Genomic DNA, 57,671 nt, shown 5'->3' with positions numbered 1-57,671 from the left:
CCCGGTCCGGGGACATACGCAGTCCCCACCGCACCAGTTCCGCCTGATCGATGCCGCCCTGGCCTTCGATGTTCGGCTCGCGGGCCTGCATGGCCACCACGTTCGGGTGCGCGACCGGATCGGCGTCGAGGCCGAGTTCGAAGGTGTCCTCGATCGTCACGAGCCGCTCTTCGGGCGGGATCTCGTGGGCGAAGGCCCGCAGCACGGTGGTCTTGCCGACATTGGTGCCGCCGCCGATCACGATGTTCTTGCGCGCCCGCACCAGTGCTCTCAGGAACCGGGCGAGCTCCTCGCCGCACACGCCCAGCCGTACCAGCTCCGCCATCGAGGCAGCGGGGAAACGGTGCCGGCGGATCGTCAGCGATACCCGGCCCGTCACCGCCATCACAGCGAACAACCTTGACCCGTCGGGCAGTTGCAGGTTCAGGCGAGGCATGCCCCGGTCGAAGCGGCGCTCCTCCGCACCCGTGCGGGCAGCGAGGGTGCGGACCAGTTCCACCAGTTCCTCGTCCGAGGCGGCCACCGGTGCTTCACGGCGCCATGCGCCTGCCGCGTCCTTGACCCACACCACCTCGCAGCCGTTGACGCAGATGTTCTCGACCGCCTCATCGGCCAGCAGCCGCTCCAGGCTGCCGGTGCCGAACAGCGCGTCCTTGACCGCCTGCGCGACCCGCTCCTCAGCCACGGCATCAATCACCGGCCCGCCTTGGGCCAAGGCCAAACGCCTCTGTTCCCCCAGCTCCTCGGCCAGCAGCAGCCCCACGGTGGCTCGCCGCGACGTCTCATCCTCGGCCGGCAAACCCGCCGATTCGCGCTCACCCGCATACGCGGCCAGCCGGGTCGCCACGCGCTGCCGCACCAGCTGCGCCAGCGCCCGCTCACCACCGCCGGGATCCACCCCCGGCGGCACCAACTGCTCGCTCACGATCCGCTCTCCTTGAGTCCCGGCACCTGAACCAGCCCGCTTCGGCTGCGTCCCAGCACCCGCCCACGGCCGTCCTCGGCCACGCGCGCACCGTCCGTGTCCCCCGCCCTGATCTCACTCGGCGGCGGCGATGCCAGCCGACGAGCTAGTGCCCGCGCGCCGGTGATCAGCGGTGGCGGCCGAAACCCGGCCGTGCGCAATACGCCGTGCTTCGAGCTGTTCATCGCGGCCACGCCCTTGGCATCCCAGGGCAGGAAGACCACCGACTCGATCCCGAGCGTGTTCGCGACCTCCGCACCCGGGTACGGGCACGGCCCGACCACAGCGAGCGTCAGCCGCCCGGCATACGCATCGACATCCAAGCCGTACGCGAACACATGGGTCAGCGGCTCTGAACCGCCCCGCGCCACCAGCACGACTCGGTCAGCAGCGTCGAGCAGCGGCTCGACGTCCTCGCCGAGGCGCCCCACGTCCAGCAGTACGGTGCCCCGGTCATGGTCGTCGCCCAGCAGCACGCGCCGTCCAGCCTCACCGGCCATCAGCCGCACCGCTTCCCGGCACGGTCCACGACCGGGCACCGCTACCACCGCGCGCACCCCGAAGGGCAGTTCGTTCGCCGCCCCCAGCAAGGAGCCCGGATACGGCTGCCCGGCCGCCGCCGCGACATCCAGCAGCGAGGGAGCCGACGGCAGTCCGAAGCGGATCATCAGGTCACCGCCGGAGGAATCCGCCTCCACCATCACCGGCCGGACCCCGCCATCCGCCTCCGGCGGCCACACGGCGGCAAGAGCCAGCGCCGTCGTCGTCACCCCCGGTGCGCCCGTGACCGATCCGACAACGACGAGCCGCCTCACGGAGCCTCACGCCCCTCGGCGGGGAGCACCACCACACGCGGATGCTCCAACTGCGCCGCCCGCCGTGCCGCCCCGGTCTCCACCAGCACCGTGACCACTCGCGGCCCACCCGCAGACTCCGGCTCCCGCACCCCGGTCACCGTCCCCGCCACCGTCGAGGCCGCCTTCTCCTCCTCGTCCACCGCTTCGGCACCAGCCGGGCCAGGAAGGACGGCGACGCGCTCACCACGAACAAGATCCGGTGGCGCACCACCCGGCTCGACTGCGAGCGCCACCTGCGAGAACCCCTTCGGAGGGAAGTCAGCGCCCGTGCCCACCTGGCCGGGAGCCAGCAGCGACCCTGCCACCAGCGGCACCCTCGCCTGCCGCCCAAGCACCGTGCTCCGATCCGCAAGGGGCACCACACCCGCATCCGCCGCCACTTCCACTACGCGCAGATCACCCGGCTTCAGCACCCGACCGACCGGAACATCGCGGGCCAGCACCAGAACCTGATCCCGCTCCCCCACCGTCCGCGCGACCAGCGTGAAACCCACCGCCGAGACCACCACCGCCCCCACCCCAGCCCACACCCACCCCAGTCTGCGCCGCCGGGCACCCGTCACCGCCGGCTGCTGCTCCGGCCCCGACCGACGCGCTCCCGGCACCCGCGGCCCGCCGCCCTTAACGCCTGAAGAAGACATGGAGGTACCCACAACTCACCTCGCGATCAAAAGAGTTCCAACGTCCAACACACCGGCCGCCCGTTCGGACCGCGCCGTCATTCCAAGCGGTCAGCGCGTGACGACGGTCTGCACCTCGTCCACCACCAGCTGCCGCTGTGCGGCCATCACCAGCCCGGGCACGACCCCGGTCTGCCCACCCCCATGCCACTCGACATCCCAGGTGACCTGCACCGACACCGTGTACGCATGGCCCGGCACGGACAGCGACGCCCGTGGATAGGTGTAACCGCAGTCTGGTGAAGACGCCTTGGGGCTGTAGGCCTCCGAGTACGGCGTCCCCGGCCCCTGGCACACCACCTGACCGCCGTCGCCCATGGACCAAATGGCTTTCTGCGGCCGGGCCGTCGCGGTCACCGTCACACCGCCTACTGCGGCCGATACGGACACCGGCCCCCAGGTGGAGTGCTCCAGCCATATCCATGTGGGCACGTGAACCACCTGCGCGAAGTCCTCGTCCGGACTCGTATGGATTACCGGTTTCGGCAACTTCAGTCGCTTCACCGCCTGTTGGACGACAACTTCTACAGGAACCTGTTGCCCGCCACCCGGCTTCCGGTTCTTCGCCTCCTCGGAGTCGAAGCGCGGCAAGACCCCCACGCCGCCGCCCAGGTCATACTCCCAACCGTTTGACGTGATCGTCGGCGGCCCTTTCGGCGCTCCACGACCGCTGCCGGGCGCTGCCGCCTGTGCGCGGGGCGCCGGTCTGCTCTGGTGTGAACTGCCAGGGTTCCTCGTAACGTTCCTCGCCTTCGCGTCGCACGCACCCGGGACACATGCGACGCCGGCGTATTGGGAGCCGGTGCCGTCCGCCTGGGCGGGGGCTAAAGACGCGACAGCGAGGAGCGTCAAGGCGCCCGCAGCCGCGCTCCCAGCTGTCATGCGGCCGCCAGTCAACATGACCCGGCTTCGTGCATGTAGAGCTCCGAAACCTTCCAGCCGCCTTGGCCGTGCCGGATAGTCGCATCGGTCCTGAAGTGCCCGCCCGGAACATCGTTCTTCAACTCACCGTTCAGCTTGTATTGCAGCCACTTCCGGTCGTCCACGCAGTCGACGATCACAACCTTCTGACTGTCGGCTGACACCACTTCGGGATTCACCTGGGGCGCTCCCTTGCTGACCACCTGCTCCTTCTTGGACTTCGACAACCCGTACTTCATCAACTCCAAAGCACCGCCACTGGCGTGATCGTCAAGCAGCGGAGAGTTGGCGTCGGACGTTTCAGAGGCGCGTGTCAGGTCCCGCCACATAGCCCGATAGGCGTCGATAGCTTCCGCATGCTCTGCATCGGGCTTCCGAGACGCCGCCGTCTCAGACTTACCGTCGGGCAACGGTCGGGCGTCTGACGAACCGTCCGTACAGCCTGCCAGTAGCAGTCCGGCGATCGCCGCGCTCGCCCCTGCCGAAAAAACCTTGGCCCACCGTTGCAACTTCACCATCCCCACCTTTCGTCACCCGATACACCTGGATGGAAACTCTCAGTGACTAGATGCGACTGGAGTTACCCGGTGTTGCTCCGGCCAACCGCCACGGGAGGGTGAATTCCGTCCGGTCTCCGACCCGTTACTTGACGCCGGTCGCCTTGATAACCCGCTTCACCAACGAAAAGTGGTGCTCGTCGCTCGAATGAGCGACGAGCACCACCTTCAAAGGCTCATCCGCCAGCCCGATAAACCGCCCGCGCTTCAACTCCTAGCCACTGGTGCTGAGCACTACGAGACTCTGAGCCGGTCACGGGGACCGGCCGGGACCGCGAACCAGGCCGTCTTCGTCCTCTTACGTCCTCGGAACCCCCATACCCCGTTGGTCAGTTCGTGGACGATGTGCAGGCCGCGCCCCCGCTCCGACAGCAGCGCGCACAACGCCTCCAAGCCACCCCCGCGGTTCTCCTCGGCGGGGGCATACGGCGCCACAGCAGGGAATGCGGGAACCTCTGGGATGCACGGATCGTGGTCCTCAACTTCGCAGATGATCTCCGCAGCGGTGCGACGCAGGCGCATCTCGTACGGCCCCACCGCGTGCGTGGTGGCGTTGGTGACGAACTCGGAGACGGCCAGCACCGCATCGCTGATCACCTCGCCGTCGAAGCCGAGTTGGTCGAGGGCACAGCGCAGAGTGGCGCGCGCCTGGGCTGGCGCGTCGGGGGTGCAGTTCGTCCAGCGCAACAGAACACAGGGGGTAGCACCCAAGGCGTCGTATACGGTCATCGCCGCCCTCCCCGGGCCGCGTGACGCCCACGTACGACGCGACGATGGCGGCCTCGTCCCGGGCGCGTGTAGTCGCGGGCTTCGCATAGTGCGAACGGACTGCCCGCCGTCACGAACGGCAGCAACAGCACAGCGGTGAACAGAATCGGCGCCACGGCACGGACCTCCCAGCGATCACGATTGGGACGCGACCACCACACCGTGGACCCAGCGAAGAGCGGAACCCCTCGCTGACCAGGTCTTTCAAGGGCTTTAGGTCGTGCCGATGTGACTGCACGCTCCGGTTGGTTGTGACCGCGCTTCCGTGATGGCTGCGACCGCTGAGGGAGTTGTGTCGGCTCTTCGCCAGCGAGAGAAGCCGTCACGCAGACGGGGCCGGAGTCTCCGGCGGGGCGGGAAGGGTCCGTCCCAGGCGTGCGAGTGGGGACAGGGCCACGAGTGCCGGCGACAGCAGCGTGCCTGCGGCTGTTACCAGCAGGCTGGTGCGCGTCCCCCACAGTTCCGCGAGGAAGCCGCCGAGCAGCGAGCCGAGCGGGGTCAGCCCCATGCCGACAAAGTTGATCGTCGCGGCCGCGCGGCCTTGCATTCTGTCCGGAGTGACGGTCTGCCGGACGGCCATGACCGTGACATTCACCAGTTGGCTGAAGGCCCCGAAGACGAAGTTGACCGTAAGGAGCGCGGGAACCGTCACCGCAGAGGAGCCGTGCAGTGCGGGCACAGTCAGGAGCACGCCGTCGCCGAGTGTTGCCGCGGACACGAGTACAGCGCCATATCCAAAGCGGCTCGGTAGGCGGGCGGCCAGCAGCGAGCCCAGGAGCGCGCCCGGCCCGGTCGCCGCGAGTGCCAGGCCGACGGCGGTGCCCGACAGGTGCAGGTCCCGTGGCAGGAACAGCAGATAGACGGTCATCACAGCCGCGAAGAAGAACTGGAAGGCGGCTGATGCGAGGCACACGGTCCGCAGCGAGGTGTCCCCGGCGACAAAGCGGAGGCCCTCATGGATCCGCCGCCAGATCCGAGCAGGATGTTCCGAGCGCTCCGGGATGGATTCGCGGCGACCGATCCGTCGGATCGACACAATCGACAGCGCGAAAAACAGCGCGCTGGAGGCGGCAGCGATCGGGGCCGACAGCACAGACACCAACACACCGCCGAGGGCGGGACCGCCGGTCTGCGCAGCGGACCGACTGCCTTCAAGCGCACTGTTGGCCCGCACCAACTGATCGCGTTTCACCAGCCGTACCAAAGACGCCTGGTACGCCATGTCGAAGAACACGGACAGAGCCCCGACGGCGAAGGCAACCACGAGCAGCGCCGGCAGGCCGAGCCCATCGAGGAGGCCGGTCACGGCGGCGGCGCCCAGTGCCAGGGCTCGACCGGCGTCCGTCAGCGCCATCAGCGTGCGGGTGGGCCACCTGTCCACCCACGCGCCGGCGAAGAGCGACAGCAGCAGGATCGGCGCCTGTGCCACTGCGCGCAGGGCGCCCAACTGGCCGGCACCGGCGTTGAGCGTCAGGACGGCGTAGAGCGGCAGAACCACCAGACTTGCATGTTCGCCCAGTTGGGAGGCCGTCTGGCCAACCCAGAGCCTGCGGAAGTCGCCGTCCCGCCACAGGCTTGACGAAACAGGTCGACCGGAATCGGATACAGCGGCGGAAGAGGACAGCACAGGGGCCCCTCGGATGACCGAAGACGAGACCCGCCAACCGACGCACGACAGGTGCATGGGCCATTTCAGGCAGCGGGAAAGGAAGGCTCGCTATGCCGCGCATCAAAGGCAGCACACGATGACAGGCCGCTCACGGCCTCAACCGTCAACGCGTGCTCGGAAGACCGACCATGTCCTCGCTCCTCGTGAGTCACTCGCTACGCAAACACTAGCTCCCGCTCAGCAGGGCACGAAAGACAATTAAGGGCCAGGCAGACAGCGGAAGGGGGCCGGCTGTTCGCGCCGGGCCACGAAGGTGGGGCGGCTCAACTTGTCACTCGGGCCTACGTGGCGATCCGCAACGGCACCGGGGTCCCTGCCCGGACAGCGACTCACAGCTTCCGCACCATCACGTCACTGATCGCGGAAGTGCGGTCACAACCAGTTGAAGCGCTCAGTCACATCCAATCCGGCTGAGCGCTTCAACTGGCCGCTGAGCGAGAGTTTGCCAGTCGGGTTCCACACTCGACTTCTGGCGGGCAGGATTCCGACGGGTCCCCTCAGCAACTCAAGGGCCATATTTCGCGCGCCCTGCGTGCACCGCGCACCCTACGATCACCGGTACGAATGCTGGAAAAGGGGGGCGGGGATGCGTGAGGGCATCGAGGACGGGACAGTGGCAGCGATGCGGCTCGCGGGAGATGCACCGCTTCGGAGCACGCTCGATGTCGCCGACCCCGGCGACTGGCTCGCACTGGACGCAGGAGTGCGTGAAGTGGCCTGGTACCGCTCGCCGTTCCTGCCGGAGTGGGAGCACTCCGCCCCGCTTCCCGTCGACCTGACTCAGCTCGGCGAGTCTCGGCTCGCACTTGCCCTCTGCCACCGCGACGGGCGGATCCGTCAGGAGGCGGTACGTCGGTCGGCCCCATACCCCGGTCTGCTGCCGTTGGTCGTGATCCGCTGCGCCGATTGGGCCAGGCCCGTACGCGAGCGCGCCCGCCAGCTGCTGCGCGAGGTCCTGGATGTGAACTCTGCCCTCGAACTCACGCCACTGATCCTGCGCGTCGGCCGCCGCGACAGAGGCGCCTTCGGCGTCGACCTACTCGGGAAGGTCCTGCGCCGGGCATCCCACGGGCGGCTCGCTGCTCTCTTCGCTGACCCCGACCGCATCGTACGGCGGTTCGCCTACCGACTGGCCGTCGAAGGCAAGCTGCTCCGCCCCGCCGAGCTGGCCCGCGCGGCCGCCCAAGACCAGGACACGTTGGTCCAAGACCTGTGTGCCACAGCAGCGCTCACGGCTCTGCGCGACGAGGAGGCGTTCGAGGACGTGCTGCCGCCACTGCTGACCGCGCGCAACCCGCGCACCCGGTCGGCCGGCGTCACCGCGCTGCGGCGGGCGGGGCGGTCAGAGCAGGCGAGGCAGTTCCTCAGTGACCGGTCAGCGCTGGTACGTGCTTGTGCCCGGTATGTCGTACGGCAACATGGAGGCGATCCGGCGGCCTGGTACCGGGAGCGGTGCACGGCATCGGACGACCCGGAGTTGTCGCCCGGTGCGGTCATCGGACTGGCCGAGTGCGGGGTCCGCGCGGACGCCGGGCTGTTGCGGCCGCTGCTCGCGCACCCGGCGGCCAGGGTACGGGCTCGGGCGGTGGCCGGGCTGCGGGCATTGGACTGCGCGGACACGGAGCAGCTACGGCCACTCCTCGATGACCCTGCCCCCGGTGTCGTGCGCGAGACGGCCGTCGCCCTTCTGCCATCGGCAAAGGAACTGCCCGTCGACTGGCTGCTGGAACGCACCGGCTCCGAGCGGCCGCAGCACGTCCGACTCGCCGCATTCCGACTGCTCGACGCACGCGGCGGGGTCGTGGCACTGCGGGCGGCCGTCGGACTGCTGGAGGACCCCGATGTGAAGCTGCGCACCTGGGCAGGGCAGTCCGTGCAGCGCTGGCATCCATCGGCGGACGAGCGGCGCGGCGACCCGGAGGTGGGCGAACTGCTCGACCGGAGCCGACACCTCTTCAGCGCCCGCGTCCTGCGGCGCCTCAAGTGGGAGGCCGGGGTAGACGGCTGAGCTCGCATAGAGACGTATAGGAGGTCAGCAGGTCCCGCTGGTAGCCGGCGAAGCTGGATACCGACAGGACCACGCTCGACTGGCCAACTGGAGTGCTCGCCACACATGAGGGTCTTCCCGAAAAGGAATCAGAGAAGGTTCCAGCGGCGATAAAGGTCGCCACTCTCCAGTGCCGCCACCCTACGCAGCACTTCGGGAAGAGTGCGGGGAGCGTACGCGGCTTTGCGTGCGTTGGTGGCGATCATTCGCAGCTCGCGGATATCACGGAGTACGCGGTAGCCGTCCCAGCGAGTCACGTCCCAGCCATAAGCGTCAGCGAAGCGCCGGTAGTGGCTCTCGCCGTACCCGAAGCGCCTGCAATGGACTTCGACAGTGACCAGGTCCCACTCCGCCGGGCCGGTGACGACGCTGTCCCAGTCGCACAGCACGACGCCGCTCTCGGTGTGGAGTGCGTTGCGGTGCTGCGGGTCGCCGTGCAATACCCCCTCGGGCAGTTCGTAGATCACATCTGCGAGCGCGGCTTCGAGGCGGTCCGCCTCCGCGCTCAAAATGTCCATGGCTGCCGCGGGCAGCGCCGTCGCATGGGCGAGAGACGAACGGATCGCGGAGATAGCGTCCAGGCGATGCAGCGAGACCGGCGGTGCCGGAGCGTTGTGCAGCGCGTTGAGCGGCTTGGCGAGAGCCTCCGCGGAGACGGCCTGGTCAGGCTGAGGGAGGTAGGTCCAGAAGGTGACGGCCTGTCCGTCGACGACAAGGGGCTGCTCGGGTATGCGATGCAACGGGCCCGTAGGGAATCCCATGTCCATCAGCCACTCGACGAATTCGACGGTGCGCCTGACTTCGGCGACAGGCGTGCCCTTCCGGGCGATCTTCACCAGCACGGGCTGGGCCGTGAGACGGATAACCGCGTTGGTCTGTCCGCGCAGCAGTTGCGCGCCGCGCGGATCGAGGCCGGCGGTCTCGCAGACACGTACGAGGAGGACCTGCAACTCGGAGGGGAGAAAGCCGCCGGGACGCGTAGCCGTCATGGTGTCAGGCTGTCCGACGTGCAAGGCACTGTCACCTTCGGCTAGGGAGGGAAGCAAGGATCTCGCCAAGTTCGCGCGCATGACGGCTGAGTCGCATTCGTGGTGGAAGGGCGTCGAGGACGTGGCGGGTGCGGGCGGTGACGACCTGAGTGCGCTGCTCGGGCGGCAGTGCCAGGTAGGTGGCTGCGGCCAGCTGGCAGGCGTCCGCGAGGCAGCGCTCGCGGACGAGGCAGATCGCCTCTTCGAGGCGCAGCAATGCGGGATCGATGCCACCGCCACGGGGCGGGTACATGGCGAGGGACTGCTGCTGCGCGTGACGGGCCTGGCGGGTACGGCCCACGTACGTGAAGGTGCCGCTCGTGTAAAGGAGCAGCCTACGGGCCGGAAACGTGAGCGCATCGGCGATCGGACCGTGCTCGGCCTGTTCGAAGAGGTCGTGCGCCGTATGGAGGGCAGCCTCGGCGCCATGGGCGTCGCCACAGCGGGCCAGGGCACGGGCGTGGGCGATGGCCGCGAAGGCGCTCGACTCGCTGGGCCGGTCCGGCATGAGGTCCCGAGCCTCGTGCATCAGCTGCCTCGCCGCGTCGAGTGGTCCGTAGTAGTACGGCAGTATCGCCGCCTGCACCCGAACGCGTGCCTGGACCTCCCGCTCGGCGCAGTCGTCGGCCGCCGTGCGCGCGGTGGCGTACCAGGCAGACGCCGAACGTAGGTGGCCGAGCCTCATCAGTGCGTCTCCGATGAGCGTGGCCAGCAGAGCGGTCATGTGGGACAACCGGCGTTGCGTGGAGGCGGGTTGGCGCTGCTCGGCGAGCAGCCGTACTTCGTGGACGTCATCGACGAGATCCGGGAGCATCCCCTCCGGCGGCCGGACCACGTACCGGCGCCGGTGCTGGAGCAGCCTGTCTTCCAGCAGGTCGAGCTGGTCGGCGGTGACCGTAGCCGAAGCCAGGGTGCGGTCGACCTCCCGTCGTACGTCGTCGAGCCCGCCGTCGCCGCCGGTCGGACGCCGTGTGGCACGTTCCATAGGGGTGTAGTCGGCAGCCACGTCCAGGCCCAGGGCGCGGGCGCTGGTCTGGTAGAGGCGGCACAGCAGATCGACCGTCGCCGCAACGGGACGGCGCCTGCCGGTCTCCCAGACACGCAGCTGGTCGACATCCAGTCTCGGGCCAACCAGGTGATCGCGAGCGCACATCTGACGGAAGGCCTCGACCGCCTCGGCGAGGGTCCAACCGAGCGCGAGTCGATGCGCGCGCAGCCTGCTGACGGAACAGCACTCGGCGATCTCGTCGACGAGCCGTTCCGGCGGCCATTTCGCCGCGGCGGCCCGGCTGCGCAGCGCCGCCGCACACGACGGCCCATGTCGCTGCTTGACCACGCTCTCCCTCCTACCTCTGGGCACGGGTTGACGGCGGACCACCGTAGGAATGCCGGGGCGAAGAGCGGACCGGATCGGACGGCTGAAGGGCGAAGTTCGACGCGAATCGGTGACCTGCTCACGGGTCACGGCTCACCGGTGACGCTCTCTCATTGGGGACAGGAGGCGAAGCGCGAATCCTGCGGGGTGCGTTGCATTCCCGTATCCGAGCCGGCGCGACCGCGCCCGTCAGCGAGGTGGGCCAGGATGACCCCGCAGACCGAAAGCCCGACCGCCCGGGCCCCGCACCTGTGCTTCCGCAGCAGCCCGCGACCTCCCGCCTGTGCGCGCGAAGGCGGCCTGGGCCGCGTCGCCGTCTTCGGATTCCTGCCGAGACGGGAGCGCGTTCCACAGGTACGGCATGCCGTGACCGGGCTGCTCGGCTACTGGGGAGTCGGTTCGGACCTCCGCGACACCGCTGCATTGGCGGTGAGCGAGCTCACCGCCAATGCAGTGCTTCACGCCCCGGCGTCGACCTCCATCACCGTCCTGATCGAAGTCGCCTCGCATCTCCACATCGAGGTCCGCGACGGCAGCAGGCAGCTCCCCGCCCTCCAAACCCCTGACGGCGACGATGGGGAGAGCGAGCACGGTCGTGGGCTGGCGCTCGTGGCCGCCCTGTGCTCGGAGTGGGGCACCACGGTCTACGGCGACGGCGGCAAGTCGGTCTGGGCGCACTTCCCCCTGCCTCGGGCAACCGAGTGCTGATTCGCGCCCAATAGGGTGCACAGTGTGCAGCGCCTCGTTCTCTTCGACCTCGACAACACCCTCGTGGACCGGCACGGCACCCTCGCCGACTGGACCACGGACTTCACCACCCGCCACGGTCTGGGCGACGAGGCGCGACAGGAACTGCTCGACCTGCTCGGCGAACGCGCCTATCCGTCGTCCTTCGAGGAGATCCGCACCCGGTACCGGCTGGCCGACACGGTGGAGAGCCTGTGGTCGTCGTACTGTGCCGACATCGCCGCCATGGTGTCCTGCCCGTCCCACGTACTCAGTGGCCTGGAGGAACTGCACACACAGGGTTGGCGCATCGGCATTGCTACCAACGGCGCCACGGACATCCAGATGGCCAAGCTTCGGGCCACAGGCATCCTCGCCCGCGTGCACGGTGTCTGCGTCTCCGAAGGAGCCGCAGCCCGCAAGCCGGACACACGTCACTTCGCTGCGGCCGCCGAGCGCTGCGGAACCACGCTCGCCACGGGCGGCTGGATGATCGGCGACAACCCGGTCAACGACATCGGCGGCGGGCGAGCTGCCGGACTGAGCACCATGTGGATCGCCGACAGCTCCGGTTGGCCGGCGGAACTGCCAGAGCCCGACCGGAGGGTCCCGCACGCCCGTGCGGCCATCGACCTGCTGTTGGCCGACCGCACCTGGAGGAATACGACGTGACAGCCACGGTGGGACTGTTGCATCCCGGCAGCATGGGGGCCGCGTTCGGCGCCCAGCTGCGCGCCCGAGGAGTCACCGTCCTGTGGTCTCCTGAGGGCCGGAGCCACGCTTCCGTTCGCCGGGCCGGGAAGGCAGGCCTTGAACCCGACACCGTCGCCTCGCTCCTCGCCCGCGCGGACGTCGTACTTTCCCTGTGTCCTCCGGCTGCGGCGGAGGACGTCGCCAGGCTGGTAGGGGAACACTCCTTCGTCGGCAAGACGTACGTCGATGCGAACGCCATCGCTCCGCCACGTATGCACCGCATCGCCGAACTCCTCCCGCAGGCCGCGGTACTCGATGCCGCCGTGGTCGGCTCACCGCCGACCGGCGGGAAGTTCCCGACCCTGTACCTGTCCGGCCCGGCCCGGCAGGCCACCGAGGTCGAGAGCCTCTTCGCGGACACCGACGTACGAACGCACTTCCTCGGCGAGGAACGCGGCAAGGCCTCCGCGCTGAAACTCGCGTACTCCAGTTACCAGAAGGTCTCGCGCGTCCTGGCAGCCGTCGCCTACGGGGCGGCGGACGAGTATGGCGTAGCCGACGAACTGCTGACGATCGCGGCCAAGCGCACTCGCAGCTACCTCGCAGAGACCGACTACATCCCCAAGACCGCTGCCCGGGCTTGGCGTTGGGGACCTGAGTTGGAGGACGCGGCGGCCCTGCTCGCCGATGCCGGGCTGCCGGACGACCTCATGCACGCGGCCGTCGAAACGTTGGCTCGCTGGAACGGCAACAAGGACGAGCCGATGGACCTCGCGGAAGCTCTGGCCGCCCTGCGAGGTGATCGGATCCCAACTGACCCCACTTGAGCGGGCCGCAGCCACCCGCTTCCTCGCGCATCTCAGTCTTCAAGAGGAGGGTGCCGCAGCGCGAACAAGGGCAGCGATCTTCTTCGCGGCCTCGCCCGGCGAGGTCTCATCCGTGTTCACGCGCAGCTCCCACTGTGTCTGGGGATGAGCTGTGAGGTCGGCCTGTGTGGCATCCCAGGCGGCCAGCCGGGCCTCTGTGTCGGTGTCGCCTCGCAGGGGCGATCGCAGTGCCGTGGTCTCCCGGGAGCACCACAGCAGGATGCGCGTCCAGTGCGCCGGGAAGCGGGCGGTCATCTGCTCCAATCCCGCCACCTGGCCGAGGTGGACGACCGGGATCCGGCCTCCGTCCATGGCCTGTTCGAGACCGGGCCGGTCGACGACGTAGATGTTGCCGTATCGGTCGTTGCGGTAGATGACGTCGCCGCGCGCCTCCAGCTCGTTCAGCTGCTCCAGAGTGCCCATCCGGTAGCCCGTCGTCCGGCCGCTGCCGATCTTGAGGCGGGTGAAGGGGGCGTATCGGAAGTCGAGTTCCGCGAGCGCGGCGGTGATCGTGTCCTTGCCCGATGCCGGGGGGCCGTACAACAGGATTCCGCGATTCCGGAAAGTGGGCGTAGGAGTCGTCACTGGAACACCGTCCCGAAGACTTGGCGTACTTGGTCCGTGAGCGATATGGCGGCGCCGAGGCGGTTGTCGACGACCAGGTGCGGCACGACGGGGCGCAGATCCGGGTCGATGGTCGCGGCGTACTCGTCCCAGTTCTGCAGCTTCCAACTGTCGCGGGCGGCGGACCGAAAACCGATGTACTCATGCATGGTGTCGAGGTCGCACAGCATCCAGACCACGGCGACGGTGACCCCACGCGCTTCGCACCGGTTGATCAGGCGCCGCATCCAACCCAGGTCGGTGGCCTCGGCCACGAAGGGCGCCGTAAGCACGGTGCTGATCGCACAGTCGATGTTCGCGTACGCGGTCTCCAGCAGGCACTGGTACTCCAGTGGGCGCACCTTCTCCCGGTACAGGTCGGTGTGCCGGTCGTTGGGATCACTTCCCATCTCGACGAGGAGGCGCTCGACGAGCGGCCGTGTGATCGGATCCTTGTCGAGCACGGGCCACCCGGTGAGCTGCGAGACGAAGCGTGCGAACTCCGATTTGCCACTGCCCGCATAACCTCCGACCATCATCAGCGTCGGCCGGTTCGGATCGCCGCCGGTGTGCCGGCGCTTCCAGGCATCGAGGATCCGTTGCTGTATGCCCAGGCCGTCGACCTCCTCCGTCGCGGGCGTGAGTTGGTGCAGCGCGCGCTCGACGGCCAGAACGTGTGCCCCGTTGTGCGGCTCGCTCGACTCGGTGAACGCGAGCCGCGTCGCCTCGCCGGGGAGCGGAGTACGGAACCCCAACTCGGGCTCGGTGGCGCGGTACAGCAGGCAGTAGGCGCGGCGGTAGTGCGGTCCGGGATAGACCTCGCCCTGCTCGTGCTGCCACAGCGTCTGGAAGTTGGCCGCCGGCACGGCCAGTCCGGCAGCCCTGGCGACCTCGCGCAGCCGCTCGCCCGCGCCTTCGAGCGTCAGGCCATGTGCCTCCCGTTGCCCCCTCAGCTTCTCCGGCCGCCACCCCGGACGGTTCCTGCCCACGTCTCCTACCGCCTGCCCGTTGCTGGTCATGATCCGGAGGCTAAGTCTGCCCCTCATGAACCCGTGTGTAAGCGGATGTTGAAAAGTCGGGTCACCCGCCGATGAGCAGCGACGACAACTGCTTGTGATACTCCCCGCCCCACGATGCCGGTGTCATGGACGCACCGAAGCGGTGATCGTCAGTCCGCCTCGGCGCCCATGATCCGTTCGACATTCAGAGGGGATTTCGCGGTGGCTGTCGATGTTGCCGTCTTGCTGCTCCTCGGCATCGTGATCGTGTTCCTGTGCCGCGGAGGCGGGCTCAAGCCGGGTCACGCCGTCGTCTGCTCGATCTTCGGCCTCTACCTCGCCGGAACCTGGAACGTCAGTCCCTTCGTGAAGGACGTCACGGCGTCGGTCGCGAACCTGCTGTCGGGACTGAAGCTGTGAGCACACCGACGCTGCCGCCGGTTCCGGCATCCGAGCACAGCCTCTTCAAACCGGTGGCGGTCAAGCTCTTCTCGCTCGTCTACCGCTCAGCCGACGGCACCGCGTACGTCAAGGTCTATCGCGGCATCGAACCCGACGCGCGACGCGACCGAGAGACCGATGGACTGCAACTCGCCGCCCGGCTCGGTATCTTCGCGCCTGACGTGCGACGCACCGGTCAGGCGGAGGCCGGCCCGTGGATCGAGGTCAGTGCAGTGCCAGGGCGACCGTGCGCCATCGGCGACTCCCGCGCTTTGACGCACTACCTCGATCGGGTCTTCACCACGACCGGCCTGCTGCACCGTTCCACCGTGCCGGCGCACGAGGGATCGCATCGGTCCCACCTGCTCAGCCAACTCTCATCTCGCTGCAGGGCGTTGTCGTGGTGGCCCGTGCTTCATGCGGCTCTAGCCGATGTGGATGACGCACAGCCCGTGCATCTGCACGGCGACCTCAAGCCCGAGCACTTCATCGTCGAGGGCAGGCACCTCTCCGTCATCGACTGGGAGAGCAGCACGGTCGGTCCCGCCATACGCGACCACGCGGACGCCGCCTTCCACCTCGTCCGCGACCTCCTGTACGCGGGAACGTCCCCGCAGCACATCCCCGTCCAGCACATCGGTCAGCTCCCCGTCATCGGCTCCGCCCTGGCCTGGCGTATCGCTCTGTGGCTCGACCGACGTCGGCCCACGGACATCGCCCTGCTGGCCGTCGGCGACATCGAGGCCCTGGCGACCACAGCAACGGCCGACGCCGCCGTCCGCACCTGCGCCACCGTCACCGCCGGGCTCCTGTCCGCCGGCGTGCCCCGCTGATCCAGCGTCCAGCGATCCATCCCACCGCTCCACACGTACCGGAGAAAACGGAGAAGACATGCAGCGCACCAGCACGACGTTCGGTCCCAGCCACCTGGTCATCGAGACGGGAGCCCCGCAGCCCGACGACACAACCATCGTGGAGCGCAAGGGACTCGGCCACCCGGACACGCTCGCCGACCACCTCGCGGAACGGCTCTCGCGGACGTACAGCCAGTACACCGTGGAGCGCTTCGGCGCCGTCCTGCACCACAACTTCGACAAGCTCGCGCTCCTCGGCGGCGCCAGCGAGGTCCGCTACGGCTCGGGGAAGATGACCTCCCCTGTCCGCGTCCTGATCAACGGACGCGCCGCGGCCGTCTGCGGGGGTGAGGAGATACCGGTCGAGGAACTCGCCGAGGCCACCGTGCGCGAGTTCTTCGCCGAGCGGCTGCCAGAGACCGCAGACCACCTCGACCTGCGGTTCCACATCACGAGCAACTCCAGCCCGGGCGCGGTTCTGACCGAAGGCGGCGAGGCGGAGCGCACACGCTGGTTCGCTCCGCGCTCGGTGGACGACCTGCGCGAGCGCCGCGTCCTGCTCGCGAACGACACCTCGCTCGGCACCGGGTGGGCACCGGAGAATCGATTCGAGTCCTTCGTACGGGAACTCGTGGACCACTTCAGCGGCGACGGCCCGTTCACCGCACAGCACCCGTGGTGCGGCAGCGACGTGAAGCTGATGGGGTATTGGGACGGCCAGGCCGCCGACATCGTGCTGTGCGTCCCGCAGAAGTGCACCTTCGTCGGCAGCCGCGCCGCCTACCTCGACAACAAGCACACCGTCCTCACCGAGTGCGATCGGCTCGCCGCGTTGCACCTGCCCGGGGCGCCGGTGCGCTTTCGCCTCAACGTCAGGGACGTACCGGAGAAGGACGAGTTCTACCTGACGTACACCGGCAGCTCCATCGAGTCCGGTGACGAGGGCGTCGTCGGCCGCGGCAACCGCGTGAACGGCCTGATCACCCCTCTGAGGCCGATGAACATGGAGGGCGCCAACGGCAAGAACCCCGTCTACCACGTCGGCAAGCTCTACAACCTCGCCGCCACCCGGCTCGCTCAGCGACTCCACGCCGAGTTCGGCGGCCACGTGGAAGCGCACCTGGTCAGCGCCACAGGCGAGCGGCTCGACCGGCCCTGGCGCATCCTGGTGCGTCTCTCCTCCGACGACGTACCGCCGGCGAAGGTGCGGAAGCTGGTCACCGACGCGCTCGCCGCCTTCCCGGACCTCACCGAGGAGATCATCCATCGCGGCGTGGTGATGAGCTGATGGTGACGGCGCCCGCGTTGCCCACCGTGCCCGCGGACTGCCGCCGACGGCTCACCGCCCACTACGGCCCTGCGGTGGGTGAGTGGCTCGACACCGTCCCCACTCTGCTCTCCGCGTCGGCCGAGGACTGGGACCTGGCCATCGGCACGTACCACGACACGGGGCACGCCGCCGTACTGACCACGGCCACCGATCAGCAGGGCGCACCGCTGATCATCAAGGCGTGGCCGGACCGGAACCGCTACCGGTACGAGGTCGCCGCGCTCCGGCTCTGGTACGACCGTTCCGAGCCCGCCTCAGGCGTCCTACGCGCAGCCGACGACGACCGGGCCACAGCGGCGCTGACCATGGTCGGCGGCCGTCCCGGTGGCGCGGGCCGGCCGTCGGCCTCTGAGGAGTACCGCCTCGTCGCGGAGGCACTCGACCGCCTCCATGCCACCGGGCGAGCGGCACCGCAGGCCGCAGCGGCCTTCCCGCCGCTGCAAGACCACATCGCGGAGGAGGTGGTGCCCCGCATCCACCGCCGACTGGCGAAGGCCGGCCGACGGCATCTGACCGACTCGGCCCTCCCCGTCCTCGTCGGACTCCGCGAAGCACCGCGCCGCAACACCGTGCTCCACGGCGATCTGTACCGCGAGAACATCCCCTTCGACCTCGACGGGCGGCCCGTCCCGCTCGACCCGCTGCCCTTGAACGGCGACGCCGTCTTCGACTGGGCCTTCTGGGTCGTCTACTACGAACTGGGTACGCACACCGACCACCGCATTCGCCGAGCGATCACGACGTCGGGGATTCCCCTCGCCGACCTGCTGCCGTGGTGCGTGCTCCTCAGCTTGGACGGCCTCCTCTATTACGCGGAGACAGACGACCCACGTCTGACCACCATGACCGCTGTCCTGAGCGCCCTGCTCGTACGCTGCCGGAGGTCCGCGCGATGACCACCTACCTGCTCCGACATGCCCGCACCAGCTACAGCTCCCGCTACCTGGTCAACGGTGATCCACGGCTCCCGCTCCCCCTCGACGACGAAGGGGTTCGCACCTGCCACGCCTCGCGCCACTCCCTCCAGGCGGAGACCCGCTCCTGCATCTGGGCCGTCAGCACCTTCCCCCGCACCCATCAGACCGCGGCCCTGCTGAGTGACGACCCGGATCTCCGACCGACCGTCCTCCCTCACCTCGATGAACTGGACTACGGCACCTTCGAAGCCGGACCCTTCCTGGAATACGCAACGTGGCTCCAGCAGCACGGCCCCTGGACCCGGCCACCAGGCGCCTCAGAGTCCCAGCGCGAGGGCATCCGCCGCATGCTGCACGGGGTCCGAGCAGCCCTGGATCTCCCCGGCCCACGCATGATCGTCGCCCATGGCCTGCTGCTGTCCGTGCTCGGCTGGGACCTGTCCCGCGGGCCGGATACGGCGATGCCGCTCTTCTTCCAGGAAGCACCATGCCTGGCGCCACTGCGCTACTCCGACGAGCACCTGAGCGAGCGGATCACGTCGCTTCTCTCCGAACTGGCCGAGCCCGCCTCTGAAGGCAACAGAACCACGCCGGCGCCAAGTCCGGTGGCCTCATGGGTGGCGGTGCCCGGCTCGGGTAGCGCGCAGAAATCGGGCACGGAGACCACCTGCGACCTTGCTACCGTCGGATCACTATCCATTCCGTCCGAGGAGCAGAGCCCTCATGCATGATGCCCGCGTTCTGATCGACATGGGTGACGAAGCCGTCCGCCGCCTGGCCCGCCGCGGCTACACCCTGGACCTCTCCTCTCTGGAGAGCCTGCAGTCCCGTCGGAACAAGAGCATCCAGTCCGGCGACGAGCTGCGCTCCGAAGCGAAGCGCGTCGCGCAGGAGGTGCAGCGCACGGCGAAGCAGGGTGGCGACATCTCGGAGCTCAAGGAGACGGCGCGCAAGCTCAAGGAACAGATCCGCGAGGCAGAAGCCGAGCTGGAGGAGATCCAGCAGGAGCTGACCGACCTGCTACTGAGCATCCCGAACCTGCCGGCGGACGAGGCGCCCGAGGGCGACTCGGAGGAGTTCGCGGTCGAACAGCGCCGCGTCGGCAACCCTCAGGCCTTCTCCTTCGAGCCCAAGGACCACGTCGACCTCGGCGAGTCCATGGGGATCCTGGACTTCGGCCGTGCGACCAAGCTGTCCGGCCCGCGCTTCAGCGTCCTGCGGGGCGTCGGCGCGGCCCTGGAGCGGGCCCTGGCGGCTCTGTTCCTGGACCTGCACACCCGCCGCCACGGCTACGTCGAGCACTCGGTGCCGTTCCTGGTCACCCGCAAGACGATGACCGGCACGGGCCAGTTGCCGAAGTTCGAAGAGGACCTCTTCAAGACGGGCGTCGCCGACCGGGACCTCTTCCTTATCCCGACCGCCGAGGTACCGCTCACCAACCTCTACGCGGACGAGATCATCCCGCCCGCCGAGCTGCCGATCGCCCTGACCGCACACACGCCGTGCTTCCGCTCGGAGGCCGGCTCGTACGGCCGGGACACCCGCGGCCTGATCCGCCAGCACCAGTTCTCCAAGGTGGAAATGGTCCGCATCTGCGCCCCGGACCAGGCGCGGGCCCAGATGGAGGAGATGGTCGGCCACGCAGAGGCCTGCCTGAAGGAACTGGACCTGGCCTACCGCGTGGTCACGCTCGCCGCCGGTGACACCGGCTTCTCCGCCCAGCTCACCTACGACCTGGAGGTCTGGCTGCCCAGCCAGGGCACCTACCGCGAGATCTCCTCGGTCTCCGACTTCGGCACCTTCCAGGGCCGCCGCGCCGGCATCCGCACCCGGGACGAGAACGGCAAGCCCACCCCGGCCGCCACCGTCAACGGCTCCGGCCTGCCCATCGGCCGCACCCTGGCCGCCGTACTCGAGCAGCACCAGCAGGCCGACGGATCGGTCCTGCTGCCCGAATCCCTCGTCAAGTACCTCGGCTTCCGCCGGATCAAGGCGGACGGAACGCCCTCGGAGGCATAGGTGATAGTCGGCGTCTGCGACTTCCCCGGCAGTTACGCATTCCCCCCGGCCGGATACGGCGGGATCGAACGATGGCTCTGGGCGGTCGCCGAAGGCGCCCGGGCCGCAGGCGCCGACGTCCACCTCCTCGGTCCACTCTGGCGCGAGGACCTCGCCCCGGAGTGGACCCGCAGACCGCACCGCCTGGAAGACATGCAGCCCGGCTCCCTCGCGGCCCGCGAACTGCGGGCCACCGGCTACGACCTGCTCGTCGTCGGCCACGAATACCCGACACTGCCGGCTTGGCGCCGGATCCGTGACCTGCTGGACTGCGACGTCGCCACCTTCCAGCACAACCCCGACTTCCAGCACGCCACCGACGCCTTCGACGGCGACCGCACCCGCCTGTACTGCTACTCACCCGAGATGATCGAGCGGTACGCGGCCCACCAGCCGATCCGTGAACTCGCCGTCCACCTCGGCCTGAACGAGGCGGAGCCCCCGTCGGTCCCCGGCCGCGACCTGGTCTGGGTCGGGCGCATCGACGACCAGAAGGCACCGCACCTGGCCGTGCGCGCCGCCGAGATCCTCGGCCGCCGTATACGCCTGGTCGGCCCGGTCTTCTCCGAGAGCTACGTGCGCAGCCAGGCCCGGCTCTTCGCCGCCGACCACGTCGAGTGGGTCGGCGAAGTCGGTGGCCCGGAGAAGACAGCCGCTTTCCGCGACGCGAGCGTCTTCGTCTACACCTACGCCCGTGACTACGTGGAGGCCGGCGCCGCCGTCTTCGGTGAGTCTCTCCGCGCAGGCACCCCGATCGCCGCCCTGACGTGGCGTAAGGGCACCTGCGCAGACGCCGCCCTGTGCGACCGCGCCGGGGCCGTCACGGTCGCCGATCCGGCCGAGGACGACGAGGCCGCGGCCCAGGCCCTGGCGGAAGCGATCAGGCGCGCCGAGGCCCTCGACCACGCTGAAGTCCAGGCCATCGGCCAGCACCGCTTCAACCCGCAACGCCACTTCTCGGCCCTGGCGACCCGCCCATGCTGAGCACCCAACTGCCGAGCGTGTTACGGAAGGCACTCGGCCCCCATTGGGAATTCACACTCGACAGCGACCGCCTCACCATCGACCATCCCAATCGCGGCACCCCCTATCGTCCGCCCCGCCGCCACCTGCCCTGGCCGGACCTCCTGACCAGTTTGGAGGCTGCCTTCGCCGACATCGGCGTACCCCGCGCCGCACCTCTCCCTCTGCGCTGGGGCCGCGAAACGGAACTAACGATCTCAGCGGTGCAGGCCCTCGACCCGTACCTCAAACACCGGCTGCCCGTCCCATACCGTCAGGGCTTCCTCCCACAGCCCGTAGTCCGCCTGACTGGCCAACGCGACGAGCACGGCAACCTCCGCGACGGCTTCCTGACGTCCTTCGTCAACACGTCCCGCATCCAGACCGTCACCGACATCAGCGCGTACGGCACCATCCTCGACGAGTGGCTGACCGTGCTGTCTCGCCTCAGCCTCCACGCCCGCCACATCAAGATCTACGGCAGCCTCAGGATCTGGCGTCGTCGCCAGGTCGAAGGCATCACGCTGCGCTACGACCACGCCGGGCTCCCGCTCGGCGACATCGTCCTGCTCTGGAACGCCGACGATCCCGCCTACATGGCAGTCGACCTCGGCACCGCCCTCGAGCGGCTCGCCTGGGTCCGCTCCCGTCGCTCCTGGCATGAACTGATCCACGGCCCTCTGACCAGCACGGTCCCGCCTACCGTTCTTGACGCGATACGCACAGCCACGCTACTCATCGGACATGGCATCACCCCAGCGGCCCGTGGCGCGGGGAACATCACGCGCAAGGTCGTCGCTTCCATTCCCCCATCCATGGCGGCGCTCAGGCTGAGTGCCGCCACCCGCGAGAATCACGACTACTGGACTCTCACTGGACGGCTCTCCGCTCCTTGGACCGACATCAGCCGTCGTCTGGAGAACCTGTGAACTCCGCCCATCCGGACACCGCATCGAAGCTGGTGTGCGCCGACGCAGCCCGCCTCCCGTGACTAGTAGCCTGAGGCGCCCCTTGCTGGCACGGGGAGCGAGACTTCGTCACAGCGGTTCGGCACAGTGGCATACTGCGGTTCGAGGATCTTCATGAACGGAAATTCCGCCCGTAAAGCGGCAGCATCGTCGTGGGCGTCTTCGCCCGCCACGCGACGCACCATGCAGTCGAACAAGGGTCGCGACACCAAGCCAGAATTGGCCTTGCGCCGGGCAGTGCACGCCTTGGGGCTTAGGTACAGAGTCTCCTGCCGGCCACTTCCCACCGTCAGGCGGACAGGCGATCTTGTGTTCACCCGGGCACATGTAGTCGTTTTCCTCGATGGCTGCTTCTGGCACGGCTGCCCCCAGCACCACACGGCCGCCAAGACCAACGCCAGCTATTGGGCGTCCAAGGTCGAGCGGAACCGCGAGCGTGATCGGGAGACGGACCTATTGCTCAAGGAGGCGGGATGGGCTGTTCTGCGTATCTGGGAACACGAGGACCCAACCGCAGCGGCAGCTCGCGTGCGGGACCTCTATAGGAGCCGTCTTCATGAGGCGGAGTTCGAATGACAGACTTGGTCTCATGATTCACGAACCCGCCGAGGTCACGATCGACGAGTCTGGTCGTGTCGAACTCCCCCTAGGGCTGCTCGCCGAAGCAGGACTGTCACCACGGAGTGACCTCCTCGCCTTCAGCGATGGCGACGGCAGGATCGTTCTCCGACGTGCCGAGGATGCCATAAGAGATCTCGTGGAGCGGGGTCACCCATAGCGCGGTTCGACCTAGGGCGGTCTCACTCATCGGCGATCTCCTCAAGCAACTCAGTGAGCCCCTCGGTCCACGATGGCTGCGGCAACGCCTCGAAGGCAGCGCGCGCGTCGAAGACCGCTTTACCAAGGCGGTGCGTCTCCCTGACGGACCGTCCATAGATGTACCACCGCCTGTATTCCTGACCGACTCCGCAGCCGCTTTGCTCAATCAGTCCGCTTGAGATCTGGCAGAGCGCCGACCATTGGGTACTCGGCGTGATGACGATGGTCGAGCCTGCTGGAACAGGAGTAGAAAGTGGCGACCGAGCGGCGCTGAGCGCCAGACTGAGCCCCGCTACCCCGATGTCGTTCCGGTAGAACGTGTAGGCCATCAGTTCGACTTAGCCGATGTCGTCAGCTTCGATCAACTCGTGAAGGACTGCCTCCACGCCGACGGGCACGTCAGAACTCCCTGCCGTTCAAGGAAGGCGGCCTTCTCCCTCAGGCACTCTTCAACCGCCTTCCAGACAGGGAGCTCCAGGCAGCTGTACTCATGATGCTCCGTGAAGCCCCTGGCTACGTCCTCTGCGTTCAGGCCCCCTACGAAGCGCCTTCAGGTCGTAGCCCATGGAGATCTCCACATCGAACTCAGGAATCATGTCTCGATGGTGGCGAACCGCACTGACAATCCGCCCGGCTGTCCTAACTCTCCACCACACGGTTCCAGCCATTTCTGTCAGTCATGCAGAGCCGCACGCCACGTCGATCACCGGAGCCGAGAGCGTGGTGCAGTGCACCCCGCGAACTTTACCGACCCGCCGCTTCACTCCCGTGATGCTGTTCATGCGGCACTCCTGACAGATCACCATGAGACTCTGACGAGTTGAGGCGAACATCAACATACAAAGACGGCCTCACGTGATCCAGGGGCACCCTTTTTCGGTCAACCTTGAGCAGTCGTCCGCATCCTGTTGCAAATCGGCGATCACAGGCGGTTCACTCTGCTCTTGCCCTGAGGAACTGCAGATGTCCGACCTTGGCGCGGACCTTGCGTCGCAGCTGGGCGACGGAAGGTCCCGGAGGAAGCAGTCACAAGGGGGAGCTTCAGGTTCGACCTGATCCGGGGGTTTGCTGCCGTGTCGGAGTGACGCCCGCATAGATGAACAAGCGGGCGTCCACCTCTCTGACCGAAACCACCGTCCCACTGCCGGCCAACGCTCGACTCGGCCACTGAAACTCCGTCGAACCCACGGCATGACCGTCAATTAGTAACCGCGACACAAGGAGCAGCCGAGGGAGGCTCACCAAGTGCACAACGGGAGAGGCCACGCCAACCTGGTGAGGGAACTACTAGGCCACCAGCGGGCAATTCGCCTACCTCAAATGCCTTCGGATGGAATCAGTCCGTTGCAGGCTCAGCAGGCGAGGTCGACAGCAGAGGCTACGAAGTCGTCCTCAAGCTGCTGGGATGCGTCGTCCTTCACCAGCAGTACCTCAGCGTCAAAGAGCTTGGAGGTCAGCGCCTCTGTCAGGGGTGGGGGTACGGCGTTGCCGATGATGACCTGAACCTCGGTGCGAGTCAGCTCGTAGCGAGGCTTAACCCTTTCATCGACGAACTTGAAATAGTCCGGGAAACCCTGGATACGCGCGGCCTCGTGGGCGGTCAGACACCGCGGAACTTCAGGGTGGACAAAGCGTCCGCGACCCATCGTAGCGAAACCGCTGGTAATAGTCTGAGCCGGACGGTCCCACCACAAGCGGCCATACATCGAGGTGTAATTATGCTCGCCCTGATGACACTCAGGGCGCTCTTCGTTCGGCAGGTTGTGCTCGTCGTTCTCGAAGAGATACTTCATACGCCGCTGGTTATCCGCGTTGGGTACGGCAGCCTCATCGAAGAATGACTTCGGTCGGACGTCGAGCAGGTCGCCGATCGCCCACCGCAGGTCATGGGGTGTGGCTTTATGGTCTTCGACCTGCAGCAGGTCGGCAGCCGAAAAGCCAAAAGGCAGCGCGTCTTCGCGGATGGCCAGCAGTATGTGGCGTTTGCGCGTCTGGGCCACCCCGAGCTTGAGCAGGTCGATACGACTGGTGGCAACGTCATATCCAAGCTTCTTAAGGTGAACGATGGCGCGGGAGACCACCTGTTGCTTGTCATTGACAACGGCCAGCACGTTCTCAATTACGACTGCGCGAGGGCGCAAAACCTCTGCGGCACGAGCCATACGCAGGTACAGTCGGTTCTTGGGGTCATCGCGGCGAGTGTGGTTATTGAGGTTACTGTGCCCCTGGCACGGCGGCCCGCCGATCAAGAGTCCAACCTCACCCACCGTGGAGAGCGTCGCAGTCTCCTGAGCGGTCAACGAGGCGCCTAGGTCACCGTCGAAGTAGGACTCAACGCTTCCCTCTTGGACGTTGGCCTTGGGAAAGTTGGCCTTGAAGACCTTGGTGGGAGCTGCCTCGAAGTCAACTGCGAGACGAACGTCAAGCGAGACGTCACGCTTGTGGGCTGCCTGGGCAATACCCAAGGTGAGGCCACCGCAGCCAGCGAAGAGGTCCACGACTCGCAGGGAGCCGACGCCCTCCTCAAACTTCGGCCGCCGCTTAGCCTGCAGGGGGTACTGCTTACCCACGTGTGCCCCCATCTGCCCTTGCTTGTAGAACCGGCGGAACGAGCGATCATCGTACTCGATCAAGGATGAACGCGCGCGGGAGACCGGTAGGTAAGTGTCGCCTGACGTTCCGATCACGACGCTTCTACGCCCCGCCTTCCGGCATCACGAGCACCCTGAACCATCTCGTCATCGGCCATCACCTGCGGCGCTGTTGCTACTGCGGCGTCGGCAGGGCCCACGTCCGGCCGGTCCCAAACGAATCCGCAGTCAGCGGCGAGTGCCTCGGCGCCAACCACAGTGATCAGGGGCTCTTGAGGACCCCGACGCAGTCTCCCGCTGGCGAACCAGGCGTACTTCAGCGCTCTGGCGACACATTTGATCTACCGTCAGCAACGCTGCCGGCTAGAATTCTACCGCGCTCCCTGCCCGGTCGACGAAGGACAGCCGCATGCCGCTCGAGGTCAACAAACACGTCCAACGGATACGTAGTTACCAGCCGTTCGACGTCGACACCTCGGAGATGATCTACGAGCGGGCAGACCGAACGCAGTCACTGTTCCGCGTCGCGACGCTGGACTACCTGCTGAGCGCCATAGAGGCACCGAACACAAAGACCATCGTCCTCACCGGGGACGCTGGGCATGGCAAGACAAGCCTGTGTGCCAGCCTCCTGTTTGAGCTGTGGGTCGGTGGCGAGACGATCCCATCAGATGTCCGCAAAAGAGCGGTTTTCAACGAACTGACTGAGGCCGGCGACGCCAGCCGCTCCCTCGGCCGGACCCGTAGCGGGCGCCCGCTGTACATCCTGAGGGATCTCAGCGAGCTTGATGCGCAGGCGGGTGCCCAAAAGCTCGTCGAGCTACTCGACCCTCCGGACGAGGGCGTCGCGATTATCTGCGCAAACGAGGGCCAGCTACGTGCATGCGTCGCCGAAGACGACAACCTCGACAACGACAGCACAGGATGCGCCAAGATTCTGGTGAGGACCCTCACGGACGGCATTGCTCGTGGGCAGGTCAGCAGCCCCGATGGCACAGTCATTGTCATCAACCTCAACTACCAGTCCGTAGCGGCCGAAGGCGGCAACGGTGGCTTCGTCCCTTGGGTGCTAAGGCAGTGGACGACCCCGCGATGGTCGCGGTGGAAGCCGTGTGAGACCTGTGACGCACAGGATGTCTGCCCAATTCTGGCCAACCGGAACGAGCTGAACGATGCCGCCCACGGGCCCCAGCGCCGGGCTGCGATCCGGGACCTGTTCACTGCGGCCGAGCGCACCGGAGCCGTGGTCACAACCCGACAAGCGCTAGCAGTAACCAGCTACATGCTTACCGGTGGCCTGTCTTGTGAGAACGTCCACACCAAGTACCAGTGGTCGCACTCGAACAAACTGTGGCAGGCGCCCCACCTGTACCACCAAGCGCTCTTCGGCGACGGGTTGACCCAGCAACAGCGTCATCGGGTGCCTGCCTTTTTCGCGCTGCGCAAGCTAGACCCGGGCAAGGTCTCTCGCCGCCAGGTCGACGACCGCCTTGACCCAGACACAGTCGGCCGCTTCCCTCCCGAGGACCCCAAGAGTTACCTGCAAAAGGCCCGTACGATCCGGGATGCGCAGAAGCAGGCCGAACAGTTGCGGGGCTTGTACACGTTCCTGCGGCGAGCTGACTTCTTCAACAGCATCGACAACAAGGACCGGTTCGCCCGCATGGGCCTGCAGGCCGGCGACGACTTCGTCAGTGTCCAGAACAAGAATGGGGACCCTGCAGACACCACAGTGCGAGACCGCTTCCTCAAGGGCTTGGAAGCCGTCCAGGGTATCCACCGGGCTAGGAGCAACCCGGACTTCCTCGTGCTTGACCCGGCCTTCTTCGCCCATCGCGCCCGCGCAGCCGTGATCTCCCGACGAGTGTCCAGCAAGGGCGTTGAAGTGGTCGACCAGGTCACCCAGTGGCAGAAGGAAGGACGCACGGGCGACACCCCAGGGATGCGGAACGCTGTCGAGTGGCTCAACCGCTCCATCTACATCCGTATCCCAGCCGTCGACTCTGACCAGGCCGCAGTCTCGGTCGAAGTGGACCTTCTGCGCTTCGAGTTGCTAACGCGGTGGGCCGCAGGCCTGCGTAGCGAGGTCCAGCACGAGGCCGAGATCCGTGGACTGAGCGGATCCCTGGCAGAGCTGGCTGACTCGTCGAACAAGGACGACGAGATCCAGGTACTAGTGGGCAACGTCATGAGAAAGCTCATGATCGACGTCGGCGACAAGATCAGGTCGGTGCGGGCGTAATGGCTGATCGCTCCAAGGCAGAGGTCGTCCGTCGTCTCTTCGGTGTGAATCTTGAACAGCAGGGCCGCGGCTTTTACGTCGCGCTTGAGATGCTCGCGATCGCCCGCGGCGTCTACTTGGCACATCAGAAAGACCCACAGAAGCACGCAGGACTCCTGGACGACGGAGATAGGGTCGCCTACACGAGGACCTCACACGACTTGGCTCGGCGGATCGCGACCAAAGCCTCCATCGCTGAAGGCGACGAAGAACTCGGTAAAGCGGTCGAGCTGGACTCCCCCGAGACGTTGGAGACGCTCCATGCCCTGTTCTCATCCCTGCTGGTCGAGATCCCGGGGCGCCGCAGTCAGCCCAGCTGGTTCGGGGCGCACATCTATCCGTTCGTCGGCGAACTAATCCACTACGACGCAGTCGATCGACAGGTCAATCAACGCGGTGCCTCCCCCAAGAAGCGTGAACAAGCCAGCAAGCTGACTGCCAAGGTCAAGGCTCCGAGCATCGAGCGCTATCTTTTCCGTGATGGTGGGGGGTGGGCCTACAAGGTCCTGCGCTGTGACCCTGATATTGGCCGCAAGGCGGCTACCCGACGAGGCCTGGACGACCTCGTTCGAGACAGCGGCACCCCGCTGGGCAACCTCGCCAAGGCCCTCAGCGCCCACGACTTCGACTACGACGAAGAGCCCTACGAAGACGATTCAGAAAGAGACATTGACCTGTACGAAAACCTCAGCCCGTGGCCTGGCCTGCTGAGGAATGGGGCTCGTAACATCGTCGCCCGGACTACGACGCCCAGAGCCAAACGCACCGAGAGCCTCATGCATTGGGTCCCCTATTGCTTGGCCCGCCACCAGCTTCACCTCGCACGCAGAAAGCTGGGTTTTACCGATGGCGAGTCGATCCTGTTGGACTTCGGTAACGAGGCGACCCCGCTGCGCAGCGAGTCGCAGAAGAATCTCACCAGCTTCCGCAACGACATCGGCAACGCGATCAACATCCAGGCCCGAGAAATGATCAACGAAGCCGAAGGCGACGAGGCTAAGAAGGACCGCTACGAGCGATTCACCAAGGAGGCGGACAGCGCAGTCGCATCGCCCCGAGCATTCTTCAGCGAGACCCTCGCCGCTGTGGGAGCCCTGAACGCAACGGTCGGGCGTCGACACTTCACCATGAAGCCCCCCATGCTTGAGGCACTGGCATCTGCCACTGTCCCGCAGGGCACGGAGATGGAGTTCGACCAGTTCTGTGCCCTGCTGTACAAGAACTACGGCCTAGTGGCGGAGAACAAGGTCGCGTCTGCGAGCCCGCTGGCCCATGAGATCGACTCGTCAGTCCTTGCTCGCAACGGCAAGGCGTTCCGAGAGAAGCTGGCCGCCATCGGTCTGCTCACTCAGTATTCAGACGCAACCAGCATGGTTCGAGGGGAGCCCCGGTGACCGACAGCAGCATTCGAGCGCTCGGCCGGTTCGTCGCCGATGAAGCACTGCGCAAGGTCGCTGAATCCAGGGGGACCCGTGTCAGCCTGCGTGTCAGCGGGTTCGATCAGCCGACCGTAGCCGAGGCCCTCCGTCACACGGCCCAGAGGCTATCGGAGTCCCCGGAACTTCAGGTTGTCGTCAAAGTCGGCACCTCGGAGCAGATAGACGGCGTACCTGATGAGTTCCTGCTGAATCGGGGGGACCAGCTGACCAAATGGCGAAATTCTGTGCAGGGCACGGCGGTGTTGCTGTTCGAGTGGGGGCAGTCTCCGGACGAACAGGGCCTAGCGGCCATGAACGCCCTTGACGATGCCGCGATCCTCGGCGACCACCATGACACCTCCGGCGAGCACGGATTCGGCAGGTTCATGGCCGACGCATGGCGCGAGGCGGGTGGCAGCGGCACCGTTCCGGCCCCTATGGCCGAATCTCTGCCCGACATCTGGCGTGCCGTCACCGATGAAGATTCCCGTTCCTTGCACCGCTGGGCAGCTTTCCTGGTCGAGACGGCGCAGAAGGTCGTAGCCACTCGGGTCCACACGCCTGACGTCGTCTGTGCCGAGATTTCTGCAGCCTTGCCCGCTCTTGGTCTCTTCCCGGACCGAAACCTCTTCGTCAAGCCTGCCGCGCTGCCTGCCCGGATCAAGAAAAACGTCTGCGTCAGTGCCTTCAAGCAGCCCAACGGCAAGGAAATCACCGCGGAAGACCTGATAGACCGCATCGCAACGGCTGAGTTCACTGAGGAATCCCTGGCTCACATCGGAGCAGATTCAGAGACTGTTAAAGTCCGCATGCGCAACCTCGTGCTCAACCTCAACCGCAGTGGGCCTGACCTGCAGGATCGTCGTCAGCTGCGTTGTGGGCACGACCTGACCCTCTGGCTCGAGGTCTTCGAGCAGAAGTCCAAGAAGATCGGCCTTGGGCAGCAGGTCCGGCAAGAGATCGAGAAGAAGGCCGTAGACCGGGTCGACGACTTCGACGCCATGATGATCGAAGAGGGGCTTGACCGCGGAGACCAGGAATCCGCACAGCGCTTCCTTGACGAGGCTCCCATCGGTGGCACTGATGCGCTGGCCGACCTGCTGTCCAAGCGTTCGCGCCGCAAAGTTGAGAAGCTTGCCTTCCCGGACTCTCAGTTCGTCCAAGACCCACTGCGTGCTCTGCTGCGCGAGCTGACCTACTTCTCCGACGAAGAGGAAGGCACCGTCGTCGTCGGGCTTGAAGGCAACCAGGAAGCCGGGCGGTGGAGCCGCTGGTTGTTCGCTTTCCTGTACGCACGCACCCTGCGTGACATCCAGGACTCCACCGGGCTTCGCCTGACTCTGGAGGTGAAAGGCTGCCTGCTGGACGTGACGAAGCCGGCCGTGCCGGAGGCTCACGAAACCCAAGAGCCATTCGACGTGAACACCGAGTGGGCCCCTTTGCGCTTCCTGGTCGAGATGGACGGCGCCGCCCAGCGACGTTTTCGCTGGGACCCTTTGGGTATCCCCGGGCAGATAGCCCTGGCAGCCCTCATCGACAGCTGGCGAAACCCCCCAGGCCATACCAGCGATCTGACCTTCGACACCTTCCTCGAGAAGTTCAACGACCCCCGGCAATGGCAGGTCGACGAGCCTGCACCTGTCCCTGGGCCTCATTTCGCTGGCCAACTGGAGCGCCTCAAGCGGAAACACTTCGAGCGGCTCTCCGAAGGGCTCGACGCCGGGAACATCAACGATTACGTACGCGAGTGGGAAGGCATCCTCCGCGAAGCTCGCACCGCCCTGGTTCCCAACAACGCTCCGGACGAAGACCTAAAGGCCGTCGTCCTGACCGACGTCATCGGGCTGGCCGATCACCGCATGATGATGCTGGCCACCCACCCGCTGAAGCTGCGATGGTTGGCGCGGAACTACACAGAGACCGCCCGCAGCATTGAGACCGCCCTGGACAAAGATGGAGGTTTGAGCCTCAACCAGGAGAACGAGGATCTCTTCTTCGACGCCATCGACCGCATCTCCCCACACGGAACACCGGCGGTCCTCGTCGGGCCGAGCGGCACGGTCGCCATTCCGATGCGGGAATCGGCCGGACACGAAGAGTACGCACCGGTCCGCCATGGCGGCAACGAATCTAAGGAATGGCTCTCCAGCGTCGATGAGACCGCGATCGATGAGATGGTCCGCGTCATCACCGACTACCTGACGACCTACCCCCACAAGCTTGACGGCCTCCGCGTACTGCTTCTGGACCGCAACGGCGATCCCGTCCTGCCAATGCGCGTGGCCAAGCAAGTACGGGCCAAGAACCCTCGTCTGAAGGTTGATCTGGTCGTGCTGGCCCCTCAGGCCACCCATCACGAGATCATCCAGGGATTTGACCTGCAGTTCTCCGGCGCGGAGATGTCCGAGGACAGCTTCCTGCCCGACGTTCAACTCATCCTGCAGGCGTGGGAACCCGACCAGAAAGCAGACCTGTCTGGGCTGGAAGACACCATAGACCTCGTCCTGGCTCCGGCACTGTTCGGCACCCAGACCAGCATCAAGGAGAGCACCAAGAAGGAATCCTTGTCGGGCTTTTTCAACCCCTGGAAGCACCCGGCCTCACATAACCTGGCTCAGACCAGCGAGAATGTCGTAAGAGCATTGTTGCCCGAAACCGCCGACGAGGCTCTTGAGTCTTGGTCCACCTTGTGCGTGCGCTATGACCGCCGTTCCCCGGTCTCCCGGGAGAGTGTCGACGGCATCGACTACTTCGAGATGCAGGTGCAGTTCGACCAGCATCAAGACTTGTTCGCCGATCTGCACCGCGTAGCCCACTGGGTCGTCACCCTTGACAGCTTCATCGGTCGTGAGCAGATCGATGCACTGCGCAACCGCCCTGACGTCATTCTCGTCAAGCCGCATGTAGGCAAGAACGAGTCGTACACCCTCATTGTCAGCTCGCAGACCGGCCGGCAGTTCGTCGTCCAGCGACTGCGACGCCGCCTGGAGCAGATCGGTGTCGTCACCCCGCAGGACTCTGAAGGCACCGCCAAGCGGATCTACGAGGTCGGCCGCAACGTGGCTCCTGGCGCCGTGCTGCGCTCCCTCGGTATCGGTACCACGGTCAACGAAGTCGTAGGCCTGGTCGCCACACGGTTTGTCATCGACCAGCAGTTTCCCGTCTCTCGGCAGGGCACGAGCCTGGTCACCTGGATTAGCTTCGACGAGCACCATCGCTGGTTCGGTCGCGGACACAAAACCCGGGCCGATCTGGGCCGGTTCGTACTGACCGTTCAGGACGACGGCACGGTTCGCCTGGATGTCCTGGTCGCCGAGTCCAAGTTCCGCCAGACCTTCGACGTCGGTTCGGCTGAGGAACAGCTCAACCGCACCACCGACCTGTGCAAGGACGCTTTCCGCTCGGACGGCGAGGCTCGCCACGACCGTCCCTTCTGGCTGGACGAGCTTGCCGCTGCAATCGCTCAGACCAGTGGAAACACCCTGGACGCGGCAGACCTTCCAGCTCGCACCTTGATCGGCAATGACGATCACCGTCAGGTTGAAGCGAAGGTCCTTGATGCCCTGCGCTCCGAGGAGGTCCAGCTCGGTCAAGTCACCGGCATTGCCGTTGCCGTCTCAGCCGAGGACGACCAGTCAGCACCCGCGGTCGGAAGCCTCGGCAAGCACATCCTGGTAAGGCTGAACAAGCGCGAACTGCTGAACCTCATTGGCGCTCTGCGCGCCAACCAGGACCCCACCAACGCCGACCCCCTTGTTGTATCTGAGGACCACAGTGGGACCGTGAAGGTCCCCGATACTGGCGTCGAAACCTCCTCAGCAGGAATTGCCGCCGAACTGCCTACTCCGGAAGAACCAGCGGCGCCCGTCGAGGTTGTCGAAGCAACTGCTCTAGCCACCACGCCGAGCACGGTAGTTGTGCATCCCCCTGCCACAGAGGTAGATCCTGTCCCTCTGAAGGCTCATCGCGGTGGGCTCTCTGAAGAGGAGCTGAGGCTTCGATACAACAAGGTTGTCAACGTCTTCGCCCGCCACAAGGTCGTGGTGACCGCCCCTGAGGTGGGCAAGTGGCAGGAAGGACCCGGCTTCTACATCTTCCGGTTCATCCCCAATCCTGGGGTCACCGTGGACAAGCTGACCAACCGACGCGACGAGATCTTCCTAGCCCTGGCACTACCCTCCGGGTTCAGCATTCGTACCCGCAGCGACCGCGGCTCCGTGCTCTTCGAGATCCCCAAGATCGGCGACGAGAAATACGGGGTCGACGCCAAGGCGCTATGGCAGCAGTGCCCGGCCGATCCCGAGAGCCTCATCGCCCCCCTTGGCGCCGACATCGAAGGCAACCCGGTCACCATCGACCTGTCCTCCGCGGACTCACCGCACTTGCTGGTGGCCGGCACTACCGGATCAGGAAAGTCCGTCGCCCTGGACACAATCCTCAAGGGCTTGGTCCGGTACGACAAGAGCACCCTGCGACTCCGCCTCGTCGATCCCAAGGGCACCGAGCTTGTCGACTTCGAGGACGACCCCCACCTTGATGGCACGATCGGTATGGATGCCGCCGACGCCATCGAGATTCTTGAGGAAACTGTCGAAGAGATGGCCGTGCGCTACAAGGATATGAAGGCGATCCGCACCCGCAAGCTCGTCGAGTACAACGCCAAGGTCGAGAAAGCAGACCGAAAGCCTTGGATCGTCATCGTCCTGGACGAGTACGCCGACCTCACCAGCGATCCCGAAGAGAAGAAGAGAATCGAAGCGCTACTCAAGCGCCTGACGCAGAAGGCACGCGCTGCCGGCATCCACGTCATCGCTGCCACGCAGCGCCCGAGCGCGGACGTTATCTCGACAACCATCCGCTCCAACTTCCCCGCCCAACTCGCCCTGAGGGTCAAGACCGCGACTGACAGCCGCATCATCCTGGACGAGACCGGCGCCGAGGCTCTGGCCGGGCAGGGTGACGCCTTCCTGCACACGGCCAAGGGCACCATACGGGTGCAGGTTGCCTATGACGGGAGCTGATGACCAGGCCCCGCCATGTTTCACGCAGCGAAGACGCGCTCGCCGTGCCAGTCCACGAACGGCAAAGCGCTTGATGTCGCAGTCCTAAACGACTGCCTCGCCCGGCTGGCCGAGATGACAGAGGTGGCTCAGCGGACGATTCTCGGTGAGAGCCTGCCGGTACGTGAACGGCACCGCGGACGTGTGCTGCTCGGCCTCAGCCCAGCTGTACAGCTGCGACAGAACGCTCACGTACTGGTTCCAGGTCGAGGCGGCGAACCGCGCCTTTACCTGTCCGTGCGAGCGATGGACGGCGTACGCGCTGAGCCCCCCCGGCGCAACTCCGCCCAGGAGTCGAAGAGTTGGATTCCGTGGTCAGCGAGGAAATCCGTCCAGTCCCGAGCGATCCGCGCGTAAGCCTCCCAGGAATCCGGCGACTTGCAGCCGTCCCCGGAAGCTCCTGCAGCCAGCAGTTGAGCACCGTCGTGATCCGCGGGCCGGCCCTGTCTTCGGAGAGGAGATCGTCATCGGCGAGCACCCGCATCCGGTCCAGAATGACCGGCGCACTCGCCAGACCCCACGATTCCCAGCCGGCGGATGAGAACGTCATCAGCACGCCCGGGACAGTATCTATGCGACGCGTCTCACTGCAAAGCACAAACGCACAGCTCGCAGCCGCACAGGCGCCGAAGGAGACGCGGCAAATCTGCTCACAGAACGGTGGCAGTAAAGGTCCAGGAAGCGGGGGCGTCCTCGCCGGATCGGGATGGGGTGGGGCATGCTGGAGACCTCCATCAGGTCAGTCCCGTGACCGGTGGGGAAAAGGACGGTCGCCGTCTTGTCAGGAGGGGCGGCCGCCCGCGAGCCTGTCGTGTGCGACGCGCACCGACGGGAGATCCGAGGCCCGCGTCGCCCGGGTGGGGCAGGGGATATTCGTGGGGCGTTGTCAGTGCCGCCCGCTACGTTGATCACAGGCGCTCGCGCGAGTTCGCCCCGTGCTCTGGCGTCTGCTTCGGCGCGTTTTTTGGGAGGGCTTGATGACAGCGTGGTTGGTGCTGGCGAAGGACGGCAGTAAGCGGCTCAGCGAGGGCTACGACGACAACCCAGCTACCCACTACAGCTGGGACGACACGGTCGTCAATCACGCCAGGCTGGCGGTCGGTGACGTGATCGCATTGTGGGACAGTGTCGAACTCCTCGGGGTTTCGGTGATCGAGGACATCGCGGTCGGCGAGGCGACGAAGACGACCCCGTACTGCCTGGAGTGCGGCAAGGCGGATGTGGCCGAGCGGAAGAAGAAGCTGCCCCGGTTCGTGTGCTGGAACCAGGAGTGCAAGCACGAGGACGACAAGGCCGGCTGGAAGACCAAGGACGTCGTCACCTATCGCGGCCGGCACGAGGCCGGTTGGATTCCCGCCCGCGGCACCCTGATGGCGTCGCAGTTGCGGGCGCTGTGCGTGAAGCAGGCCTCGCAGAACTCTTTGCGCGAACTGCGTGAGGACGACTTCCAGCACGCCCTCAGCCACGGCGGCACCCCGTTGCCGTTGCGCATCCTCGACACCACCCGGGACGTCCTCGCCGGTGGCCACACCATGGCCACCATTCGGGTCCGCAAGGGGCAGCCTGCCTTCCGCAAGCACCTGCTGGAGGTGTTCGGTGAGGTGTGCGCGTTCACCGGCCCGGCACCGATCCAGGTGCTGGAGGCGGCCCACCTGTACAGCTACGCGGCCAACGGCAAGCACCACAAGGGCGGTGGTCTGCTGCTGCGCCGCGACCTGCACCGGCTCTTCGACCTCGGGTTGATCGCCGTCAACCCGAAGACAAAGGCCCTGCACCTGGCCGACTCGCTGATGAAGTACCCGGACTACGCCAAGCTGCACGGCGTCCCACTGACCGTGAGCGTCGCTGCTGATCACATCAAGTGGTTGGCCAAGCACTGGGAGATGCACCGTGGTGACGGACCCACGGCCACCATCCCCGAGCAGACCAGCCACGCGGAAAGCGCCGTCTAACCCGACAGGTTCAGCAGCGCGTGACCCAGTGGGCGTACTGCTGGCGGACGTAGGCGCGCGGGTCGCAGATCACGCCCGCGTCGTCCAGCTCCATCAGAAGGCCGGCGGCCTCTGCCGCTGCGCGGGTGATGTCGTCGGGGCCGTCCGCTTCGGCGAGGGCCACGCGGTCCAGCAGAGCGGCCTTGCGGAGGAAGTACTCCCGGTCCAGGCCCTGACCGATGGGGGCGTGCGCGCTCGTGCTGGCAGTCCATCCGAGCTCGTCGCTGATGCTGGAGGCATGGCCTAACCCTGCCCGTAGCCGGGCCTGTCGACAACGGACTTCAGCAGAGACGAGGGCCCCAGTCACGAGCACCGGCTCGGCCACTCAACTTCTTCGAAGGGAGGCAGTCTCTGCCCCACTACTCCCAGCGCCTCTCCGCCGCACGTGAAACCTTGCCCGGCCAGCGAGCGAGACACGGGCTCTTGCGACACAGCCGGCACCCCTGGACCACCGTAGGGCGGCTCTCACGCAGGTCAGGAGAGGTGTGACGCTCTATCGGCACAATCACTCCGGAGCCGTGTACGGCAGGTTCCAATCCTGCCGGGTATTCGAACCTGCTGCCAACGACGTACGGCGATTTCCCCGACCGCGAGCCATCTGGTGCAACGGGCCCAGCGCGCGCCCATCCAGCCCACCGCCACCGCCACCGCCACCGCCAGCCGTCCGCTACATCCCACCTGGCAACGGAATCCACAGCCGAACGCCCCCATCCAGCAGGCCCTTGGGCAACGCAGGACGACAAATCCGCCATGCAACATCTCTATAAGGGATGTGTCAGCACGGACGCTCATCTGGCCCCGGTGCCCAACAGCGCATGCCCCAACCCCTGTACGAGCACTACTCACATCCAGACAACCCCCAGAAGATCCATGTGGCTCTCCCCGACGAGCCACCCGATGTGACGGAATCCGTCGCTCCCGCCCTCCTGCATCTCCTGCACGTCATGACTGCCGACCATAACCAGCCGCGCCCGAAGCCCCGGGAGACCTAGAAGGGACGGCCCCCCGCTGGCTCTTCTCGCCCATTCGAGGTACGACAGATCGCCACACAACACCCGCAACATGCTCCTCGCCCTACACGCTGGGGGTCTCACCGCACGTGATCCGTTTCGCCTTCGCCGGACGCTGCTCCACCGAGGACCTTCAAGATCCCGAGGCCTCCAGAAACTGGCAGCTCACCCGCGCCCGAGCCCTGATCGAACCCGCCGGGGGCCAAATCGTCACCGAGTACTTCGACGTCGGCCACAGCCGCTCCCTGCCCTGGCAGCGCCGTCCCCGCGCCAACGAACTCCTCCAGGCGCTCCGCGACCCGAACCGCGGATTCGACGCAGTCGTGATCGGGGAGCCGCAACGCACCTTCTACGGCAACCAGTTCGGCAACACCTTCCCCGTCTTCGTCCACTTCCGCATCCCGCTGTGGGTGCCGGAGGTCGGGGGCCCCATCGACCCGGACAATGAGGCCCACGACCTCGTCATGTCCGTCTTCGGCGGCATGAGCAAGGGCGAACGCAACCGCATCAAGATCCGCGTACGGACCGCCATGAGTTCCCAGGCCCAGCTCCAGGGCCGCTACCTCGGCGGCCGACCGCCCTATGGCTATCGGATCGCCGACGCCGGATCCCACCCCAACCCTTCGAAGGCGGCCGTCGGCCAGCGCATCCACAAGCTCGAGCCCGATCCCACCGCCGCGCCGATCGTGCGGCGGATCTTCACCATGTACCTCGACGGCATGAGCGACAAGGCCATCGCCGCCCAGCTCACCCGGGAAGGCATCCCCTGCCCCTCCGCCCACGACGCCACTCGCAACCCGCACCGCAAGAAGACCGCATGGCAGCAGGGCGCCGTGCGCGCCATCCTCATCAACCCCCGCTACACCGGCTACGAGGTCTGGAACAAGCAGCGCAAGGAAGAACGCCTCCTTGACGTCGACGACGTCACCCTCGGGCACACGACCCGCATGACCCACAATCCCGCCGAGGAGTGGATCCGCTCCAACGAACCCGCCCACGAGGCGATCATCAGTCAGAGTCGGTTCGCCACCGTCCAAACCCTCCGCAGACAGCGCGCCCGCAACCTCGGCCGGCAGGAACGAGCCGGGAAACAAGGCGCACGGCCCTACGCCCTGCGCGGACGGGTCCGGTGCAGCCTATGCGGGCGCAAGATGCAGCCCGCCACCATCCGCAACCACGTCTACTACCGCTGCGAATTCAAAGACCAGGAAGCCGCCCTCTACCCCGACCTCACACACCCGCGCACCGTCTACCTGCGGGAAGATGTGGTGTGCCGGACCCTGGATCAGTGGATCGCCCGGGCCTTCGCCCCCGGCCGGCTCGCCGCCACCATCAAGGCCCTCACCCTCGCCAGCGCCGCAGCAAGCGCTGCGGAGACTCACACACCCGAGCAAGCCCAAGCGCGCCAGACGATCAAGGAGTGCGAGCGACGACTCGCCCGCTACCAAGCAGCCCTCGAAGCCGGAGCCGACCCAGCCGTCGTCACCCAGTGGATCAACGAGGCGCAGAAAGACAAGGAGGCGGCGCGGAAGAAACTCGACGCGCTCCCCACCGTCGCTCGCAAGAAGGAATCCCCACTCGACGCGCAACAGATCCGAGAGATCACTGAGAGTCTTGGAGACATTGCACAGCGCATCCAAACAACCGACGCTGACAAGAAGGGCCCACTCTACGAAGCCCTAGGCATCACCATCTGCTATGAAAACGCAACGAAGACCGCGACCGTTAGGTTGAGGCCCTCGTCACCGTATCGTCAGTGGTTGTGTCCGAGGGGGGACTTGAACCCCCACGCCCGATAAAGGGCACTAGCACCTCAAGCTAGCGCGTCTGCCATTCCGCCACCCGGACCAGGTGTCTGCCGCCTTGCCGGGGGTGTTCCCCGCGGCGACATGGACAACAATACCAAGCTTTCGGAGTGCGTTTCACCTGCGTATCCGCGCCTACAGGCGGGTCGCACGACCGAAGCCATCGGCACATTCGCAGGGGCAGCGCACGTAACCGGATCGCCGCTCCCGCATCCCCGCCGGGCACCTCACCCGGACATCTCACGTCAGGGATGCGGCCCGCCCATCCGGTCGCCCATCCCCGTCGGAGAAGTCCTGCACGCCCCCTGGACACCGACCGCGGTATGCGGGATAACAAGCTTCATACAGTATTCGTCGACTGTATGCAATGTGCCGCGAGAGAGCGCTCCAACCCCTACGAAGGGACAGGACTTCGCCATGCCCGACGACACCCAGGACGTGATTTCCGGTGGTCATCTCGTTGCCAAGGCACTGAAGGCCGAGGGGGTCGACCGCATCTACACGCTGTGCGGCGGCCACATCATCGACATCTACGACGGCTGCGTGGACGAGGGCATCGAGGTCGTCGACGTGCGCCACGAGCAGGTCGCCGCCCACGCCGCCGACGGGTACGCGCGCGTCACCGGCAAACCCGGCTGTGCCGTCGTCACTGCTGGTCCGGGGACGACCGATGCCGTCACCGGTGTCGCCAACGCCTTCCGCGCGGAGTCCCCGATGCTGCTGATCGGCGGCCAAGGAGCGCTCACCCAGCACAAGATGGGGTCGCTGCAGGACCTGCCACACGTCGACATGATGACGCCGATCACCAAGTTCGCGGCGAGCGTTCCCGACACGGCGCGAGCCGCAGACATGGTGTCGATGGCGTTCCGTGAGTGCTATCACGGCGCGCCCGGTCCGTCCTTCCTGGAGATACCGCGCGACGTTCTCGACGCCAAGGTGCCCGCCGCGAAGGCGCGCGTGCCGAAGTCCGGCGCCTACCGCGCCTCGACCCGCACCGCCGGCGACCCCGAGGCCATCGAGAAGCTCGCCGACCTGCTGGTGCACGCCGACAAGCCCGCGATCCTGCTGGGCAGTCAGGTGTGGACGACGCGGGGCACCGCTGCCGCCGTCGAGCTCGTCCGCACCCTCAACATCCCGGCCTACATGAACGGCGCCGGACGCGGCACGCTGCCGCCCGGCGACCCGCACCACTTCCAGCTGTCGCGCCGGTACGCCTTCTCCCAGGCCGACGTGATCGTCATCGTCGGCACGCCCTTCGACTTCCGCATGGGCTACGGCAAGCGGCTGTCGCCCGACGCCACCGTGGTCCAGATCGACCTCGACTACCGGACCGTCGGCAAGAACCGGGACATCGACCTCGGCATCGTCGGTGACGCCGGGCTGGTGCTGAAGTCGGTGACCGAGGCCGCCTCCGGGCGCGTGAACGGCGGGGCGTCCAAGCGCAAGGAGTGGCTCGACGAACTGCGCGCGACCGAGCAGGCGGCCATCGAGAAGCGGCTGCCGAGCCTGAGGTCGGACGCGTCACCGATCCATCCGTACCGGCTCGTCAGCGAGATCAACGACTTCCTGACCGAGGACTCGATCTACATCGGCGACGGCGGCGACATCGTCACCTTCTCCGGGCAGGTCGTGCAGCCCAAGGCGCCCGGGCACTGGATGGACCCGGGGCCGCTCGGCACCCTCGGAGTCGGCATCCCCTTCGTGCTCGCCGCCAAGCAGGCACGGCCCGACAAGGAGGTCGTCGCCCTTTTCGGGGACGGCGCCTTCTCACTGACCGGCTGGGACTTCGAGACCCTCGTCCGTTACGACCTCCCGTTCGTCGGCATCGTCGGCAACAACTCCTCCATGAACCAGATCCGCTACGGCCAGGCCCAGAAGTACGGCCAGGAGCGCGCGCGGGTCGGCAACACCCTCGGTGACGTCCCGTACGACAAGTTCGCGCAGATGCTGGGCGGTTACGGCGAGGAGGTGCGCGACCCCGCCGACATCGGCCCGGCGCTGCGGCGCGCCCGCGAGTCCGGGAAGCCCTCGCTCGTCAACGTCTGGGTCGACCCGGACGCGTACGCCCCCGGAACCATGAACCAGACCATGTACAAGTGAGGTGGCCCGCATGACCGGCATGACTGGAACGCCCGCCAAGGCCCTCGCCGGCATCCGCGTCCTGGACATGACTCACGTCCAGTCCGGGCCCTCCGCGACCCAACTGCTCGCGTGGCTCGGCGCGGACGTCATCAAGCTGGAGGCGCCGTCCGGTGACATCACGCGGGGGCAGCTGCGCGACCTCCCGGACGTCGACTCCCTCTACTTCACGATGCTCAACTGCAACAAGCGGAGCATCACCCTCAACACCAAGACCGAGCGCGGCAAACAGCTGCTCACCGAGCTGATCCGGCGCTCCGACGTCATGGTCGAGAACTTCGGTCCCGGTGCGGTCGACCGCATGGGCTTCACCTGGGACCGCATCCAGGAGATCAATCCGCGAATCGTCTATGCCTCCATCAAGGGGTTCGGGGACGGTCCGTACACCAACTTCAAGGCGTACGAGGTCGTCGCGCAGGCCATGGGCGGGTCGATGTCGACCACCGGTTTCGAGGACGGGCCGCCGCTGGCGACTGGGGCCCAGATCGGGGACTCGGGGACAGGTGTGCACGCCGTGGCGGGGATTCTCGCCGCTCTGTTCCAGCGCGAGAGGACCGGGCGTGGGCAGCGAGTCAACGTGGCCATGCAGCACGCTGTCCTCAACCTGTGCCGGGTGAAGCTGCGGGACCAACAGCGCCTGGCACACGGGCCGCTCTCTGAATATCCCAACGACGACTTCGGCGCGGAAGTTCCCCGCTCGGGCAACGCGTCCGGCGGAGGTCAGCCTGGCTGGGCGGTCAAGTGCGCGCCGGGCGGCCCGAACGACTACGTGTACGTCATCGTGCAGCCCGTCGGCTGGCGTCCCCTCTGCGAGCTCATGGGCCGCCCCGAACTGGCCGACGACCCCGAGTGGGCCACGCCCGCGGCCCGTCTCCCCAAGCTCAACAAGATGTTCCAGATGGTCGAGGAGTGGTCCTCCACGCTGCCCAAGTGGGAGGTGCTGGAGAAGCTCAACGCCCACAACATCCCGTGCGGGCCGATCCTGTCCACGAAGGAGATCATCGAGGACGCCTCGCTGGTCGCCAACGAGATGGTGGTCACCGTGCCGCATCCGGAACGGGGCGAGTTCGTCACGGTGGGCAGCCCGCTGAAGCTGTCCGACTCCCCCGTCGATGTGACCAGTTCGCCGCTGCTCGGCGAGCACAACGAAGACGTCTTCGTCGGCGAACTGGGCCTCGGCGACGAGGAGTTGCGCCTGCTCAAGTCGAACGGGGTGATCTGACGTGACGGCCGAGGACCGGGTACTGAGGGTGCGGACGCTCCTCGACGCCGTGCGCGCCGAGGGGCGGACGGCTCTGACCGCTCCCGAGGGCAAGGTGATCGCCGACACGTACGGCATCGCCGTACCGGGCGAGGAGTTGGCGCGGGACGTCGATGAGGCGGTGGCGTCCGCGGCGCGGTTCGGCGGGCCCGTGGTGATGAAGATCGTCTCCCCGGACATCCTGCACAAGACCGACGCAGGCGGTGTGGTCGTCGGGGTCGAGGGCGCGGTGGACGTACGGGCCGCGTTCCACCGGATCGTCGACAACGCGCGCGCGTACGATTCCGCGGCCCGCATCGAAGGTGTCCAGGTCCAGCAACTGCTGCCGCAGGGGCCGGAGACCCAGGAGGTCATCGTCGGTGCGGTGACCGACCCGACGTTCGGGAAGGTCGTGGCCTTCGGGCTCGGTGGGGTGCTGGTCGAGGTGCTGCGGGACGTGACGTTCCGTCTCGCGCCCGTGGATGCCGACGAGGCGCTGTCCATGCTGGACTCGATCCGGGCGGCCGAGGTGCTGCGCGGGGTACGCGGAACGGCGGGCGTCGACCGGTGGGCGGTCGCCGACCAGATCCAGCGGGTGTCCCGGCTGGTCGCGGACTTCCCCGAGATCGCCGAGGTGGACCTCAATCCGGTGATCGCGACGCCAGAGGGTGCGGTCGCCGCGGACATCCGGGTGATCCTGGCCGAGCGGCAGCCGCCCGCGCGGAGGACATACACGCGCGCGGAGATCCTCGCGTCCATGCGCCGGCTGATGCAGCCGCGTTCGATCGCCGTCATCGGCGCCTCCAACGAACAGGGCAAGATAGGCAATTCGGTCATGCGGAATCTCGTCGACGGCGGCTTCTCCGGAGAGATCCACCCGGTGAACCCCAAAGCCGACGACATTCTGGGCCGCAAGGCGTACAAGAGCGTCACGGACGTTCCCGGTGAGGTGGATGTGGCGGTCTTCGCCATTCCCGCCAAGTTCGTGGCAGCGGCGCTGGAGGAGGTGGGACGCAAGAAGATCCCCAACGCCGTCCTCATCCCGTCCGGGTTCGCGGAGACCGGCGAGCACGAGCTCCAGGCCGAGGTCGTGGCCATCGCCGAGCGGTACGGTGTCCGGTTGCTCGGACCCAACATCTACGGCTACTACTCCACTTGGCATGACCTGTGCGCCACGTTCTGCACGCCGTATGACGTCAAGGGCGGGGTCGCGCTGACTTCGCAGTCCGGCGGTATCGGCATGGCCATCCTGGGCTTCGCCCGCACCACGAAGACGGGTGTGTCGGCGATCGTGGGTCTCGGCAACAAGTCGGACCTGGACGAGGACGACCTGCTGACCTGGTTCGGCGAGGACCCGCACACCGAGTGCATCGCGATGCACCTGGAGGACCTCAAGGACGGACGCGCCTTCGTGAAGGCAGCGCAGGAAACCGTGCGCAGGAAGCCGGTCGTGGTCCTGAAGGCGGGGCGTACGGCGGCCGGCGCGAAGGCCGCCGGGTCGCACACCGGCGCCCTGGCGGGCGACGACGCCGTGTACGACGACATCCTGCGGCAGGCCGGTGTCATCCGGGCCCCGGGGCTGAACGACATGCTGGAGTACGCGCGCGCGTTGCCGGTGCTGCCTACTCCCAAGGGCGACAACGTCGTGATCATCACCGGGGCGGGTGGCAGCGGCGTGCTGCTCTCGGACGCGGTGACCGACAACGGGCTGTCCCTGATGGAGATCCCGCCGGACCTGGACGAGGCATTCCGCAGGTTCATCCCGCCCTTCGGAGCGGCGGGCAACCCGGTGGACATCACCGGGGGCGAGCCACCGTCGACGTACGAGGCGACGATCCGGCTCGGTCTCGAGGACCCGCGCATCCACGCGCTCGTCCTCGGCTACTGGCACACGATCGTCACCCCTCCCATGGTCTTCGCCGAGCTCACCGCGCGCGTGGTGGCCGAATTCCGGGAGCGCGGCATCGAGAAGCCCGTCGTCGCGTCGCTCGCGGGTGACGTCGAGGTCGAGGAGGCGTGCCAGTACCTCTACGAGCGCGGGGTCGTCGCGTACCCGTACACGACCGAGAAGCCGGTGGCCGTGCTCGGCGCGAAGTACCGCTGGGCACGGGCGGCGGGGCTGTTGGGGGGCGGTTCATGAGGTGAGTGAGCGGGGGCCGGCCGACGGTGCGCGTCGGCCGGCCCCGGGACCCGCGCGCGCACGAAAGGCATTGGACAGGGGCTCTGGCCAGAACTTTCGACGCAAGGGGTGCTGAGCAGAGATGACAACCACCGACTATGCGATACCTGTCCCCTTCAGGGAGGTGACGGACCGCAACGGTCGCGTGTACCGGATCGGCGAGTCCGACGTCGACATCATGGGCCGCACGCGCGCGTGGATGGTCGTGTTGCCCTGGGTGGGGATGATGGGCATCAGCTCCGCCTCGTACGCGTTCACGTCGGCGGAGGACACGCTCCACGAGGCGCATCTGTGGAGCAGCGGGCACATTTTTTGGCTGCTCGGCGTCTGGGTGTTCTTTCAGGCGGCCGTGGCCTTCCCGGCCGGCAAGCTTCGGGAGAGCGGACGTCTTCCCGCGCGTACCGCCATGCTGATCGGCGCGCTCGGCACACTGCTGGGCTATCTGGCGCTGGCGTTCGCACCGCACGTCCTCGTCGCATACCTCGGCTTCGGTGTGTGCGGCGGCATCGGCGCCGGTCTCGTCTACGCGACCTGCGTGACCATGGTCGGCAAGTGGTATCCGGAGCGCAAGGGCGGCAAGACGGGCTTCGTCGACGGCGGTTTCGCCTACGGATCCGTACCCTTCGTGTTCCTCTTCACCTCCGTGCTCGACCTGAGCGACTACAAGATCGTGCTCTCCTCGGCCGGTGTCGGGCTGTGCCTGGTGGTGGCCGTGGCGGGCTGGTTCTTCCAGGACCCGCCGAAGAACTGGTGGCCGGCGCACATCGATCCCCTCGGACGGGCCCGGGCCGCCGACCCGAGGATCCGCCGGGCAATGGCGAAGAATCCCCCTGCGGTCAGGCAGTACACCCCCAAGGACGCCGCGCGAACTCCCGTCCTGTGGCTGATGTGGTTCTGTCTGCTGTGCACGGCCGGCATCAATGTCTTCGGCATCGCCTTCCAGGTGCCGTTCGGCGAGCACATGGGCTTCGCGGGCGGGATCGTGGCAACGGCGATGTCCCTGAACGCCGTCGTCAACGGCACCGGGCGCGGCGTCATCGGCTGGATGTCGGACCGCTGCGGGCGCCGCACCACACTGATCGTCGTGTGCGTGGTGCTCGGCGCCGCACAGTTCGGGGTGCTGGTGTCCGGACAGACGGGCAGCATGCCGTTCTTCCTGCTCTGCTCCATGGTGTCCGGCTTCGGCGGCGGGGCGGTCTTCCCGCTGTTCGCGGCCATGACGGCGGACTACTTCGGCGAGAACAACAACGCCGCCAACTACGGAATGGTCTACAGCTCGAAGCTGGTCTCGGGTCTGGTCGGATCCGGTCTGGGCGCGGTCGTCGTCGGCGCGTGGGACTACGACGGCGCGTTCGCCCTCGCGGGCTCCATCGGTCTGGCCTCCGCGGTACTGGCCCTCTTCCTTAAGGCACCGGGCAGGCCCAACGCCCGGCGCATCGTTCCCAACCCGCATCCGCTCGGCGAGGAGATGGCGTGAGATGACGGCAGACCCGACAGCCACGCACGGCACCGGCTCAGAGCATCGTTCGTACCGCGAAGTGACCGACGCGCACGGGCGCGTGTACCGCATCGGTGAAACCGACCGCGACATCCTCGGCCACTCGCGCAAGCTCATGGTGTACCTGCCATGGATCGCCATGATGGCCATCAGTGTCTTCGAGTACGCGTACGGCTCCGCGGAGGACACCCTGTCCCACGCACACGGCTGGACGCAGAGCAACACCTTCTGGATCCTCAGCATCTGGGTCTTCTTCCAGGCGGGCATCGCCTTCCCGGCAGGCTGGCTGCGCGAGAGGGGCATCCTCCCCGCGCGCGCGGCGATGTGCACCGGTTCCGTGATGTGCCTCGTCGGCTTCCTCGCCCTGTCGCACCTCGACAACGTCTGGCTCGCCATCCTCGGCTTCGGCCTCGTCGGCGGCCTCGGCGCCGGGCTGGTCTACGCGACCTGTATCAACATGGTCGGCAAGTGGTTCCCCGAGCGGCGCGGCGCGCGCACCGGGTTCGTCAACGGCGGATTCGCTTACGGCTCCCTGCCGTTCATCTTCATCTTCAACTACGCCTTCGACACCGCGAACTACAACGAGGTCCTGGATCTCATCGGCTGCTACATCCTGATCGTGGTCTTCGCGTGCGCCCTCTTCTTCAAGGACCCGCCGAAGAACTGGTGGCCCGAGCACATCGACCCGCTGACGCACTCCGGCACCCAGAAGAGCGCGGCGAGCCTGGCCAAGAACCCTCCGGCGGTACGGCAGTACACGCCGAAGGAGGCCATCAGGACCGGCATGCTGCCCCTGATGTGGATATCCATCGTGATGACCGCGGGTGTGTCGATCTTCGGGATCTCCTTCCAGGTCGACTTCGCCAAGCAGGTGGGCTTCGGACCGTTGGTGGCAGCGTCGTCGATGGGTGTCATGGCGGTGATCAACGGTGTCGGCAGGGCGGCCGTGGGCTGGATGTCGGACCGTTGGGGCCGCAAGTCGACCCTGGTGTTCGTCATCGTGGTCCTGGGGCTCGCCCAGTTCGGCGTGATCTGGGCCGGTGACGCCAAGAGCGAGTGGCTGTTCCTGTTCTTCGCCTTCCTCTCCGGTTTCGGCGGCGGCGCGTTCTACCCCCTGTTCGCGGCGCTGACCCCGGACTACTTCGGTGAGAACTTCAACGCCACCAACTACGGGCTGGTCTACAGCGGCAAGCTGGTCAGCGGCCTGTTCGGCGGCGGTCTCGGCTCGATGGTGGTCGGTGCCTGGGGCTACAACGGGGCGTACGCGCTGGCCGGCGCCGTCTCGATGGTCGCGGCGGCGATCGCGCTGCTGCTGCGGCAGCCGGGGCGCGGTGAGGAGGTCGCGGCGGCTTCGCCCGCGCGGTCGGCGTCCTGACACATCCGATCTGCCTGAGGAGGCCCTCCCCCGCTTCGGGGAGGGCCTCCTCGGGTGTGGGCGGGTGCGTCAGCACGTCTCCCGTAGCGCGTGCAGGTACGCGCTGGAGCGGCGCGCGAACGTGAACGACTCGGTCGGGTTGTCGTGCTCGGCCTGCCAGTGGTGGGCCAGGCGCTCACCGCGCAGCCTGGTCACGGCCGAGATGAAGCGCTGGTAGTCGATGTCGCCGTCGCCGACGTCCACCATGCGGTAGCCGAACTGGTTCGACGGGTCGCTCACTCCGTCCTTGACGTGGAAGAGCGGGTAGCGGTGGGGCTGCTGGAGTACGTAGTCGAGCGGCTCGAAGGGGGCGGGCGTGCCGTCGGGCCGCTTCGAGAAACGGAACTGGCCCGCGTACGCCCAGAAGATGTCCATCTCCAGGAACACGAGGTCGGGGTCGGTCTCGGCGAGCAGGACGTCGTAGAGGCGGACCTTGGGGTCGTCGCCGGCGAAGGCGAACTCGTCGGAGTGGTTGTGCTGGTAGAACTTCATGCCGCGGGCCTTCGCCGCCGCACCGTAGGTGTTGAACTCCTCGGCGGCGCGCTTCCAGGCGTCGACGGTGTTTCCGTAGCGGCCCGGGCCGGAGGCGGTGCCGATGTGCTCCAGGCCGAGGGCCTCCGCGTCGTCGAGGACCTGCGTGAGGTTCTGCGCGAAGGTGTACGCGTTCGGGTCGTCGGAGGAGTAGCCGACGTGGCTGCCGATCGGCTTCAGGCCGTGGTCGCTCGCCAGCCGCCTGAGCTGGGCGAGGGTGATCGGGCCGGCCGATCCCTGGGTGTACCCGGCGAACTCGACCTCGTCGTAGCCGTACTTCTCCAGCTCGGCGAAGACGGGCGCGAAGCCCAGCGTGGCGACCTTGTCGCGCAGGCTGTAGAGCTGGATGCCGAGCCGGCCGGGCGGCAGGACGGGACGGCCGCTGCGCGCGGCGTCGGCGTCGGCCGCGGGTGCGGCCACGGCGGGGGCGGTGGCCGCACCCAGCAGGGCGGCCGCGGTGGCACCCGCGGCCACGCCAAGCATCCCTCGTCTGCTGAGGCGGTGGGTGAGTTCGGGATCGGTCGGGACATTGCGGTTCATGTCTGGAACTCCTCGGTGTCGCGGGGCGTTGTCAGTGGTGAGTGCTTCACTGATGACCAGTCGGGACAACCGGTCAGGACAGACCGGCGAGGTGGAGCAGGAGTGACTTCACGTCGGTGGCCGCGATGCGGTCGCCGACAGCGCGGGGGGTGGAGCAGATGAGGAGCGGACCGTCGTCGTCGCTCGTGGGAAGGCGGCCGTGGCTGCCGCGAATAGGTGAGGCGTCGAGGGGCACGACCGCCATGCGGTAGCGCATGCCGAGTTTCTTCCGGGCGAGCGCGGTGGCGGCCTTGATCTTGACGTAGGGGTCGAGCGGATCCATGAACAGCTCGACCGGGTCGTATCCGGGTTTGCGGTGGATCTCGACCAGCCGCGCGAAGTCGGGTGCGCGGGAGTCGTCGAGCCAGTAGTAGTACGTGAACCAGGCGTCCGGCTCCGCGACGGCGACCAGCTCGCCGGAGCGCGGATGGTCGAGGTGATGGGTCTTCTTACCCTCGTCGTCGAGGAGTTGCTCGATGCCGGGCAGGTCTGCGAGTGCTGCCCGCGTGGCGTCGAGGTCCTCGGGGCGGCGTACGTAGACGTGGGCGAGCTGGTGGTCGGCGACCGCGAAGGCGCGGGAGGCCATCGGGTCGAGGTACTCCATGCCGTCCTGCGTGTGGACTTCGAGCAGGCCGGCGCGGCGCAGCGCGCGGTTGATGTCGACCGGCCTCTCCGCGCGGGTGATGCCGTACTCGGACAGCGCGACGACGCTGCGGCCCTCGGCGCGGGCGTCGTCCAGGAGCGGGGCCATGGCGGTGTCCAGGTCGGCGGCCGCCTGAAGGGAGCGCGGGTCGTCGGGGCCGTAGCGCTGCAGGTCGTAGTCGAGGTGAGGGAGGTAGCACAGGGCCAGGTCGGGGTGGCGGGTGCCGATGATGTGCCGGGTGGCGTCGATGATCCACCGGCTGGAGACCAGGTCGGCGCCGGGGCCCCAGAAGTGGAAGAGGGGGAACGTGCCGAATTTCTCGGTGAGTTCGTCGTGCAGGGCCGGGGGCCTGGTGTAGCAGTCGGGTTCCTTGCGGCCGTCGGAGTAGTAGACGGGACGAGGGGTGACAGTGATGTCGGTGTCGGCACCCATGGCGTACCACCAGCAGATATTGGCGACCGTGTAGCCGGGGTGGGCCCGGCGGGCGGCGTCCCACAGTTTGTCTCCCGCGACGAGACCGTTGTGCTGTCGCCACAGGAGTACGTCGCCGAGTTCGCGGAAGTACCAGCCGTTGCCGACGATGCCGTGCTCGGACGGCAGGGTGCCGGTGAGGAAGGTGGACTGGGCGGCGCAGGTGACGGCGGGCAGGACGGTGCCGAGTGCGGCGCGTGAGCCGGATTGGCCGAGGGCCTTGAGATGGGGCATGTGATCGAGGAGGCGGGGGGTGAGGCCGACGACGTCGAGGACGAGCAGCGGGGTGGGCCCCGTATCGGTGTCGCGCCGCGCCGCGGCGGCGGTGTCGGCGGCAGCTCGGTCGGTGCTCACGGCAGCTCCTTCAGTCCGAGATCGGTCAACAGGTCGCGGGCCAGCATGAGTTCGGCGGCGATGCCGTCGGCCAGCTGGGCGCGGGCGCGGGGCCGCAGCTCGGGCGGGAGGGCCTGCCACGTGTAGGTCTCGACCTCGAGGTGGCGGGTGAGCGGGTGCGGTCCGCCGACGAGCCGGTTCAGGGCGGCCCGGAGAACCGGGAGCGTGGAGGTGAGGGGCGCGGCGGGTGCCGCGTGCAGCGGGACATGGAAGTGGGCGCGCCAGGGCGCGGTGTCGGGCAGGGCATCGCCCCGGAGCGCCTCGCCCAGGTCGTCGGTGCCGAGGGTGTCGCCGCCGTCGGTGACGGTGCGGGTCTGGTGCAGGAAGCGGGGCTCGGCGAAGGCGGCCAGGGCTTCGCGAACCTCCGGGAGGTGGGGGTGTTCGGCGTGCAGGGCCGCCGACAGCTGGGACTTGACGATGGGGACGGGGGCGCGGGTGAGCGCGTCCAGGGCGGTGTGCGGATCTTCGAAGGAGGTGGCGAGATGGCAGGTGTCGACACAGATGCCGATGCGCTCATGGGCGATCGCGGTCAGTGGGGCGAGCGCGTCATGGGTGGTTTCGACGACGCAGCCGGGCTCCGGTTCCAGGCCGATGCGAAGGGAGCGGCCGGTCAGCTCTTCCAGGGTGTCGAGGCGTTCGGCGAGGGTGCGCAGGGCGGTGCGGGCGAGCTCGGCCCGGTGCGTGGTCGATGGCGGAGGCTGCTGCGTCTCGTACGGCTGCGCGGTGCCGGTGGGTGGCAGCGGCGTGCGCCAGGCGATCGGGAGGGTGGAGATGCTGCCCTCGGAAGTGTCGTCCGGGAGCAGGCCGGCCAGGATGCGGGCGAGGGCCGTGGTGTGGGCGAGGCGTTCGGGGTCGGCCCAGTCCGGTGTGTAGACGCGGTACTTGACCTCCTCGGCACCGAAGCCCTGATAGGGGAAGCCGTTGAGGGTGACGACCTCGAGGCCGCGTCGGTCGAGTTCGGCGCGCAGGGCCCGCAGCGCGGACGGGTCCGTGTCGAGGGAGCGCGCGGCGTCCCGGGCGATCCACAGCCCGATGCCGAGCCGGTCGCGGCCGAGGCGGCGACGGACGGGTTCGCAGTGGTCGCGGAGCTGGGCGACGACGCCGTCGAGGGTTTCGGCGGGGTGGACGTTGGTGCAGTAGGCGAGGTGGACGGTCGAGCCGTCGGGGTGGCGGAAGCGCACGGTTCACGCCTCCGGCTCGTAGGCATCGGGGTCTCGGGGGGCACCGCGCAGGATGCTGTTGCCTTCGTGCGTGGCGTCGGTCGCGGCGACGTCGAGGTTCAGGCGGCCGCTGAGCCCGTAGAAGGCGACAGGATTGCGCCACAGCACCTGGTCGACGTCGTCCTGGGTGAAGCCCTTGGCGAGCATGAGGTCGCCGACCTTGCGGGTCTTGAGCGGGTCGCTTCTGCCCCAGTCGGCGGCGGAGTTGACCAGGACCTGTTCGGGGCCGTACTCGCGGAGGATCGCGACCATCCGCTCCTCGTCCATCTTCGTGTCGGGATAGACGGAGAAGCCCAGCCAGCATCCAATGTCCTTGGCCTCTTTGACGGTGATCTCGTTGAGGTGGTCGACGAGGACACGTTCCGGGGGCAGTGCGGACTCCGCGACGACATCGAGGGTGCGGCGCAGGCCGGCGAGCTTGTCCCGGTGCGGGGTGTGCACCAGGGCGGGAAGCTCGTGGTCGGCGGCGAGCTGGAGCTGGGCGGCGAGGGCGGTGTCCTCGGCCGGGGTCATGGAGTCATAGCCGATCTCGCCGACGGCCACGACCTGGTCCTTGACGAGATACCGGGGCAGTTCGTCGAGGACGGGGACGCAGCGGGGGTCGCCTGCCTCCTTGGGGTTGAGAGCGAGCGTGCAGTGGTGGGCGATGCCGTACTGGGCGGCGCGGAAAGGTTCCCAGCCGAGGAGGGAGTCGAAGTAGTCGAGGAAGGAGGCGGGCGAGGTGCGGGGCTGGCCGAGCCAGAACGAGGGCTCGACGACGGCGCGGACGCCGGCGGCGTACATGGCCTCGTAGTCGTCGGTGGTCCGGGACGTCATGTGGATGTGGGGGTCGAAGATGCGCATCAGGACTCCTTGCCGTGGGCGGTGTCCGTGGTGTGCTGTGCGGTCGCGGACTCGGTCAGGGCCAGGACGCGGTACAGGTCGGGGGGTACGAGACGGCCCGCGGCGGTCCGTTCGGCGGCGTAGGCGCCCAGCATGCGGGCGAGTTCGGCGTCGGCGCGGGCACGCCGGGCCAGGTCCGCCACCTCGTCGACGGGTACGCCGGTGAACAGGCACTTGAGGACGGCGTGCCGCCAGTTGTGGCCGTCCAGGTGCCGGGCGGCGTACGGCCCGACGGCGGCGGCCAGGAGGCGGGGGTCGTTGGTGCGCACCGCGTCCTCGACGAGCGGCAGGGCGTCCGGTCCCGGCACGAGATGGGGCAGGGCGTGCAGGACGGCGCGGCGCTCGTCGGCGGTGCCCTGGCGGTAGACGCGGGTGAGCACGGCGGCGTCGGCGCGGGCCGCGTGGAGGATGAGGATCCGGGCGGCGTCGGCGTGCGCACGGCCACAGCGGCGACCGGCCTCCGCGAGACGCAACTCCCAGACGGGGACGGGTCCGCGGGTGCCGGTCTGGGCACCGGCCTCGTCGAGGGCCCGGTCCAACCAGGCGCGCGCGTCCTCGGCGAGGGAGGCGCGCAGGCGAGCCCGGAGAACGTCCGGTTGGGTGCCGCTGCCGGCCTTGCCGACCACCGGGGTGTCCGCGGGGGTGTGCCGGTCGGTCATGCGGTTCTCCCTTCAGGGGTGGCGGATGGCTCGACGGCGGCCCGGGATGGTGGTGGTTGGGGCGTGCTGGAGGTGTCGGAAGGCGCCGAATGACGGAGGAACGGGAGGGAGAGCGCGGCGTGGTGGGGGCCGGCGTGGGAATGGCGGGGGAGTTCGACGACGGTCAGGCCCTGGTAGGCGGTGGCGGACAGGGCCGCGAGGACGGGCGGGAAGTCGATCTCGCCGTCTCCGAAGGGGAGGTGTTCGTGGACGCCACGCCGCATGTCCTCGATCTGGACGTGGCGCAGCCAAGGCGCGGCGGCCGTGACGCAGGCAGCAGGAGGGAGTGGTTCGAGGCACTGGCAGTGGCCTATGTCGAGGGTGAGGCCGAGAGGTTCGGGGCCACCGAGCGCGTGGCGCAGGCGGTGGAAGTCGGCGAGGGTGGCGAGGAGATGGCCGGGTTCGGGTTCGACGGCGAGGGGGACGCAGGCGGTGGCGGCGACGTCGAGTACGGGCGCGAGCGTCGCGGCCAGCCGCTGCCAGGCCGTGTCCTCGTCGGTGCCTTCCGGGGTGATCCCGCTGAAGCAGTGGACGGCGTGGGCCCCGAGGTCGGCGGCGACGCGTACGGCCCGGGTCAGCAGGTCCACACGCCGGGCGCGCGCCTCCGGGTCCGGGTCGAGCAGGGAGGGGCCGTGTTTCCGTCGGGGGTCGAGCACATAGCGGGCGCCGGTCTCCACCGTGACCTCGAGGCCGAGCTCGGCCAGCCGGTGGGCCACGCGGCGGGTGCGGGCGGCGAGGTCCGGGGCGAGCGGGTCGAGGTGCATGTGGTCGAGGGTCAGCCCGACGCCGTCGTAGCCGAGGTCGGCGAGGAGGGCGAGGGCGTCGTCGAGGCGGAGGTCGGTGAGGCCGTTCGTGCCGTAGCCGAAGCGGAGCGGCCGGCCGCCGGGGGCTCGTTCGGGTGTCGGGGTGCTCGGGGCAACGGATGGCTGTGGGCTCACGTAATGCTCACCTTCCTCGCGAACCGTCGGGCGAGAGGGGCCAGGGTGGCGGTGAGAAGCGCGGAGACCGGGGCGCCGGCACGGGCCGAGAGCGCGGCCTGGAGTGGAACGGTGGCTCGGATGCCGCCGCCGACGGCTCGCTGGGTGAGCGGGGGTGAGGGGTTGAGGGCGGCGTGCAGGTAAGGGCGCGCGGCGGTCGCGGTGTACGTGGCAGCGAGCGCCGCCCGCAGGATCCCTCGCCCAGGGCGGGATGGGCGGGACGTGACAGGGAGGGGAGCAGACCGGGAGGGGGTGGAAGCGCGGCGTGCCGCGAGTGAAGCGTTGCGTGCCACGAGGAAGGTGAGCGCGCCGGTCGTGGCCAGGGCGGCCAGCGGAGCCCGGGACGACCCGCCGGTCGTCTCGCGGCGGGACACCGTCGTGACCGCCAGGGTGTGGGTGCTCAGGAGGGCGGCGGAGGGCAGCGCCCGGCGGACGGGTGCGGTGGGCCGGGTGGCCGCGGCGCCGAGCAGCAGGTCGAGGCCGCGGGCTGCCGCCATGGCGGCCGGGCCGGCCGCGGTGCGTTTCAAGAGCAGGTCGTATGCCCACACGGTCGCGGCCAGCGGCGTCGCCACGGACAGGGCGGGTCGGCCCGCGCGGGAGGCCAACGCGAGGCCGGTCGCGGTGAGGACGCAGGCCGCGGTGAAAGCAGAGGCGGGGTGGATACGGCCCGAGGGAAGGGGGCGGTGCGGGCGTTCGGCGGCGTCCTCGTGGCGGTCGGCCCAGTCGTTGAGGGCCATGCCCGCCTCGTACAGGCAGAGGGAGGAAGCGATGGCCAGGAGCGTGCGGGAGTCGGGGCGCGCCGATGCCGCGGCCGCGCCCGCGAGGGCGTCGCCCGGGACGGTGAACAGGGCGGGCAGGCGCAGCAGTTCGGCCCAGGCCCGCGACGGCCCATCGCCTCCGCTCGCACCCCCCTCCCCGCGCCCGGCGCGGCCCTCCCCCACGCCGCTCCCCGCAGCCCGCCGCGCCGATGCACCCCGCCTCACCGGTGCACCCCACCTCACCGATGCATCCCGCCTCACCGGTGCGCTCCCGTCCCCGCGTCCGCATCCGGGCCGGGACCCGCGCCCCGCAGCCGTCCCGCGAAGCCCACCAATGCGGCGTACTGCTCCCCCAGCCCCGACGGCCCGTCGTCCCCCATCGGGTCCTTGAAGTAGAAGCCGAGGTCGGTCAAGGGGCCGGTGAGGCCTGCCTCGTGGGCGCGGAGGGTCAGGCGGGCGAGGTCCAGGACCAGGGGGGCGGCGAGGGTGGAGTCGCAGCCCTGCCAGATGGTCTGGAGGACCATGCGCGTGCCGAGGAAGCCGTCGAACGCGACGTGGTCCCAGGCGGTCTTCCAGTCGCCGAGGGCGGGGACGTCGTCGATGTGCACGTCGCCCTGCGGTGCCGTGCCGAGGGTGTCGGCGAGGACCCGTTCCTTGCCCGCGTTCTTGGCCGCGGCCGCGCCCGGGTCGGCCAGGCTGGCGCCGTCGCCGCCGCCCAGGAGGTTGGTGCCGGACCAGGCCCGCACGGTGAGCGCCCGCTGCGCGAACATCGGGCCGAGGACGGAGCGGAGCAGGGTCTGGCCGGTCTTGCCGTCCCGGCCCGCGTAGGGCAGTCCGGCGGATGCCGCCTCGGCGGCGAGTGCCGGGTGGTGCAGGCCCGTCGAGGGGGTGAAGTTCACATAGGAACAGCCCGCGCGCAGGGCCGCCGCCGCGTACAGCGAGCTGGGCGGGAGCGAGCCGGCGACGGCGGCGGGCTCGGTGGAGGCCACGTTCACGACCACGGCGCGGGCCAGCCGGTTGCGCCGTACGAAGTCCTGGATGTCCGCCGTGAACACGGCGATGAGTCGGCCGGCGTCGCGGGTGTCTCCCGGTGTCGGGCCGCCCGGTCTGATCTCGGCGTCCGCTGCCGCGAGTTCGGCCGCCGCGGCGGACGGGAGGTCGTGGGGCAGCACGCCGCCCGCTGCGAGCGCCTCGGCGCGTTTGGGCAGGGGGCAGTCCACCGTGTCGTGGCCGCCGAAGACCAGGGACGCAAGCGGCGGCAGGCCGCAGTCGGCGAACGGGGGCGTCTCGGTGACCACTCCGGTGGGTGGCCGCAGACCGGCCGTCACGGCGGCACAGCCCGCCACGACGGTGGTGGCGACGGAGCCTCGGGCACCGATCAGCCACACCCCCACACGGGCTGGGGAGAGGGACGCGGACATGGGGAGCCTCCTTGGCGTGCGCGAACCCCGAAGCGAAAGCGAGGGGGACGGGGCGACGAAGACGGCGGGCGGGGGTCCGGCGTCCCCCGCCCGCCGCCGCTCAGCTGCCCTGCGCGGGCAGTTCCTTGATCCGGATGTCGCGGAACGACACCTGGTCGTCGGCTCCGTGGTTCTGGATGCCGAGGTGTCCGTCGCGCAGGCTCCGGGCCGGGTCGGTGTTGGTGAAATCGTTGATCTTCACGCCGTTGAGCCAGACGCGGAGGTGTTCGCCCTCCACCCGGATCTCGTACGTGTTCCACTCCCCCGGCGGGTTCAGCGCGCGGTCGCGCTTGGCCAGGTCGGCGGACTGGAAGCTGTAGACGGCACCCGTGGTCTTCTCGGGGACGTCCGTGGCGTCGATCTGGACCTCGTAGCCGTTGTTCACGGCCGACCACGGGTCGTCCGAGGGCGGGAAGCCCACGAACACACCCGAGTTGTCGTCGCCGTCGGCGCCGGCCATCTTCCAGTCGAGCTTCAGGGAGTACGAGCCGTAGCTCCGGTCGGCGTACCAGAGCAGCCCCAACCCGCCCGTCGACGTGAGCGTGCCGTCGGCGTCCAGGGTGAAGGAGCCCGGTCCCGTCTGTTTCCAGCCCGCCAGGGAGGCCTGGGTGCCGTCGAAGAGGGGCGTGTAGCCGTTCTCCGGGCGGCAGTCGGCCTGGGCGGCGCCGATGGCCCAGCGGATTCCGCCCAGCAGGTGCCGGCGGAAGGCGGGGTCGGCGTACGACTCCTTGGTGTGGCCGCCGCCCGTGTAGAAGGCGCGGCCACCCTGGTAGTCCTGGCACCAGGCGATCGGATGGTCGCCGTTCATGGTGCCGCCGAGGTACGACGACTCGTCGAGCGAGGCGAGCACGTGGGCCCGACTGCGCGGATTCGAGCGGTAGTTGTACCACTCGTCGGTCCGGTCCCAGGTGCGGGCCAGGTCCGAGGTCGCCGGGTGGGCGCGGTCCTCGACGTTCACGGTCGCGGGCTGGATCGCCGGGTGCGACTGGAAGTAGGCGCCGGCGAGGCCGCCGTAGAACGCCCAGTCGTACTCGGTGTCGGCGGCCGCGTGGACGCCCACATAGCCGCCGCCCTGGTGGATGTAGCCCTCGAAGGCGCGCTGCTGGGTGTCGTCGAGCACGTCGCCGGTGGTCGACAGGAAGACGACGGCGTCGTAACGCCGGAGGTTCGCCGGGGTGAAGGCGCCGGCGTCCTCCGTCGCGTCGACAAAGAAGCCGCCTGTCTCGCCGAGTTGCCGTAGCGCGGCGATGCCGTCGGGGATCGAGTCGTGCCGGAACCCCGCCGTCTTGGAG

At 67.8% G+C, this 57,671-nt stretch carries 47 protein-coding genes and 1 tRNA gene (2 of these 48 only partly in view); 23 read left to right on the top strand and 25 right to left on the bottom strand.

Annotated features, from left to right (window positions below; genetic code table 11):
- The 7 genes from ABZ910_RS01705 to ABZ910_RS01675 form a co-directional block, all read right to left on the bottom strand.
- A protein-coding gene (locus tag ABZ910_RS01705) for an ATPase, T2SS/T4P/T4SS family (protein ID WP_361357512.1) crosses the window boundary here: on the bottom strand, positions 1–925 show its 5' portion. It extends 425 nt beyond the left edge of the window; only the first 925 of its 1,350 coding nucleotides appear in the window; the start codon lies at positions 923–925; its stop codon lies beyond the left edge, outside the window.
- Positions 922–1,779, bottom strand: a complete 858-nt coding sequence (locus ABZ910_RS01700; protein ID WP_361357509.1) for a hypothetical protein — start codon at positions 1,777–1,779, stop codon at positions 922–924. Before ABZ910_RS01700 ends, ABZ910_RS01705 begins: the two co-directional genes overlap by 4 nt.
- The gene (locus ABZ910_RS01695) at positions 1,776–2,330 is read right to left on the bottom strand and encodes an SAF domain-containing protein (RefSeq protein WP_361357506.1); all 555 of its coding nucleotides are present in this window, start codon (positions 2,328–2,330) and stop codon (positions 1,776–1,778) included. The genes ABZ910_RS01700 and ABZ910_RS01695 overlap by 4 nt, the downstream gene beginning before the upstream one ends.
- A gap of 222 nt (positions 2,331–2,552) precedes the next feature.
- Positions 2,553–2,933 carry a hypothetical protein gene (locus tag ABZ910_RS01690; protein WP_361357503.1) on the bottom strand — a complete coding sequence of 127 codons (381 nt, stop codon included), beginning with the start codon at positions 2,931–2,933 and terminating at the stop codon, positions 2,553–2,555.
- A 461-nt stretch (positions 2,934–3,394) separates the two neighbouring features.
- Positions 3,395–3,940, bottom strand: coding sequence for a hypothetical protein (locus ABZ910_RS01685; protein WP_361357500.1), 546 nt, complete (start codon positions 3,938–3,940; stop codon positions 3,395–3,397).
- A gap of 273 nt (positions 3,941–4,213) precedes the next feature.
- Positions 4,214–4,708, bottom strand: coding sequence for an ATP-binding protein (locus ABZ910_RS01680; protein ID WP_361357498.1), 495 nt, complete (start codon positions 4,706–4,708; stop codon positions 4,214–4,216).
- A 361-nt stretch (positions 4,709–5,069) separates the two neighbouring features.
- Positions 5,070–6,374 carry an MFS transporter gene (locus tag ABZ910_RS01675; RefSeq protein ID WP_361357495.1) on the bottom strand — a complete coding sequence of 435 codons (1,305 nt, stop codon included), beginning with the start codon at positions 6,372–6,374 and terminating at the stop codon, positions 5,070–5,072.
- A 628-nt stretch (positions 6,375–7,002) separates the two neighbouring features.
- On the opposite strand from ABZ910_RS01675, the gene ABZ910_RS01670 reads away from it, so the two are divergent.
- Entirely contained in the window at positions 7,003–8,424 is a 1,422-nt protein-coding gene (locus ABZ910_RS01670) for a hypothetical protein (protein WP_361357492.1), read from the top strand.
- 128 nt (positions 8,425–8,552) lie between these two features.
- Here ABZ910_RS01670 and ABZ910_RS01665 read toward each other — a convergent pair whose 3' ends face one another.
- Positions 8,553–9,452 carry a phosphotransferase gene (locus tag ABZ910_RS01665; protein WP_361357489.1) on the bottom strand — a complete coding sequence of 300 codons (900 nt, stop codon included), beginning with the start codon at positions 9,450–9,452 and terminating at the stop codon, positions 8,553–8,555.
- A gap of 31 nt (positions 9,453–9,483) precedes the next feature.
- Positions 9,484–10,827, bottom strand: coding sequence for a helix-turn-helix transcriptional regulator (locus ABZ910_RS01660; protein ID WP_361357487.1), 1,344 nt, complete (start codon positions 10,825–10,827; stop codon positions 9,484–9,486).
- A gap of 246 nt (positions 10,828–11,073) precedes the next feature.
- Between ABZ910_RS01660 and ABZ910_RS01655 the strand changes: the two genes are divergently transcribed.
- Genes ABZ910_RS01655 through ABZ910_RS01645 form a run of 3 tightly spaced genes read left to right on the top strand, consistent with a single transcriptional unit; the run spans position 11,074 to position 13,112 of the window.
- A complete protein-coding gene (locus ABZ910_RS01655; RefSeq protein WP_361357484.1) occupies positions 11,074–11,574 on the top strand; it encodes an ATP-binding protein in 501 nt (166 codons plus the stop codon).
- Positions 11,575–11,598: 24 nt separating this feature from the next.
- Positions 11,599–12,264, top strand: coding sequence for an HAD family hydrolase (locus ABZ910_RS01650; RefSeq protein ID WP_361357481.1), 666 nt, complete (start codon positions 11,599–11,601; stop codon positions 12,262–12,264).
- The gene (locus ABZ910_RS01645) at positions 12,261–13,112 is read left to right on the top strand and encodes a DUF1932 domain-containing protein (RefSeq protein WP_361357479.1); all 852 of its coding nucleotides are present in this window, start codon (positions 12,261–12,263) and stop codon (positions 13,110–13,112) included. The genes ABZ910_RS01650 and ABZ910_RS01645 overlap by 4 nt, the downstream gene beginning before the upstream one ends.
- 39 nt (positions 13,113–13,151) lie before the next feature.
- Here ABZ910_RS01645 and ABZ910_RS01640 read toward each other — a convergent pair whose 3' ends face one another.
- Together ABZ910_RS01640 and ABZ910_RS01635 are read right to left on the bottom strand one after the other, a co-directional pair.
- Complete coding sequence (locus tag ABZ910_RS01640; RefSeq protein WP_361357477.1) at positions 13,152–13,694, bottom strand: guanylate kinase; 543 nt, start codon at positions 13,692–13,694, stop codon at positions 13,152–13,154.
- A 38-nt stretch (positions 13,695–13,732) separates the two neighbouring features.
- Entirely contained in the window at positions 13,733–14,773 is a 1,041-nt protein-coding gene (locus tag ABZ910_RS01635) for an AAA family ATPase (RefSeq protein WP_361357474.1), read from the bottom strand.
- Between the two features lie 201 nt (positions 14,774–14,974).
- Here ABZ910_RS01635 and ABZ910_RS01630 point away from each other — a divergent pair, with 201 nt between their 5' ends.
- From ABZ910_RS01630 to ABZ910_RS01590, 9 genes are all read left to right on the top strand, one after another.
- Complete coding sequence (locus ABZ910_RS01630; RefSeq protein WP_361357471.1) at positions 14,975–15,172, top strand: hypothetical protein; 198 nt, start codon at positions 14,975–14,977, stop codon at positions 15,170–15,172.
- Positions 15,169–16,026, top strand: coding sequence for an aminoglycoside phosphotransferase family protein (locus tag ABZ910_RS01625; RefSeq protein ID WP_361357468.1), 858 nt, complete (start codon positions 15,169–15,171; stop codon positions 16,024–16,026). The genes ABZ910_RS01630 and ABZ910_RS01625 overlap by 4 nt, the downstream gene beginning before the upstream one ends.
- A 58-nt stretch (positions 16,027–16,084) precedes the next feature.
- A complete protein-coding gene (locus ABZ910_RS01620) occupies positions 16,085–17,335 on the top strand; it encodes a methionine adenosyltransferase (RefSeq protein WP_361357465.1) in 1,251 nt (416 codons plus the stop codon).
- The gene (locus ABZ910_RS01615; RefSeq protein WP_361357463.1) at positions 17,335–18,273 is read left to right on the top strand and encodes an aminoglycoside phosphotransferase family protein; all 939 of its coding nucleotides are present in this window, start codon (positions 17,335–17,337) and stop codon (positions 18,271–18,273) included. The genes ABZ910_RS01620 and ABZ910_RS01615 overlap by 1 nt, the downstream gene beginning before the upstream one ends.
- Entirely contained in the window at positions 18,270–19,025 is a 756-nt protein-coding gene (locus ABZ910_RS01610) for a histidine phosphatase family protein (protein WP_361357460.1), read from the top strand. The genes ABZ910_RS01615 and ABZ910_RS01610 overlap by 4 nt, the downstream gene beginning before the upstream one ends.
- Positions 19,018–20,313 carry a serine--tRNA ligase gene (gene serS, locus ABZ910_RS01605; RefSeq protein WP_361357457.1) on the top strand — a complete coding sequence of 432 codons (1,296 nt, stop codon included), beginning with the start codon at positions 19,018–19,020 and terminating at the stop codon, positions 20,311–20,313. Before ABZ910_RS01610 ends, serS begins: the two co-directional genes overlap by 8 nt.
- Positions 20,314–21,336 carry a glycosyltransferase gene (locus ABZ910_RS01600; protein ID WP_361357454.1) on the top strand — a complete coding sequence of 341 codons (1,023 nt, stop codon included), beginning with the start codon at positions 20,314–20,316 and terminating at the stop codon, positions 21,334–21,336.
- Positions 21,330–22,283, top strand: a complete 954-nt coding sequence (locus tag ABZ910_RS01595) for a hypothetical protein (RefSeq protein ID WP_361357451.1) — start codon at positions 21,330–21,332, stop codon at positions 22,281–22,283. The genes ABZ910_RS01600 and ABZ910_RS01595 overlap by 7 nt, the downstream gene beginning before the upstream one ends.
- A 153-nt stretch (positions 22,284–22,436) precedes the next feature.
- Positions 22,437–22,898, top strand: a complete 462-nt coding sequence (locus ABZ910_RS01590) for a very short patch repair endonuclease (RefSeq protein ID WP_361357448.1) — start codon at positions 22,437–22,439, stop codon at positions 22,896–22,898.
- Between the two features lie 97 nt (positions 22,899–22,995).
- Here the strand turns inward: ABZ910_RS01590 and ABZ910_RS01585 are convergent, their stop codons facing one another.
- From ABZ910_RS01585 to ABZ910_RS01575, 3 genes are all read right to left on the bottom strand, one after another.
- Positions 22,996–23,130, bottom strand: coding sequence for a hypothetical protein (locus ABZ910_RS01585; RefSeq protein WP_361357445.1), 135 nt, complete (start codon positions 23,128–23,130; stop codon positions 22,996–22,998).
- Positions 23,123–23,470: a hypothetical protein gene (locus tag ABZ910_RS01580; protein WP_361357442.1), complete on the bottom strand. Its 348-nt coding sequence runs from the start codon at positions 23,468–23,470 to the stop codon at positions 23,123–23,125. The genes ABZ910_RS01585 and ABZ910_RS01580 overlap by 8 nt, the downstream gene beginning before the upstream one ends.
- 1,023 nt (positions 23,471–24,493) lie before the next feature.
- Positions 24,494–25,774 (bottom strand): DNA cytosine methyltransferase, encoded by a 1,281-nt coding sequence (locus ABZ910_RS01575; RefSeq protein WP_361357439.1) that lies wholly within the window; start codon positions 25,772–25,774, stop codon positions 24,494–24,496.
- A 367-nt stretch (positions 25,775–26,141) separates the two neighbouring features.
- Here ABZ910_RS01575 and ABZ910_RS01570 point away from each other — a divergent pair, with 367 nt between their 5' ends.
- From ABZ910_RS01570 to ABZ910_RS01555, 4 genes are all read left to right on the top strand, one after another.
- Positions 26,142–27,974 carry a hypothetical protein gene (locus ABZ910_RS01570; RefSeq protein WP_361357436.1) on the top strand — a complete coding sequence of 611 codons (1,833 nt, stop codon included), beginning with the start codon at positions 26,142–26,144 and terminating at the stop codon, positions 27,972–27,974.
- Positions 27,974–29,407 carry a hypothetical protein gene (locus tag ABZ910_RS01565; RefSeq protein WP_361357433.1) on the top strand — a complete coding sequence of 478 codons (1,434 nt, stop codon included), beginning with the start codon at positions 27,974–27,976 and terminating at the stop codon, positions 29,405–29,407. Before ABZ910_RS01570 ends, ABZ910_RS01565 begins: the two co-directional genes overlap by 1 nt.
- Positions 29,404–34,452 (top strand): FtsK/SpoIIIE domain-containing protein, encoded by a 5,049-nt coding sequence (locus ABZ910_RS01560; protein WP_361357430.1) that lies wholly within the window; start codon positions 29,404–29,406, stop codon positions 34,450–34,452. Before ABZ910_RS01565 ends, ABZ910_RS01560 begins: the two co-directional genes overlap by 4 nt.
- A gap of 1,016 nt (positions 34,453–35,468) precedes the next feature.
- Positions 35,469–36,443 carry an HNH endonuclease gene (locus tag ABZ910_RS01555; RefSeq protein WP_361357427.1) on the top strand — a complete coding sequence of 325 codons (975 nt, stop codon included), beginning with the start codon at positions 35,469–35,471 and terminating at the stop codon, positions 36,441–36,443.
- A gap of 10 nt (positions 36,444–36,453) precedes the next feature.
- Here ABZ910_RS01555 and ABZ910_RS01550 read toward each other — a convergent pair whose 3' ends face one another.
- Positions 36,454–36,795 carry a hypothetical protein gene (locus ABZ910_RS01550; protein WP_361357424.1) on the bottom strand — a complete coding sequence of 114 codons (342 nt, stop codon included), beginning with the start codon at positions 36,793–36,795 and terminating at the stop codon, positions 36,454–36,456.
- A gap of 786 nt (positions 36,796–37,581) precedes the next feature.
- On the opposite strand from ABZ910_RS01550, the gene ABZ910_RS01545 reads away from it, so the two are divergent.
- On the top strand, positions 37,582–39,291 hold the full coding sequence (locus tag ABZ910_RS01545) for a recombinase family protein (RefSeq protein WP_361357421.1): 1,710 nt from the start codon (positions 37,582–37,584) through the stop codon (positions 39,289–39,291).
- On the opposite strand, the gene ABZ910_RS01540 is transcribed toward ABZ910_RS01545, so the two are convergent.
- Positions 39,256–39,340: transfer RNA gene (locus tag ABZ910_RS01540), tRNA-Leu, on the bottom strand. The genes ABZ910_RS01545 and ABZ910_RS01540 overlap by 36 nt on opposite strands.
- Positions 39,341–39,714: 374 nt before the next feature.
- Between ABZ910_RS01540 and ABZ910_RS01535 the strand changes: the two genes are divergently transcribed.
- The 5 genes from ABZ910_RS01535 to ABZ910_RS01515 all read left to right on the top strand — a co-directional run bounded on the left by ABZ910_RS01535 (position 39,715) and on the right by ABZ910_RS01515 (position 47,728).
- Entirely contained in the window at positions 39,715–41,397 is a 1,683-nt protein-coding gene (locus ABZ910_RS01535) for a thiamine pyrophosphate-binding protein (RefSeq protein WP_361357419.1), read from the top strand.
- Positions 41,398–41,416: 19 nt separating this feature from the next.
- Positions 41,417–42,658 (top strand): formyl-CoA transferase, encoded by a 1,242-nt coding sequence (frc, locus tag ABZ910_RS01530; RefSeq protein ID WP_361358098.1) that lies wholly within the window; start codon positions 41,417–41,419, stop codon positions 42,656–42,658.
- 1 nt (position 42,659) lies between these two features.
- Positions 42,660–44,816, top strand: coding sequence for an acetate--CoA ligase family protein (locus ABZ910_RS01525; protein WP_361357416.1), 2,157 nt, complete (start codon positions 42,660–42,662; stop codon positions 44,814–44,816).
- A gap of 121 nt (positions 44,817–44,937) precedes the next feature.
- A complete protein-coding gene (locus ABZ910_RS01520) occupies positions 44,938–46,332 on the top strand; it encodes an OFA family MFS transporter (RefSeq protein WP_361357413.1) in 1,395 nt (464 codons plus the stop codon).
- 1 nt (position 46,333) lies between these two features.
- Positions 46,334–47,728, top strand: a complete 1,395-nt coding sequence (locus ABZ910_RS01515) for an OFA family MFS transporter (protein ID WP_361357410.1) — start codon at positions 46,334–46,336, stop codon at positions 47,726–47,728.
- A gap of 69 nt (positions 47,729–47,797) precedes the next feature.
- Here ABZ910_RS01515 and ABZ910_RS01510 read toward each other — a convergent pair whose 3' ends face one another.
- The 9 genes from ABZ910_RS01510 to ABZ910_RS01470 all read right to left on the bottom strand — a co-directional run.
- Positions 47,798–48,838 carry a sugar phosphate isomerase/epimerase gene (locus tag ABZ910_RS01510; RefSeq protein ID WP_361357407.1) on the bottom strand — a complete coding sequence of 347 codons (1,041 nt, stop codon included), beginning with the start codon at positions 48,836–48,838 and terminating at the stop codon, positions 47,798–47,800.
- 73 nt (positions 48,839–48,911) lie between these two features.
- A complete protein-coding gene (locus tag ABZ910_RS01505) occupies positions 48,912–50,273 on the bottom strand; it encodes a nucleotide pyrophosphatase/phosphodiesterase family protein (protein ID WP_361358095.1) in 1,362 nt (453 codons plus the stop codon).
- Positions 50,274–50,341: 68 nt separating this feature from the next.
- Positions 50,342–51,565 carry a metabolite traffic protein EboE gene (eboE, locus tag ABZ910_RS01500; RefSeq protein WP_361357405.1) on the bottom strand — a complete coding sequence of 408 codons (1,224 nt, stop codon included), beginning with the start codon at positions 51,563–51,565 and terminating at the stop codon, positions 50,342–50,344.
- A 3-nt stretch (positions 51,566–51,568) separates the two neighbouring features.
- Positions 51,569–52,447 carry a TatD family hydrolase gene (locus ABZ910_RS01495; protein ID WP_361357402.1) on the bottom strand — a complete coding sequence of 293 codons (879 nt, stop codon included), beginning with the start codon at positions 52,445–52,447 and terminating at the stop codon, positions 51,569–51,571.
- A complete protein-coding gene (locus ABZ910_RS01490; protein WP_361357399.1) occupies positions 52,447–53,145 on the bottom strand; it encodes an EboA domain-containing protein in 699 nt (232 codons plus the stop codon). Before ABZ910_RS01490 ends, ABZ910_RS01495 begins: the two co-directional genes overlap by 1 nt.
- Positions 53,142–54,122: a sugar phosphate isomerase/epimerase family protein gene (locus ABZ910_RS01485; RefSeq protein ID WP_361357396.1), complete on the bottom strand. Its 981-nt coding sequence runs from the start codon at positions 54,120–54,122 to the stop codon at positions 53,142–53,144. The genes ABZ910_RS01490 and ABZ910_RS01485 overlap by 4 nt, the downstream gene beginning before the upstream one ends.
- Complete coding sequence (locus tag ABZ910_RS01480; RefSeq protein ID WP_361358092.1) at positions 54,119–55,027, bottom strand: SCO3242 family prenyltransferase; 909 nt, start codon at positions 55,025–55,027, stop codon at positions 54,119–54,121. The genes ABZ910_RS01485 and ABZ910_RS01480 overlap by 4 nt, the downstream gene beginning before the upstream one ends.
- Positions 55,028–55,176: 149 nt before the next feature.
- On the bottom strand, positions 55,177–56,340 hold the full coding sequence (locus tag ABZ910_RS01475; protein WP_361357393.1) for an inositol-3-phosphate synthase: 1,164 nt from the start codon (positions 56,338–56,340) through the stop codon (positions 55,177–55,179).
- Positions 56,341–56,440: 100 nt separating this feature from the next.
- Positions 56,441–57,671, bottom strand: the 3' portion of a protein-coding gene (locus ABZ910_RS01470; RefSeq protein WP_361357390.1) for a ThuA domain-containing protein. The gene runs 122 nt beyond the window's last position; the window shows 1,231 of its 1,353 coding nt (coding positions 123–1,353); its start codon lies off the right edge, out of view; its stop codon occupies positions 56,441–56,443.

The sequence above is a fragment of the Streptomyces sp. NPDC046805 genome (assembly GCF_040645355.1).
In the GTDB taxonomy this organism is placed as follows: domain Bacteria; phylum Actinomycetota; class Actinomycetes; order Streptomycetales; family Streptomycetaceae; genus Streptomyces.
This window is presented reverse-complemented; position numbering and strand designations above follow the sequence as displayed.

What these genes read in the sequence shown, in the direction of transcription:
- ABZ910_RS01620 (WP_361357465.1), top strand. Translation starts at nt 16,085, where the DNA reads ATGCAGCGCACCAGCACGACGTTCGGTCCCAGCCACCTGGTCATCGAG.
- ABZ910_RS01670 (WP_361357492.1), top strand. Translation starts at nt 7,003, where the DNA reads ATGCGTGAGGGCATCGAGGACGGGACAGTGGCAGCGATGCGGCTCGCG.
- ABZ910_RS01665 (WP_361357489.1), bottom strand. Translation starts at nt 9,452, where the DNA reads ATGACGGCTACGCGTCCCGGCGGCTTTCTCCCCTCCGAGTTGCAGGTC.
- ABZ910_RS01490 (WP_361357399.1), bottom strand. Translation starts at nt 53,145, where the DNA reads ATGACCGACCGGCACACCCCCGCGGACACCCCGGTGGTCGGCAAGGCC.
- ABZ910_RS01565 (WP_361357433.1), top strand. Translation starts at nt 27,974, where the DNA reads ATGGCTGATCGCTCCAAGGCAGAGGTCGTCCGTCGTCTCTTCGGTGTG.
- serS (WP_361357457.1), top strand. Translation starts at nt 19,018, where the DNA reads ATGCATGATGCCCGCGTTCTGATCGACATGGGTGACGAAGCCGTCCGC.
- ABZ910_RS01580 (WP_361357442.1), bottom strand. Translation starts at nt 23,470, where the DNA reads ATGGCCTACACGTTCTACCGGAACGACATCGGGGTAGCGGGGCTCAGT.
- ABZ910_RS01655 (WP_361357484.1), top strand. Translation starts at nt 11,074, where the DNA reads ATGACCCCGCAGACCGAAAGCCCGACCGCCCGGGCCCCGCACCTGTGC.
- ABZ910_RS01635 (WP_361357474.1), bottom strand. Translation starts at nt 14,773, where the DNA reads ATGACCAGCAACGGGCAGGCGGTAGGAGACGTGGGCAGGAACCGTCCG.
- ABZ910_RS01510 (WP_361357407.1), bottom strand. Translation starts at nt 48,838, where the DNA reads ATGAACCGCAATGTCCCGACCGATCCCGAACTCACCCACCGCCTCAGC.
- ABZ910_RS01680 (WP_361357498.1), bottom strand. Translation starts at nt 4,708, where the DNA reads ATGACCGTATACGACGCCTTGGGTGCTACCCCCTGTGTTCTGTTGCGC.
- ABZ910_RS01590 (WP_361357448.1), top strand. Translation starts at nt 22,437, where the DNA reads ATGAACGGAAATTCCGCCCGTAAAGCGGCAGCATCGTCGTGGGCGTCT.
- ABZ910_RS01570 (WP_361357436.1), top strand. Translation starts at nt 26,142, where the DNA reads ATGCCGCTCGAGGTCAACAAACACGTCCAACGGATACGTAGTTACCAG.
- ABZ910_RS01610 (WP_361357460.1), top strand. Translation starts at nt 18,270, where the DNA reads ATGACCACCTACCTGCTCCGACATGCCCGCACCAGCTACAGCTCCCGC.
- frc (WP_361358098.1), top strand. Translation starts at nt 41,417, where the DNA reads ATGACTGGAACGCCCGCCAAGGCCCTCGCCGGCATCCGCGTCCTGGAC.
- ABZ910_RS01555 (WP_361357427.1), top strand. Translation starts at nt 35,469, where the DNA reads ATGACAGCGTGGTTGGTGCTGGCGAAGGACGGCAGTAAGCGGCTCAGC.
- ABZ910_RS01520 (WP_361357413.1), top strand. Translation starts at nt 44,938, where the DNA reads ATGACAACCACCGACTATGCGATACCTGTCCCCTTCAGGGAGGTGACG.
- ABZ910_RS01535 (WP_361357419.1), top strand. Translation starts at nt 39,715, where the DNA reads ATGCCCGACGACACCCAGGACGTGATTTCCGGTGGTCATCTCGTTGCC.
- ABZ910_RS01475 (WP_361357393.1), bottom strand. Translation starts at nt 56,340, where the DNA reads ATGTCCGCGTCCCTCTCCCCAGCCCGTGTGGGGGTGTGGCTGATCGGT.
- ABZ910_RS01615 (WP_361357463.1), top strand. Translation starts at nt 17,335, where the DNA reads ATGGTGACGGCGCCCGCGTTGCCCACCGTGCCCGCGGACTGCCGCCGA.
- ABZ910_RS01495 (WP_361357402.1), bottom strand. Translation starts at nt 52,447, where the DNA reads ATGCGCATCTTCGACCCCCACATCCACATGACGTCCCGGACCACCGAC.
- ABZ910_RS01685 (WP_361357500.1), bottom strand. Translation starts at nt 3,940, where the DNA reads ATGGTGAAGTTGCAACGGTGGGCCAAGGTTTTTTCGGCAGGGGCGAGC.
- ABZ910_RS01595 (WP_361357451.1), top strand. Translation starts at nt 21,330, where the DNA reads ATGCTGAGCACCCAACTGCCGAGCGTGTTACGGAAGGCACTCGGCCCC.
- ABZ910_RS01585 (WP_361357445.1), bottom strand. Translation starts at nt 23,130, where the DNA reads ATGAGTGAGACCGCCCTAGGTCGAACCGCGCTATGGGTGACCCCGCTC.
- ABZ910_RS01515 (WP_361357410.1), top strand. Translation starts at nt 46,334, where the DNA reads ATGACGGCAGACCCGACAGCCACGCACGGCACCGGCTCAGAGCATCGT.